Here is a 56,023-nt window from a genome sequence, read left to right as displayed (position 1 = left end):
ACCAGCCGGATGCCTCGGCCGTCGAAATCATCTTCGTCAACGTCAACCCGCAATCGACGCTGCTGCTCGGCCAGGCGCGCGGCGCCTGCGTCACTTCGCTAGTGAACAGCAATCTCACGGTGGCCGAATACACGGCCCTGCAGATGAAGAAGGCGGTGGCCGGCCACGGCCAGGCTGCCAAGGCGCAGGTACAGGAGATGGTGAAGCGGCTGCTCGACCTGCCGGGCCTTCCGGGCGCCGATGCGGCCGACGCGCTGGGCATTGCCATCACGCATGCGCAGGTGGGCCGGTCGATGGCCCGGCTGGCCGAGGCGGCGGAACTGTCGAAGACGCACGCGGGCACCTATCGGCAGGGACGTTCGAGGTAGCGAGAGCCCCCGGGCTCTCGTCTCGGCGGAGAAGCCTGACTGCTAAACCACCCGTTCCGCGATCAGCACCGCGAAGAAGCCGAACGCCGCCAGCAGCGTCCACTTGAGCACGATCCAGCCGAAGCGCCGGTACTTGACCTGGCCGGTCCCCGCATAGAACGCGAACGACACGCCCGCCACCAGCAGAAGCAGCAGGATGGCCCAGCGGAAAAGAAGCATCGTCGAGGCGGTGGCTACCGGCTACCAGGCCCGCGCCACTTCGCCGAAACCGCGCGGTGCGCGCTTCTCGTCTTCGAAGGTCACGACCTCGTAGGCGTCGCTGTTCGCCAGCAGTTCGCGGAGCAGCTTGTTGTTGAGCGCATGGCCCGAGCGAAAGGCGGTGTAGGCCGCGAGCAGCGGCTTGCCGATGATGTACAGGTCGCCCATGGCATCCAGGATTTTGTGCTTCACGAACTCGTCGTCGTAGCGCAAGCCCCCGGCATTGAGCACCTTGGTGTCGTCCATCACGATGGCGTTGTCGAGCCCGCCGCCGAGCGCCAGGCCCTTGCTGCGCATGTATTCGACCTCTTTGGTGAAGCCGAAGGTGCGCGCGCGTGCGATGTCGCGGCTGTAGGAGTCCTTGCCGAGATCGAACTCCACGCGCTGGCCGGTGGAGTTGACCACGCGATGGTCGAAGTCGATCTCGAAGCTCAGCTTGTAGCCGTGGTACGGCTCCAGGCTTGCCCATTTCTCGTTGGCGCCTTCGCCCTCGCGCACTTCGACCTTGCGGGTCACGCGGATGAAACGTCGCGGCGCCTTCTGCAGCTCGATGCCCGCGCTTTGCAGCAGGAACACGAACGACGAGGCCGATCCGTCGAGGATCGGCACTTCGTCGGCCGTGATGTCGATGTAGAGGTTGTCGATGCCGAGGCCGGCGCAAGCCGACATCAAGTGTTCCACCGTCTGCACCTTCGCCCCGCCGGTCGAGACCGTGGAAGCCAGGCGCGTGTCGGTCACCGCTTCGGCGGTCATGCGGATGTCGACAGGCTCGGACAGGTCAACGCGCCGGAAGACGATTCCGGTGTCCGCGGGAGCGGGGCGCAGCGTCAGCTCCACGCGTTGTCCGCTGTGAAGCCCCACGCCCACGGCGCGGCTGATCGACTTGAGGGTTCGTTGTTGCAGCACGCCGGAGATTTTAGGCGCGCCACGGGCATGGCGGCCTATTCCCCTCGCTATGGCACCGATAGACATAGGTTGTATTTCAAGCGCCCGATGATGGACGCAAAGGGCACGAAGCGGACGCAGCGCCTAGAGTCGGCAGAAGTCCCTTTCAGGTCTTCCCCGTACCCCTTGCGAACCTTCGTGCCCTCTGCGTTCGGTGGCCTGGCGTCAATCGGCTTGACGGCGCAGGAATGCGGGAATCTCGAAGTCGTCCATGCCGCCCGAAGACAGCGCGTCCACCTTGGCGGCCGCCATCGTGCGGTTGGTGCGCCACACGCTGGGCACCGCCATGCCGTCGTAGTTCGGCTGGCTCACGCTGTGGCCGCCGTGGCCTGCATGGCCCGTGCCGAGCGTCGGCACGTTGAACGGGATGTTGTCGGTGCCGGTACGGATCACTTCGAGCGTGGGTGCCTGGCGGCGTGCATCGGCGCGCGAGAGGCCCGTGGCAACCACAGTCACGCGCATCTGGTCGCCCAGGCTTTCGTCGTAGGCGGCGCCGTAGATCACGTGCGCATCGGGCGAGGCGTAGGCGCGGATGGTGTTCATTGCGAGCTTCGACTCGTTCAGCTTCAGCGAACCCTTCGATGCGGTCACCAGCACCAGCACGCCCTTGGCGCCCGAGAGGTCGATGCCTTCGAGCAGCGGGCAGGCCACGGCCTGTTCGGCGGCGATGCGCGCGCGGTCCGGTCCAGCGGCGGCGGCCGTGCCCATCATGGCCTTGCCGGGCTCGCCCATCACGGTGCGCACGTCTTCGAAGTCGACGTTCACGCCGCCGTATTCGTTGATGATTTCCGAGATGCCCCCCACGGCGTTCTTGAGCACGTCGTTGGCATGCGCGAAGGCTTCGTCCTGAGTGATGTCTTCGCCCAGCACGTCGAGCAGCTTCTCGTTGAGCACCACGATCAGCGAGTCGACGTTGGCCTCGAGCTCGGCCAGGCCGTTGTCGGCGTTGGTCATGCGGCGGCCGCCTTCCCAGTCGAAGGGCTTGGTCACCACACCCACGGTGAGGATGCCCATCTCCTTGGCAACGCGCGCAATCACGGGTGCGGCGCCGGTGCCGGTGCCGCCGCCCATGCCGGCCGTGATGAACAGCATGTGCGCGCCGTCGATGGCCGCGCGAATCTCGTCCACCGCGAGTTCGGCCGCTTCACGACCCTTGTCGGGCTTGCTGCCCGCGCCGAGGCCGCTGGAGCCCAGCTGGATGATCTTGTGGGCGTTGCTGCGCTGGAGCGCCTGCGCGTCGGTGTTGGCGCAAACGAACTGCACACCCTGTACGCCACGCTCCATCATGTGCGCGACGGCATTGCCGCCGCCGCCGCCGACTCCGATCACCTTGATCTGAGTGCCTTGATTGAATTCTTCGACTTCGATCATTTCGATGGTCATTACTAACTCCTTGAATTTGCAGTTGCCGTTGTGTATCTGTGAATCTTTTTAGTGTCTTGACGAGTTCAACGAGGCTGTCGTCGCGGTGGTGGACCTGTGCGCCGCCATCGCTCGTTGAAATGCAAGGGCGGACCGCCGCGTGCGAGCCAGAGTGGGGAGTGATTCATGGTTAGAAGTTCCCCACGATGAAGTCTTTGAAACGTCCGAACGCAGTCTTTACGGATCCGTTCTTCTGCGCGACCTTGAAGCCGCGCATGCGTGCGAAGCGTGCTTCCTCGAGCAAGCCCATCACGGTGGCAGCGCGCGGCTGGGCCACCATGTCGGAGAGCGCGCTCGAATACTTCGGAATACCTCGCCGCACCGGCTTCAGGAAGATGTCTTCACCCAGCTCCACCATGCCGGGCATCACCGCGCTTCCGCCCGTGAGCACCACCCCCGACGACAGCACCTCTTCGTAGCCCGACTCGCGCACCACCTGCTGCACCAGCGAAAAAATTTCTTCGATGCGCGGCTCGATCACGCCTGCCAGCGCCTGCTTGCTCAGCATGCGCGGGCCGCGGTCGCCGAGGCCGGGCACTTCCACTTGCTGGTCCGGATCGGCCAGCAATTGCTTGGCGTAGCCGCTCTCGACCTTGATGTCTTCCGCGTCCTTGGTGGGCGTGCGCAGCGCCATCGCAATGTCGCTGGTGATCAGGTCGCCCGCGATCGGAATCACGGCCGTGTGGCGGATCGCACCGTTGGTGAAGATGGCCACGTCGGTGGTGCCCGCGCCGATGTCGACCAGCACCACGCCGAGTTCGCGCTCGTCCTCGGTCAGCACCGCCTGGCTCGAGGCCAGCGGATTGAGCATCAGCTGGTCGACCTCGAGCCCGCAACGGCGCACGCACTTGATGATGTTCTCGGCCGCGCTCTGCGCACCGGTCACGATGTGCACCTTGGCTTCGAGCCGCATGCCGCTCATGCCGATCGGCTCTTTCACGTCCTGGCCGTCGATCACGAACTCCTGCGGCTCCACCAGCAACAGGCGCTGGTCGCTCGAGATGTTGATGGCGCGCGCGGTTTCCACCACGCGGGCCACGTCGGCCGGCGTCACTTCCTTGTCCTTCACCGCCACCATGCCGCTCGAGTTGATGCCGCGGATGTGGCTGCCGGTAATGCCGGTGTAGACGCGGCTGATCTTGCAGTCGGCCATCAGCTCGGCCTCCTTCAAGGCCTGCTGGATGCTCTGCACCGTGGCGTCGATGTTCACCACCACGCCGCGCTTCAGGCCGTTGCTCGGCGCAATGCCGAGTCCGGCCAGCTTGAGTTCGCCGCCGGGCAGCACCTCGGCCACCACCACCATCACCTTGGCGGTGCCGATGTCGAGTCCGACAACCAGGTCTTTGTATTCTTTGGGCATTGAATGTCCTCGGTATTCGCTATTTATTTCTTCTTGGTCTTGGGGTCGGTCACAACCGTGGTGACACCGCGAAGACGCAACGCATAGGCGTCGTTGTGGCGCAGGTCGGCCCCTTCGACGTCCGCCGCGGTGCGGTGGTATTGGCCCGCGACCTGGGTCACGGTTTTCAAGAAACGCTGCGTGCGGGCCGCCACCTCTTCGGGCTGGCCGCGGCCAAGCTCGATCTGGCCGCCCGTGTCGAGCACGACCTTCCAGCTGCCCCGGCTCGACAGCGTGAGTTCTTCCACACCGAAGTCGTAGGGCTGGAAGATCGGCGCCAGCACGCGGTACATGCCCAGCACCTGTCCGGCCTGCTCGACGGGTCCATCGAGCCGCGGCAGCCGGTCATCGACCTCGGCCACGTTGGCGTCGAACACCTCGCCAAATCCGTTGATCAGCTTGGAGCCCGCCTCGTCGCCCCAGGTGGCCACCGGCACCTGCTCGGTCAGGGTGACGCGCAGCTTGTTCGGAAACTCGCGCCGCACCACCGCCTTGCGCACCCAAGGCACCGACTCGAAGGCCGTACGCGCGCGCGCCAGGTCGACCGTGAAGAAGTTCCCGGCCAGTTGCGGCGCGACGTTGGCGCGCAGCGTCACGGCGTTGTTGTGCGTCACGTCGCCGTCGACCTTGATGCCGCCGATGGGAAAGAACGGCTGGCGCAGCACCCACCATGCGCCCGCCGCCAGCAGCATGAGCGCCACCACCACGAACGCCAGGTTCGAGACGATGTTCATCAGCTTGACGTCGAAGGGCACGGGAATGCTGTCGGCCATGGCTATTGCGCTCCTCCCGTGGCATCCAGCGAAGCCGAGGACAGCACGCGCAGGCACAGGTCTTCGTACGCAATGCCCGCTGCGCGCGCCGACATCGGCACCAGCGAATGGCCGGTCATGCCGGGCGAGGTGTTCATCTCGAGCAGGAAGGGCTTGCGATCGCTCGCGCGGATCATCACGTCGGCGCGGCCCCAGCCACGGCAGCCGAGCGTGTGGTACGCGGCCAGCGTGATGCGCTGGATCTCGTGCTCCTCGGCTTCGGGCAACCCGCTTGGGCACTGGTACTTCACGTCGTCGGTGAAGTACTTGTTCTGGTAGTCGTAAGCGCCTTGGGGCGCGGCGATGCGCACCACGGGCAGTGCGCGCGCATCGAGGCCCTGGCCGAGCACAGCGCAGGTCACTTCCTCGCCTTCGATGAATTCCTCGCACAGCACGTCGGCGTCGTACTTGGCCGACAGCGCCACGGCGTCCTGCATCTGCGAGTAGCCCTCCACCTTGGTCACGCCGATCGACGACCCCTCGCGCGGCGGCTTCACGATCAGGGGGAGGCCCAGCACGTCGGGCACCGCCCTCACCTGCTCGCGGCTCTGCTGGTCGCAAGCCAGGCGCACGTACTTGGGCGTGGGCAAGCCGTCGGCCTGCCAGATGCGCTTGGTCATGACCTTGTCCATGGCCACGCTCGACGCCATCACGCCAGAGCCGGTGTAGGGAATGCCGAGCAGTTCGAGCGCGCCCTGCACCGTGCCGTCTTCGCCATGCCGTCCATGCAGGGCGATGAAGCAGCGCGCGAAGCCGTCGCGGCGAAGCTCGACCAGATCTCGCTCGGACGGATCGAAGGCATGCGCATCGACGCCGCGCGAACGCAGCGCCTCCAGCACGCCCGTGCCGGACATGATCGAGATTTCGCGTTCGGCGGAGCTTCCACCGAACAGCACGGCCACCTTGCCGAAAAGTTTTGGATCCTGAAGGCTCATGGCGTAACCCCCGCGCCGCTCACCGCGGCCGCAATTTCAACGACCCTGCCCGGCACCGCACCAATGGAGCCGGCACCCATGCAAAGCACCACGTCGCCGTCGCGCGCGTTTTCCAGAATGGCTTGCGGCATCGCGTTGATGTCGTCGACGAACACCGGCTCCACCTTGCCAGCCACGCGCAGTGCGCGCGCCAGCGTGCGCCCGTTGGCGGCCACGATGGGCGGCTCACCCGCCGCGTACACCTCGCCCAGCAGCACCGCGTCGGCATTGCCGATGACCTTGACGAAGTCCTCGAAGCAGTCGCGCGTGCGGGTGTAGCGGTGCGGCTGGAAAGCCAACACCAGCCGGCGCCCCGGGAATGCACCGCGCGCCGCGGCGATGGTCGCGGCCATCTCGACCGGGTGATGGCCGTAGTCGTCGATCACGGTGAAGCTGCCGGCCTGCGGACCTTGCACCGCCACCTCGCCATAGCTCTGGAAGCGGCGGCCCACGCCCTTGAAGCCAGCCAGGCCACGCTGCACCGCCTCGTCGGGAATGCCGAGTTCGACCGCCACGGCGATCACCGACAGCGCATTGCGCACGTTGTGCTCGCCCGGCAGGTTCAGCACGATGGGCAGGTCGGGCAACGTCACGCCGTTGCGCCGCTGTGCCGTGAAATGCATCTGCCCGCCCACGGCGCGCACGTCGACCGCGCGCACCTGGGCGCCTTCGTCGAAGCCGTAGCTGGTGACCGGGCAGGTGACGTGGCCCATGATGTCGCGCACCGCGGGATCGTCGGTGCACAAGATGGCCACCCCATAGAACGGCATGCGGTGCAGGAAATCGACGAAGGCCTTCTTGAGCTTTTCGAAGTCGTGCCCGTAGGTTTCCATGTGGTCGGCATCGATGTTCGTGACCACCGCCATGACGGGCAGCAGGTTCAGGAACGAGGCGTCCGATTCGTCGGCCTCCACCACGATGTAGTCGCCACTGCCCAGTTGCGCATTGGCGCCAGCGCTGTTGAGCCGTCCGCCGATGACGAAGGTCGGGTCGAGCCCCGCGGCGTCGAGCACGCTGGCCACGAGGCTCGTGGTGGTGGTCTTGCCATGCGTGCCCGCAATCGCGATGCCCTGCTTCAGGCGCATCAGCTCGGCCAGCATCATGGCGCGCGGCACCACTGGAATGCGCTTCTCGCGCGCGGCCAGCACTTCGGGGTTGTCCGACTGAACGGCGGTGGACGTGACGACCGCATCCGCGCCATCGATGTGCGCCGCCGCATGGCCCACGAAGGTGCCGATGCCCAGGCCGGCAAGCCGGCGCAGCGTCGCGCTGTCGGCCAGGTCGGAGCCGGTGATCCGGTAGCCGAGGTTGAACAGCACCTCGGCGATGCCGCTCATGCCGGACCCGCCGATGCCGACGAAGTGAATATGACGAATCGCGTGCTTCATTTGGCAAGCTCCTCGCAGGCGCGGACGACCGCTTCCACTGCTTCGGTCTTCTGCATGGTTTTGGCCTTGGCGGCCTTTTCGATCAGCGCGGTGCGCTCGGTTTTCTGTAGCAAGTCAGCCAGCAATTCAGGTGTGAGGTCGGTCTGCTGCACCAGCCAGCCGCCGCCCGCGTCGACGAGGAAGCGCGCGTTGGTGGTCTGGTGGTCGTCGACCGCCGATGGGAAAGGCACGAACAGCGCTGCTGCGCCGACGGCCGCGATTTCTGTGACTGTGCTGGCCCCGGCCCGCGCGACGATGATGTCGGCGTCGGCATAGGCCTGCGCGGTGTCTTCGATGAAGGGCGTGAGCTCGCCTTCAACGCCGGCCGCCGCGTAGTTGGCGCGCAGCTCGTCGATCTGCTTGGCGCCGCTCTGGTGCAGCACCTGCGGACGCGTGCCAGGCGCGATGCGCGCGAGCGCCTGCGGCACGACGGCGTTGAGCGCCTTGGCACCGAGGCTGCCGCCAACCACAAGCAGCCGGAGCGGACCACTGCGGCCCGCAAAACGTACAGCCGGATCGGGTTGCGATGTGAACGCCGCGCGCAGTGGATTACCGACCCACTGCGCCTTCTTCAGCACGTTGGGGAAAGCAGTGAACACGCGATCGGCCACGCCCGCCAGCACCTTGTTGGCAAGGCCGGCCACCGAGTTCTGTTCGTGCAGCACCAGCGGCTTGTTGAGCAGCACACTCATCATTCCGCCCGGAAAAGTGATGTAGCCACCCAGGCCCACCACCACGTCGGGCTTGACGCGGCGGACCACGCCGATGCTCTGCCAGAAGGCCAGCAAGAGCCGCATCGGAAGCAGGAACAGCGTGAGCGGACCCTTGCCGCGCACGCCGCCAAACTGGACCGGCTCGAAGGCAAAGCCACGCGGCGGCACCAGCTTTTCTTCCATGCTGCCGGGGGCGCCCAGCCAGTGCACGCGCCAGCCGCGTTCGCGCAGCGCCTCGGCGACCGCGAGCCCCGGAAAGATGTGGCCGCCCGTGCCGCCGGCCATGACGAGTGCGGTGCGCCCGGTCATACGCGGCCTCCCCGCATAAGCACCCTGTTCTCGTAGTCAATGCGCAGCACCACGGCCAGCGCCACCAGGTTCATCAGGATGGCCGAGCCGCCGAAGCTCATCAGCGGCAGCGTCAGGCCCTTGGTCGGCAGCGCGCCAAGGTTCACGCCCATGTTGATGAAGGCCTGGAAGCCGATCCACACGCCCACGCCCTGGGCCACGAGCCCCGAGAACACGCGGTCGAGCGCAATTGCCTGGCGGCCGATGTGCATGATGCGGCGCGTCAGCCAGAGGAACATGCCGATGATCAGCAACACGCCGACCAGGCCGAACTCTTCGCCGATCACGGCCAACAGGAAGTCGGTGTGCGCCTCGGGCAGCCAGTGCAGCTTCTCGACGCTGCCGCCCAGGCCCACGCCAAAGATCTCGCCGCGGCCGATGGCGATCAGCGAGTGCGAGAGCTGGTAGCCCTTGCCCAGCGCATGCTCTTCGCTCCACGGGTCGAGATACGCAAAGATGCGCTCGCGCCGCCACGGACTGGTCGCGACGATGGTGCCGAAGGCCACCACCACCAGTGCGGCAATCACGAAGAACATGCGGGCGTTCACGCCGCCCAGGAACAGGATGCCCATGGCGATCACGGCAATCACCATGAAGGCGCCCATGTCGGGCTCTGCCATCACCAGCATGCCCACCACAACCACCGCAATGCCCATCGGCAGCACGGCGCGGAAGAAGCGCTCCTTGATCTCCATCTTGCGCACCATGTAGCTGGCGGCGTAGAGCACCATAGCGAGCTTGGCCAGCTCCGACGGCTGGAAGCGCATGAAGCCCAGCGGCAGCCAGCGCCGCGCTCCGTTCACGTTGACGCCAACGTGCGGAATGAGCACCGCCACCAAGAGCAGCAACGAGGCGACGAAGAGCCAGGGCGCGGCGCGCTCCCATGTCTTCATCGGGATCTGGAAGGCGAGCAGCGCCGCAATGAACGCGAACACCACCGAGGCCGCATGCCGCGTGAGGAAGAACGAGGCGCTGTAGCCGGCACGCGCGAAACGCGGGTTGTCGGGCAGCGCGATCGAGGCCGAATACACCATCACGAGGCCCCAGGTGAGCAGCGCGACGGTGACCCATACCAGCGCCTGGTCGAAGCCCAGCACGCGCATCGGCGCGGCCTTGGTCTGCGTGATGCCGGCGCCGCCCAGCCGCACCGGCAGGTGCACGGGCAGCGAATCGATACCGCTGCGCGCGCGCCCGAACCATCCAACGAAGCGGCTGGTTTTTGCGTTGGGCGTGGCGCCGGCGGCGGCAGTGTTCAAACCGGGCCTCCCGAAAAATAGTCGGCATCGTTGGACGAGGCGGCTTCATGCGGATCGTCCGCAAGCGCCTGCACAGCCTCGCGGAACACGGCCGCGCGGTGCTCGTAGTCCTTGAACATGTCGAAGCTCGCACAGGCCGGTGACAGCAGCACGGCATCGCCAGGGTTGGCACGCGCGGCCGCGAGCCTGACGGCTTCTTCCATCGAGCCGGCATTCATAAGCGAGATGCCGGTGGTGGCCAGCGCCTGTTCGATCAGCGGCGCATCGCGACCGATGAGCACCACGGCGCGCGCGTACTGGCGCACGGGCTCGGCGAGCGGCTCGAAGTCTTGCCCCTTGCCTTCGCCGCCCAGGATGACCACGACGCGGCGGTCTTCGCCCAGGCCGCTCAGTGCGGCGACTGTCGCGCCCACGTTGGTGCCCTTGCTGTCGTCGAAGTATTCGACATCGCCCACCAGCGCGATCGGCTCGACACGGTGCGGCTCGCCGCGGTATTCGCGCAGGCCATACAGCATGGGGCCGAGCGGGCAATTGGCGGCGCTGGCGAGCGCGAGCGCCGCCAGTGCGTTCATGGCGTTGTGCCGTCCGCGGATGCGCAGTGCGTCCGCGGGCAACAGGCGCTGCAGGAAGATTTCTTCCTCGACCACGGCGCCGCGCTTGCGCTTCTGCGTCTCGTCGGCTTCCAGCGCGCGCACCAGCCAGGCCATGCCGTTGACGCGCTCGATGCCGTAGTCGCCGGGACGCAGCGGCATCGCGCTGCCGAAGGTGACGTGGGTGCGGATCTGCGGGCGCTGCAGCTTCACCTTGACGGGCGGAGGCAACATCGCCATCACGCCCGGGTCGTCGCGGTTGAGCACCATGAGGCCCTTGGAGCCGAAGATGCGCGCCTTGGCAGACGCATACGACGCCATGTCGCCATGCCAATCAAGATGGTCCTGCGTGAGGTTGAGCACCGTCGCGGCGGTCGGCTCGAAACCCTGCACGCCGTCGAGCTGGAAGCTCGAGAGTTCGAGTACCCAGACATCGGGCAGCGTCTCGGCGTCGATGTGCGCGGCCAGGGTGTCGAGCAGCGTGGGGCCGATGTTGCCGGCCACGGCCACGCTCTTGCCCGCGCGCTCGACCAATTGGCCGGTCAGCGCGGTGACGGTGGTCTTGCCGTTGGTGCCCGTGACGGCCAGCACCGCGGGGGTGTAGCCCTTCGGCGCCGGCGGTTCCTCGATCGGCACCAGCGAGAGCTGGGGCGTGGGCTCTTCCTCGACGGCCGCGGAGGCCGGGTTGGAGGCCGCGAACTCGGCAATCTTGGCGACGAACTCGGCCGCTTCCCTGGCCGCGGTGGGAACGTAAGGCTTGCCGGTGCTCGGCAGCCGTGAAACGGTGGCGGGCGCGGGCGCTGCGGCTTCCGGGTTTTCTGGCGTCTCTGCCGACGGTGCGGCCGACGCTTCTTCCGCAGACTGCGCCACCGGAACGCTCAGCGATGGATCACGCGGCACGGCTTCCGCCATGGCGGGAGGCGCAGGTTCGGTTTCGGTCGGCTCGGCCGCTGGCGGAGCCTCGACTGGTTCAGGCGTTTCGGGTGTTTCGGTCGTCGAGCCAGGCTCGACGGGTTCGGTCGATTCGGGCACCGGCGTCGGCTCGACCGCTTCGGCCTGCTCAGGCTCGGCCTGTGCGGCTTCCGCAGCTTCGACGTCCAGGTCCAACTCGGCCTGCGCCTCGGGCTCGACGGCTTCAGCCTCGGGTTCGGCTTCCGCTACCGGCATCTCGACGGTCTGCAAATCGAGCAGCGCACGCGCGAAGAGATCGAGTTCGCCGCCGACCGCAAGGCCCACGGCCCGTGCCGCATCGACCACCGGCGCAATGGTCGCGGGCGACAGGCCCGGTGAGCGGTACACCGCACGGATCGGCGTGCCTTCGATCAGCGCGGCCGAGAACGGACCGCCGATGAAGGCGACCTCGGGGAGCTCGGCCTGCAGCGTGGCAAGCGCCGGGGGCGCCTCGCGCGTGTCGGCCACGGTCACCTGCGCGCCGTGGCGTGCGCACCAGCGCGCCATCGCCAGCCCGGACGCACCGAGGCCGAGGACGAGGACGGGGAGGTCTTTCAGATGCCGCATGTGCCTGTTACCGCAGCTTCAACGTTGAAAGGCCCACGAGGCACAGCAGCATCGTGATGATCCAGAAGCGCACCACGACCTGCGTCTCGCGCCAGCCGCTTTTCTCGAAGTGGTGATGCAGCGGCGCCATCTTCAGCACGCGGCGGCCTTCGCCGTAGCGCTTCTTGGTGTACTTGAAGTACATGACCTGCGCCATCACCGAGATCGCCTCGACCACGAAGATGCCGCCCATGATGAAGAACACGATCTCCTGGCGCACGATGACCGCGATGGTGCCCAGCGCGCCGCCGAGCGCGAGTGCGCCCACGTCGCCCATGAAGACCTGCGCCGGATGGGTGTTGAACCAGAGAAAGGCCAGGCCCGCGCCGGCCATGGCCGAGCAGAACACCAGCAGTTCGCCGGAGCCCGGGATGCTGGGGAACAGCAGGTACTTGGAATACACCGCACTGCCCGTGACGTAGGCGAACACGCCCAGCGCCGAGCCCACCATCACCACCGGCATGATCGCCAAGCCGTCCAGGCCGTCGGTCAGGTTGACCGCGTTGCTCGCGCCCACGATCACCAGGTAGGTCAGGATCACGAAGCCGATGCCGCCGAGCGGGTAGCTCACTTCCTTGAAGAAGGGCACCAGCAGGTTGATCTTGGGCGGAAAGTCGAGGTCGAAGCCCGACTGAACCCAGGCAAAGAACAGCTGCAGCACGCGCCAGTTCGAGCTTTCCGAGATGCTGAAGAGCAGGTAGAAGCCCGCGATCAGGCCGACCACCGACTGCCAGAAATACTTCTCGCGCGAGCGCATGCCTTCCGGGTCCTTGCGCACCACCTTGCGCCAGTCGTCGACCCAGCCGATGGCGCCGAAGCCCAGCGTCACCCACAGCACGATCCACACGAAGCGGTTCGACGCGTCGAACCACAGCACGGTGGCAAAGGCGATGGCAAACAGGACCAGCACGCCGCCCATGGTGGGCGTGCCGCTCTTAGTGAGGTGCGTTTCCATGCCGTAGCCGCGCACCGGCTGGCCGATCTTGAGCGCGGCCAGGCGGCGGATCACGTAGGGGCCGGCCACCAGGCCGACCACCAGCGCGGTGAGCGCGGCCATCAGCGCACGGAACGTGAGGTACTGAAAAACGCGCAGGAACCCGAATTCGGGCGAAAGTGTTTGCAGCCATTGGGCCAGGCTCATCAGCATGTCGTCTTGCACGGCTCATGCGTCATGACCGGCCTCCTTTTGTTGTTGTCGTGATTGCTCGATGGCTTGCACCACCCGCTCCATCTTCATGAAGCGCGATCCCTTGACGAGCACGCTGGCAACCTGCGGCAGCCGCGCCAGCACCGCGGCGTTGAGCGCACTCACATTGTCGAAATGGCGACCACTGTCGCCGCCTTGATTGCCGCCGTTGAAAGCTGCAACGCCGTGCGCGGTTTCACTGCCCAGGCCATACAGCGTTTCGATGCCGCGCTGGCGCGCCCAGTCGCCGACCTCGGCATGGAATTCGGGTCCGCGGTTGCCGACCTCGCCCATGTCGCCGAGCACCAGCAGGCGCGGGCCCGGCAAGGCTGCGAGCACGTCGATGGCGGCGCGCACGGAATCGGGGTTGGCGTTGTAGCTGTCGTCCACCAGCGTGAGCGCGTGCCCGCCCGCAAGCACGACCTCGCTCGCCTTGGAACGGCCTTTCACCGGCTCGAAAGCCGTGAGGCCCGTGCCGATGGTTTCGAGCGAAACGCCCGCTGCGAGCGCGCACGCGGTGGCCGCCAGTGCGTTGACCACGTTGTGCCGGCCCGCGATGTGCAGACGCGCATCGCAGTCGCCCAGCGGCGTGCGGATGCGGACTTGCCACGCGCCCTGCTGCCAATCGGCCCGGACCAGCGAGATGTCGGCGTCTTCCTGCTCGCCGAAGGTCATGCAGCGGCGCATCGCGCCGGAATGCGCCATGTCGTTCCACAGCGAAGTGAAGACGTCGCCGTGCGGGAACACGGCCGTGCCGTCCTCCGGCAACGCGGCGAACACCGCGCCGTTCTCGCGCGCCACCGCCTCCACGGTGTCCATGAATTCCAGGTGCTCGCGCTGCGCGTTGTTGACCAGCGCGATGGTCGGGCATGCAATGGCGGCCAGCCGGGCAATCTCGCCCGGGTGGTTCATGCCCAACTCGACCACCGCATGCTGGTGCTTGGCGCGCAGGCGCAGCAGGGTCAGCGGAACGCCGATCTCGTTGTTGAAGTTGCCGGCCGTCGCCAGCGCGCGGTCGGCCCGGAACGCGACCAGGATGGCCGCGATCATCTGCGTGACCGTGGTCTTGCCGTTGCTGCCCGTGACCGCGATCAGCGGCAGGTCGAACTGCGCGCGCCAGCCTGCGGCCAATGCGCCGAGCGCGGCCAGTGAGTCGGGCACCTCGAGACCCGCAAGACCCGCCTCCTGCAAGCCGTGGTGCGCAATGGCCGCCACCGCGCCGCGCGCCTTGGCGTCGGCCAGGAATTCGTTGGCGTCGAAGCGTTCGCCCTTGAGCGCCACGAACAAGTCGCCATTGGCGAGCGTGCGGGTGTCGGTATGGACGCGGGTAATGAGCGTGGTGGGCTCGCCCACCAGGCGCGCGCCGGGAATCCACTGCTGCACCTGGGCCAGCGTGAGCATGAGTGGCGTCGACTCGCTCATGCGCCACCCCGCTTCGCGAGCGCTTCGAGCGCATGGGTACGGTCGGAGAACGGAATGCGCTGGCCGGCAATTTCCTGCCAGGCTTCATGGCCCTTGCCGGCGATGAGCACGATGTCTTCGGGCGCAGCCTGCGCAATGGCGTCGCCGATGGCCGCGCCGCGGTCGGGCTGCACCTGGGCCGCCTCGGGACGCGAGAGGCCGAGCAGCACCTGGCCGATGATCGCGTCAGGGTTTTCGCTGCGCGGGTTGTCGCTGGTCACGATCACTCGATCGGCCTGGCGCTCGGCCGCGGCAGCCATCATCGGGCGCTTGATCGGGTCGCGGTCGCCGCCGCAGCCGAACAGGCACCAGAGTGCGCCGCCGCGCTGCCCCGCCAGCGGACGCAGGCCGGCCAGCGCCTTGTCGAGCGCATCGGGTGTGTGGGCGTAGTCGACCACCGCCAGCGGCATACCGATGCCGGTGCCCACGCGCTCCATGCGGCCCGGCACGCTGGTGAGGTTGGCACAGGCCGCCACGGCCCGCGCCAGCGAAAGCCCCAGAGCCCGCAGTGTGCCGAGCACGCCCAGCAGATTGGCCACGTTGTACTGTCCGATCAGGCCGGTCGAAATGCGCTCGACTCCAGGGATGCCGTGTTCGGCCACGGAGAACTGCAGGCCCTGCGCGCCATAGCCGACGTCGCGCGCCATCAGCCGCGCCGGGCTGCCAGCGGCCGAGACGGTCCACACGTCGAGTGCGCCGATGCCGCCTTCGACGAGGTTCCCGCACAGGCTGGCGCCGTGCACGTCGTCGATGTTGATGACGGCGGCGCGCAGGCCGGGCCAGCGAAACAGCTCGGCCTTGGCTTGCCAGTAGGCTTCCATGCTGCCGTGGTAGTCGAGGTGGTCCTGCGTGAAATTGGTGAACACGGCCACGGCGATGCGCGCGCCGTCGAGCCGGCGTTCGGCAATGCCGATCGACGAGGCCTCGATGGCGCAGGCCCCGAAGCCGCGCTCGACCAAGGCGCGCAGCTCGCGCTGCATCATCACCGGGTCGGGCGTGGTGAGGCCGGTGTAGGTGAGCTCCGGCGGCACCCCGATGCCCAGCGTGCCCATGACCGCGCAGGGCGACGGCACGACGTGTTCGGCGGACCCATCGGGCCGCAGCGCGCGGACGCCGCCGGGTACAGCCAGCGTGGAAAGCGATTCGGCGAGCCACCAGGCGGTGGAGGTCTTGCCGTTGGTGCCGGTCACAGCCAGCAGTTCGAGCGCGGCCGAGGGGTCGTCGTAGAAGGCCGAGGCAATCGGGCCCGTCGCCGCCTTGAGGCCGGGGTAGCTCGCAATGCGGTCGTCGCCCTGAAATCCGAAAGCCTCGACGCCGTCGTGCTCGACCAGGCAGGCCGCCGCGCCCTGCGCCAGCGCGGAGGCCACGTGCTTGCGCCCATCGGTCGCGGCGCCGGGCCACGCGATGAAGCCGTCGCCGGCGCCCACCGGCCGGCTGTCAGCATGCAGCGCACCCTGCACGTGCTCCTTGAGCCAGAGCGCGGCGAGCTTGGGGGAAGTGAGTGTCAGCATACTCAGAAGCTCTCGTCGACGCCTTGCGTCAACACCAGAGGTTTGACCGCGAGATCGGGCGGAACGTTCATCATGCGCAGGGTCTGCTGCACGACTTCGCTGAAAACGGGCGCGGCGGCCACGCCGCCGAAATATTGGCCGTCGCTCGGCTCGTCGATCATCACGGCCACGATGATCCGCGGCTTCTCGATCGGCGCCATGCCGGTGAACCAGGCCCGGTACTTGTTGCTTGCGTAGCCCTTGCCGACCTGCTTGTGTGCCGTGCCCGACTTGCCGCCCACCGAGTAGCCGATGGTCTGCGCGCGCGTGCCGGTGCCGCCCGGCCCGGCGGCCATCTGCAGCATCTTGCGCACCGCCAGCGCATTCGCGGAAGAGAACACCTGCACACCGGCAGGCGGTTCGGCGTTCTTGAGGATGGTGACGGGAATGATGGCGCCATCGTGCGCGAATGCGGTGTACGACTGCGCCATTTGAAACAGAGACGCCGACAGGCCGTAGCCGTAGGCCATGGTGGCCTGCTCCACCGGCTTCCAGGTCTTCCAGGGCCGCAGCCGGCCGCTCACGGCGCCGGGAAATTGGATCTGCGGCTTTTGGCCGTAGCCCAGCGCGGTGTAGGTGTCCCACATCTCGTGCGGCGTCATCTTCTGCGCGATCTTGAGCGCACCCACGTTGCTCGACTTCTGGATCACGCCCTCGACCGTCAGCGTGCCGTAGTTGTGGGTGTCGCTGATGGTGAAGCCGCCCATCTGGTAGCGGCCCGGGCCGGTCTCGATCAGGGTCGAGGGCTTCACGCGGCCGGCTTCCAGCGCCATGGCGACGGTGATCGGCTTCATGGTGGAGCCGGGTTCGAAGGTGTCGGTGAGCGCGCGGTTGCGCAGTTGTTCGCCGGTGAGGTTCTGGCGCTTGTCGGGCACGTAGCTCGGGTAGTTGGCCAGCGCCAGCACCTCGCCGGTGACCGCGTCGAGCACCACCACGCTGCCGGCCTTGGCCTTGCGCGCGGTCACGGCGTCGCGCAGCTTCTGGTAGGCGAAGAATTGCACCTTGCTGTCGACGCTGAGCTGAATGTCCTTGCCATCGAGCGGCGGCACCTGCTCGCCCACGCCCTCGACCACGCGGCCGAGGCGGTCCTTGATGACGCGGCGCGACCCGGCCTTGCCGGCCAGGTCCTTGTTGAAGGACAGCTCGATGCCTTCCTGCCCGTTGTCTTCGACGTTGGTGAAGCCCACCACGTGCGCCGCGGCCTCGCCCTCGGGGTACTGGCGCTTGTATTCCTTGCGCTGGTAGATGCCCTTGAGGTTGAGCGCGGCGATCTGCTTGGCAATGGGCTCGTCGACCTGGCGCTTGATCCAGACGAAGGTCTTGTCCTCGTCTTCGAGCTTCTTGTCGAAATCCTTCTGCGGCATTTCGAGCAGCTTGGCCACCTGCTTGAGCTTGGCGCGCACTTCGGGGTCGTCGCGCTCGACATCTTCCGGAATGGCCCAGATGCTCGGCGCCACCACGCTCGACGCCAGGATGAGCCCGTTGCGGTCGAGGATGCGCCCGCGGTTGGCCGGCAGCTCGAGCGTGCGCGCAAAGCGCACCTCGCCCTGCCGCTGGAAGAAGCTGTTGTTGAAGACCTGCACGTATGCGGCCCGGCCCGCCAGCACGACGAAGCCGAAGGCAATGCCCGCGACGATGAACTTGCTGCGCCAGACCGGCGTCTTGCTCGCGAGCAAGGGGCTGGTGGTGTAGCGGACGCTGCGGCGGCTCATCGCTGGACCCTCGCGGCAGGCTTGGTCGCCGAGGCGGCCGGGGGCGCGGGCGGCGGGGCCACCACGGCCGGAATCACCGTGCCATCGGGCCGCACGTACTGCGTGATGGCCGGCGTGGTGGTGCGCATTTGCAGCTGCTCCTTGGCGAGCTTCTCCACCCGCAGCGGCGTGGCCTGTGCGCGCTTTTCCACCTGCAGGCGGTCGTGGTCGAGCTCCAGTCGCCGCGCTTCCTGCTGGGAGCGGTCGAGCTCGGTATAGAGCTGGCGCGACAGGTATTGCGTGTGCACGAGGTAGAGCGCGGAGGCGACCACCGCGAGCATCAGGAGCAGGTTGAGGCGTGCCATGTCAGTGCCCGCCCGGCCGCCCGAAGGGCACTGAGCGCCCCCTCGGGGGGCAGCGATACGCGAAGCGATGAGCGTGGGGGCGTGTCATACGGCCTCGGTGCGTTCGGCCACCCGCAGGATCGCGCTGCGCGAGCGCGGGTTGCCTTTCACCTCTTCGGCCGAAGGCTTGATGCGCTCGAGCGCGCGCAGCTTCATCACCTTCGGGGCAGCGAAGGGCGCGCGGCGGTCGTACACCTCCTTCGAATGCTTGGCGATGAACTGCTTCACGATGCGGTCTTCCAGCGAGTGGAAGCTGATCACCGCGAGCCGGCCCCCAGGCTGCAGCACGGAAAGGCTGGCCTCTAGCGCCTGTTGCAGCTCTTCAAGCTCGGCGTTGATGAAAATCCGAAAAGCCTGAAATGTGCGCGTTGCAGGGTTCTGGCCCTGCTCGCGGGTTTTGACCGTGCCAGCCACGAGCTCGGCCAGTTCGGTGGTGGTTGAAATTGCGCCCCGTTCTTGTCGGCGAGCAACAATCGCCTTTGCAATCTGAACAGCAAACCGTTCTTCGCCATAGTCACGGATCACCTCTGCAATCTGCTGGAGTTCGGCTGTTGCCAGCCATTCGGCCACGCTCTCGCCGCGCGTGGTGTCCATGCGCATGTCGAGCGGGCCGTCGAAACGAAAACTGAAACCGCGCACCGGGTTGTCGATTTGCGGCGAACTCACGCCCAGATCCATCAGCACACCCGCCACGCTGGCATCGGGCAATTCGCCCAGCGAACGGAATCCCTGGTGCCGGATGGAAAAACGCGCATCCGAGATGCGCGCTGCTTCGGCCACTGCTTCCGCATCCTTGTCGAATGCGATCAGCCTGCCTTCCGGTGCCAGCCTTGCGAGAATCGCTCGCGCATGCCCGCCGCGCCCGAATGTCGCATCCACGTAGGTGCCCGTGGCCGCCGTGCTGCCTGAAAGAAGGGCTTCCACCGCTTCGTTCAGCAACACGGTGGTATGAATCCATGGAGTGTTCACGCGAGTCCTCAGAACGCGAAGTCCTGAAACACATCGGGCATCTCGCCCTGGGTGGCCTCGGCCTCCTTGGCTTCGTAGCTGGCCTTGTCCCAGAGTTCGAAATGATTGCCCATGCCCAGCAACAACGTCTCGCGCGTGATGCCGGTGGCCGCCCGCAATTCGGGCGAAACCAGGATGCGGCCGGTGCCATCCATTTCTACGTCCATTGCGTTGCCGAGGAATACGCGCTTCCACCACTGTGCCGACATTGGAAGCGCCGCGATGCGCTCGCGAAATTTCTCCCACTCGGGACGCGGGAACACCATGAGGCAACCGTGCGGATGCTTGGTGATCGTGAGTTGGCCGTTCGCCGTCGCGCTCAGGACGTCACGATGCCGGGTCGGCACGGAGAGCCGCCCCTTGGCATCCAGACTGAGCGATGAAGCGCCTTGAAACACGACCAGAACCCCTGTGTTGGGAGCGCCGCGGCACCTGAAAGAGGCACCACCCGCACTTTTTCCCACTTAACTGCACTTTTTTGCACTGTAGCAGGAAACACTTCCAGCGCAACTGGCCGTTGGTGGTATTTTTTGTAATGGAATCAACGACTTAGCGCCGATTTCCAAACCTGGAAACCGGCGAATTTCGTTGAGAATTAAGTACTTAGCTCACGCAGTGAATGTGATGCGTGAAGCGCGGCCGCCGTTACAGGGGCCGCAAAGCGGGCTTCAGAGGATGAAGCGAGAAAGGTCTTCGTCGTGACTTAGTGCAGCAAGGCGCTCGTCGACGTACGCGGCATCGATGTGGATGGTCTGTCCTTCGATGCGCGCCGCGTCGAAGCTTACCTCATCGAGCAGACGCTCCATGACGGTGGACAAACGGCGAGCGCCGATGTTCTCGGTGCGCTCGTTCACATCGAAAGCGATGGCGGCCAGGCGGTTGACACCTTCGGGCGTGAACTCGAGCGTCACGCCCTCGGTCGCAAGCAGCGCCTGGTACTGCTTCACGAGCGACGCGCGGGTCTGCGTGAGGATGCTTTCGAAGTCCGACACCGAGAGCGACTGCAGCTCCACGCGGATCGGAAAGCGCCCCTGCAGTTCGGGAATCAGGTCGCTCGGCTTACTGAGGTGGAACGCCCCGCTCGCAATGAAGAGCATGTGGTCGGTGCGCACCACGCCGTACTTCGTGGTGACGGCGGTGCCCTCGACCAGCGGCAGCAGGTCGCGCTGAACGCCTTGGCGCGACACGTCGGAGCCCTGGGCTTCGCTGCGCGTGGCAACCTTGTCGATTTCGTCGATGAAGACGATGCCGTTCTGCTCGGCATTGGTGATGGCCTGGGTGCGGATCTCGTCCTCGTTGACCAGCTTGGCCGCCTCCTCGTCGATGAGGAGGCGCAGGGCCTCGGCGATCTTGAGCTTGCGCGTCTTGCGCTTGCCGCCGCCCAGCTGGCCGAACATGCCGCGCAGCTGCTCGGTCATTTCCTCCATGCCGGCCGGGCCCATGATCTCTAGTGGGGCGCGGGTCTCGGCCAGATCGAGTTCGATTTCCTTGTCGTCGAGCTGGTGCTCGCGCAGCTTCTTGCGGAAGGCTTGCCGGGTGGGGTTGGGGCCGTCGAGCGCCGGCGTGCCGCCGTCGGCGCCGCGCGCGGGAGGCAGCAACACGTCGAGGATGCGGTCTTCGGCGGCGTCCTCGGCACGGGCGCGCACCTTGGCGCTTTCGGCTTCGCGCGTCTGCTTGACGGCAATTTCGGCCAGGTCGCGAATGATCGAATCGACGTCCTTGCCCACATAGCCCACCTCGGTGAACTTGGTCGCCTCCACCTTGATGAACGGCGCATCCGCCAGCCGCGCGAGGCGGCGTGCGATTTCGGTCTTGCCCACGCCCGTGGGGCCGATCATGAGAATGTTCTTGGGCGTGATCTCGGTGCGAAGCTTTTCTTCGACCTGCTGGCGGCGCCAGCGGTTGCGCAGTGCAATGGCCACGGCGCGCTTGGCGGCGGGCTGGCCGACGATGTGGTTGTCGAGCTCGGAGACGATTTCCTGGGGGGTCATGGACATGGTCAGAGCGCTTCCACGGTGTGGTTCATGTTCGTGTAAATGCAGATTTCGCCGGCTATCGCAAGCGATTTGCGCACAATCTGCTCCGCCGTGAGTTCGGTGTTGTCGATCAGCGCCTTGGCCGCCGACTGCGCATAGGCACCGCCTGAACCGATGGCGATCACACCGTCTTCGGGTTCCAGCACGTCGCCGTTGCCGGTGATGATGAGAGAGGTGGTGGCGTCGGCCACGGCCAGCATGGCTTCGAGCTTGCGCAGCACGCGGTCGGTGCGCCAGTCTTTCGTGAGCTCGACCGCGGCGCGGGTCAGGTGCCCCTGGTGCTTTTCGAGCTTGGCCTCGAAGCGCTCGAAGAGCGTGAAGGCGTCGGCCGTAGCGCCGGCAAAGCCAGCCAGCACCTTGCCGTGATAGAGCCGCCGCACCTTGCGCGCAGTGCCCTTGATGACGATGTTGCCGAGAGTGACCTGCCCGTCCCCGCCAATGGCGACTTGGTCGCCCTGGGGGGTCTTGCGGCGCACGCTCACGATGGTGGTGCCGTGAAACTGTTCCATCGAAGCCATCTGGGGATGCCGCAAGGCAATGCAACCCCACGCCTGTGACCGAATGTGGCTAGTTCTTTCTTGTGGTCACCATCGCGTGGTCGGCGATGCCGACAATGTCGAAAAGCGCCGCAATCAGGCGATGGGCGTCCACAAACTGGACTCGGTCGCCCTGGGCGTCCCGCGCCCGGACCCAGCCGAGCAGCGTGCTGGCGGCGGCAAGGTCCATGCGCAGCAAAGCGGCGCACGAGATGACGGGTGCGGTCGTGTTGCGCAGGTCGGTGTCGAGACGGTGCAGGCTCGAATGCGCTTCTCCGCGCAAATCGCCCGCAAGCGCCGCAAAGCCGCTGTCGGTGGACGGAAAGCTCTCCGATTCGCCGTTGACCGACAACAGCGACCAGACGGAGCCGGCGCCCGGGCGGCTTGCCGCGGAGGAAGCCAGCAAGGCGCATTCGCCCTTCGGATCTTGCCAGGCGGGCGGCGAGACTTCGTAGGTGATGCAGTAGTTGAGTGCCACCAACTCGAAGTCGTCGGGCATGTTCATCATGCGCAGCGCCGCCAGGTGCAGCTGCCACCAGACGTCTTCGGTGCCGCGCTCGTTGTTGGGCGTGGACTCCGCCAGCACGGACTTGAGCTTGGCGGCGCCGATGAAGCGCAGTTGCACCGGCGAATCGGCCCAGTGCGCGAATAGCACGCGCAAGGGCGCGGCGGCATCGCGTTCGATGGCTGTCAGCGCGCGCCAGTCGAGCGTCCAGACCGAACCGGCCTTCGAAAGCGCCCGCGTGAGATTCACCAATCCGTCGCGCGCCAGGCGTGGCGGGCTGGTCCAGTCGGCGCTGGGCGGCGCCAGTTCGGCGTAATCGCTGGCGGCCACTGTCTTCACGTTGCGCGCCAGCTCGTCCAGCGGCACCCAGTCGGGGCCCATGCGTTTCATGCGCTGCGCATAGCGCATGCGGGCAGCGGCAAAGCGGGTGGCGTCGCCGGTGGCGCGATACAGGTCGAACAAGGCGTGCCAGCGCGCGTCGTCACGCTCGGTGGTGGCGTGGTCGTCTTCACCCCCGGCAGCCGCGCTCTCCGAAGCCAGCGCCTGCAGAAGAATGGCCTCGGCACCGGCATCGTCGCCGTGCGCGAAGCGGATCACGGCCTCTTCGAGCGCGCCGTCTCGCGCCAGCCGCGCCGACAGCAGCGAGGGGACGCTCACCTCGGCGCTGGCAGGCCCGACAGGGGCGGGAGCCGAAGCAGGCGCCATGGCGGCGGCGGGCGCAGGCGTGGATACCGGCGCTGGCGCCGGCGCGGCGCGGCCCGCGGGAGGCGCGAGCAAGGTGGCCAGTTCGGCCGCGCTCACGGGCGGCGGGAGGGTTTCGGCGCCGGCGTCGGGGGGCGCATTGCCCAGCACCTCGCCATTGGGGCCGCGGCCCTTCCACCATTGCTGGGACATCTGCTCTTCGATCTCGTCGATCTTTTTGAGCGTGAGGGCGCGGCCCTCCGATTTTTCAGTGGTGCTGTTCAGGTTGAAGGAAGACGGCGTGACCGTTCCTTCGAAGGCATGGGCGGCCGCTTCACGCTGGCGCAGCTTGCGGAGCATGTCGAACTCGCGCCGGCGAACGAAATCGTTGCGCTGGCGCCGCTCGATCATCTCCTTGAGCATTTCCCGGCTGTAGGCCTGGTCCGCGGGCAGCGTGGAATCGGGGGTCGCGTTGAGTTCCGACCAATCCTTGAGCGGATTGCGGACGAATTTCGCCACCTTGGAGAACAGGCGGCCCGACTCTTCCTTTGGCATCGACAAAAACTTCGAGGCGATCAGGTTCTCTTTTCTGTTTCTGAAGGGCCGGATCAGTCCCCGAACATCTTCTGCTTGAGTTCGCGGCGCTGCTGCGCCTCGAGCGACAGCGTGGCCGTGGGACGGGCCAGCAGGCGGCCGACACCGATGGGTTCGCCGGTTTCGTCGCAGTAGCCGTAGTCGCCGGCATCGATGCGCTGGATCGACTGCTCGATCTTCTTCAGCAGCTTGCGCTCGCGGTCGCGCGTGCGCAGCTCGAGTGCATGCTCTTCCTCGATGGTGGCGCGGTCGGCCGGATCGGGCACCACCACGGTGTCTTCACGCAGGTGCTCGGTGGTTTCGCCGGCGTTCTCGAGGATGCCGCGCTTGAGTTCGACCAGCTTCAGGCGGAAGAACGCCATCTGCTTTTCGTTCATGTACTCGGTGTCGGGCATCGCGATGACTTCGGCGTCGCTCAACTCATCAACCGACTTGGTTTTCCAGTTGTTGGCGAGCTTCGGGTCTTTTTTGACCGCCACGGGGGGCGGCGGCACCAGCGCATTGGAAGGCGCCTGCGAGAACGACGACTTGGCAGCGGTGGAAGCCACCGATTGCGGCATGGAAGGCACGGTCAGCTGCGACAGCCGGGACACGCGGCCGCCGCGCGCGGGGGCGGGTGCAGCGGTCTGAACGGGCATCGAAGGTGTCGCCGTGGCGGAAGAAGTGGCGGCAGCCGTTTTTTTCATTGGGATCGGAGGGGCAGAAAGAACGGCAGCAGTGCGGCCGACGGTTTTGGATGGCGGTTGACCCGCAACTGCGGTCTTGGTTGCGCTCTTGGCCGGGGCGGATGCCACCGGCGGCGCAACGGACTTTGCAGGCTTGACGGGCTTTGCAACGGTCGCGGCCTTGGCCGTTGGCGTTGCTGGCTTCTTTGGGGCGCTTTTTTGTTTCGTGGCCGGAGCTTTTGCAGCGGAAGAAGTTTTTTTCGCCGCGGATACAGCCGGCTTTGCAGCCACCGCTTTTTTAGCGGCGGGCTTGGTTGCTGGCGTAGCCTTGGCGGCGGGTTTCTTCACGGTGACTGGCTCCTTGAACGAACTGGAACGCGCTTTCACTGGGTGTCTCCTCCCAAGGGAGCCTTTTTGCGGGTTCAACCCGCCTGGGCTCCACTCGTCGGAGTGCTCGCAGTGACGAACCCCGGGGTTATACCCCCGAAAGCCCGCCAGAAACGTGCGGCGCCCCGTACCGTAAGCCACACCCCGCCGTTTGGACGAGGGCGTGGCTGCCGGAACAGGCGCGCGATTGTATAGAGAACTCGAAATGAAGGGGGATGTGCCTGCAACCGGGCTGCCTCCGGTAGCATCGCCACCGTTGCCGGAGGGGGCAACGAAGGCCTGCCAAAGCCGCCGAGGGACGGTGCGGGTCGACCAACAATTCATACAAGAGAAGAAATCGTGAGCAAAAAAGCAGTTTTGGGCGCGCTGGCAGCCGCCATTGCGCTTGCCTATGGCGGCAGCACGTGGTGGGCCGGCACAAAAATCAAGTCCAGCTACGACACCGCCCTGGACGAGTTGCCGAAGCAGACCGCGCTGGTACGCGTGATCAACCGCAGCTATGAGCAGGGCTTTTTCGGCGCCGTGAGCACCGTGACGCTCGAGCTCGGATGCGCAGCCGATGCCGCGGCGCAGGTGCCCGCCGTCAAGCCTGCCGAAGGTGACGACGACGAAGACGACGATGCCGCCACGCCGTTCAAGCCCGTGCGGCTCACCTTCCGCGACACCATCCGCCACGGCCCGCTCGCCGGCGGCACGCTGGCCGCGGCCACCATCGAAAGCGAACTGGTGCTCGACGTGAAGGGCCAGGCCAAGGCCGAACAGCTCTTCGGCAAGGCCAAGCCCCTGACGGCGCGCACCAAGGTCGCCTTCGACGGCGGCTACACCAGCGACCTGACCGTGGCGCCGGCCAAGGTGACCGACGAAGGCAAGGCCCAGTTCACCTGGCAAGGCGCGCAAGCCCGCGTCGAGGTGAACGGTGCCCGCACCCAGGTGCACTACGACCTGACCATGCCAGGCCTGGACGTCAGCGACATGCGCACCGGTGCCACCATGAAGATGGGCAAGCTGACCGGCAAGGCCGACATGGACAGCAGCGCCGGCTGGATCCTGGCCACCGGCAAGACCGAAGGCCGCCTCGAAAGCTTCGAATTTGCCGCCCCCAAGGGCCTGGGCACCGCCGAAGGTGCGGAGGGCAAGGCCCTGCCGACCGTGCTGCTGCAGAACATCGACATGCTCGCAGATGCCAGCATCAAGGACGGGCTCTACGCATCGACCGGCACCATCAAGGGCGCCGGCAAGATTGGCGAAACCAAGATCGACAAGTTCGAGATGAGCAGCGGCGGGCGCCGCATTCACGCCGCCGGCTACAAGAAGCTGGCCGATGCCTGGCTGAAGTCGAGCGCCATCAACGGCTGCGGCAAGGGTGGCGGCAAGGCCTCGCAAGCCGCCATGCAGGCGCTGATGGACCAGCTGGCGCCCGACCTGAAGGCCATGGCCAAGTACAGCCCCGAAATCGGCCTGGACAAGATGCTGGTCGAAATCGGCGGCAAGCGCGGCGAGATCAGCTACACGGCCGGCATGGTCGGCGTGACCGACGAAGACCTGCAGGCGCCGGGCATGGCCCTGCTGATGAAGCGCGGCGTGCTCAAGGCCAATGCGCGCCTGCCGATGCAATGGCTCGAGCAGATTGCCGCCACCGGCGCCGAGAGCGGCCAGACGCCGCCGCCTGAGATGGTGGCGGGGCTGGTCGAGCAAGGCGAAGCCATGAACTTCGTCAAGCGCGACGGCAGCGACATCACGAGCCAGGTCGAGTACAGCGAAGGCAGCCTGAAGATCAACGGCCAGCCGATGGGCGGCATGGGCAAGTAAGCCCCAGGGTGGTTCCTCCCTCCCCCTCTGGGGGAGGGCCGGGGTGGGGGCACGATGGCCTCCCAAAAAGGAAAAAGGCGCGGCGCCCGATCGAGGGCCCGCCCCCATCCCAACCTTCCCCCAGCGGGGGAAGGAGCAAGTCAGGGGCTCAGACCAGGCACTGTTCCAGGCCTTGTTCGAGAATTTCTCGCGGCAGCTCGATGCCGATGAACACCATGCGGCTCTGGCGTGCTTCGTCCTTGCCCCACTCCGGGCCCAGGTCGCTGCCCATCAGCTGGTGCACGCCCTGGAAAATGACTTTGCGCTCGGTGCCCTTCATGCTCAGCACGCCCTTGTAGCGCAGCATGCGCGGACCGTAGATGTTGACGATGGCGCCCAGAAAGTCTTCGAGCTTGGCCGGGTCGAAGGGCCGGTCGGCCTTGTAGACGAAGCTCTTCACGTCGTCATCGGTGTGGTGATGGTGGCCGTGGCCCTCGTGCTGGTGCGACGGGTGGTCGCAATTTTCGCCATGCGCGTGGTCATGGTCGTGCGCCTCTTCTTCCTTCAGGAAGTCGGGGTCGATGTCCAGCTTGGCATTCAGGTTGAAGCCGCGCAGATCGAAGATGTCCTTCAGCGGCACGTCGCCAAAATGCGCCTTCTGCTGCGGCGCACGCGGGTTCATGTGCTTCAGGCGGTGAATCAGCGCCTCGGTTTCTTCGGCGGACACCAGCTCGCTCTTGCTGATGAAGATCTGGTCAGCAAAGCCGACCTGGCGGCGCGCTTCCTGGCGGTCGTTGAGCTGCTGCGGCGCATGCTTGGCATCGACCAGCGTCAGGATGGAGTCGAGCAGGTAGCTCTCGGCAATCTCGTCGTCCATGAAGAAGGTCTGCGCCACGGGGCCGGGGTCGGCGAGGCCCGTGGTCTCGATCACCACGCGGTCGAAGTCGAGCAGGCCCTGGCGCTTCTTGGCGGCCAAGAGCTGCAGCGCTTCGCGCAGGTCTTCGCGGATGGTGCAGCAGACGCAGCCGTTGCTCATCTGGATGATCTGCTCTTTCGATTCGGTCACCAGAATGTCGCTGTCGATGTTCTCTTCGCCAAACTCGTTCTCGATCACCGCGATCTTCTGGCCGTGGGCTTCCGTCAGGATGCGCTTGAGCAGCGTGGTTTTGCCCGAGCCCAGAAAGCCGGTGAGGATGGTGGCGGGAATAAGGGCCATGGTGTGCTCCGAAGGCGGAAAACAGGAAGAAGAAGAATTGGCCGGCAGTTTAGCCAATGCCACTCAGTTGCGTTGGCGCGGGGTCAAGCGGGCTTTCGCACCACCACCAGGCCCTTCAGGTATTCGCCCTCCGGAAACTCGATGGTCATCGGATGGTCGGGGGCTGCGCCCAATCGTTCGCTGATGTAACCGTCCACTTGGGCGTCGATGCCGGCCGAAGCCACGATCTTGTGGAACAGGTCGGCGCTAATGCCGCCCGAGCAGGAAAAAGTCAGCAACACACCGCCGGGCTCCAGCAGCTTGAGCGCGAGACGGTTGATGTCTTTATAGGCACGGGCAGCGCGCTCGGCATGGGCCGCCGTGGGCGCGAACTTGGGCGGATCGAGCACGATGGCGTCGAAGGTGCGGCCCTGTTCGATGAACTCGCGCAGCACGGTGTTGACGTTGGCATCCAGAAACTCGGCCTTAACGCCCAATCCCTCACCGCCGAAGCCGTTCAGCGCCAGATTGGCCCGTGCCTTTTCGAGCGCCGGTTGCGACGAATCGACCGACACCAGCTCGGCGCCCTCCACCGCGCCGGCCGCCCGCAGGCCCGCGAGCGCCGCGACCGTAAAGCCGCCGGTGTAGCAAAAGCAGTTGAGCACGCGCCGAAAGCGCCGATGCTGGGCCAGCTCGGCAAAGCGCTGGCGGCTGTCGCGCTGGTCCAGGTAGAAGCCAGTCTTGTGGCCGGTCGCAATGTCGAGCGAGAGCTTCCAGCCGTGCTCGCGGATCGTGATTTCGGTGGCACCCTCCCCGCGCAGCCAGCCCGTGACGGGCTTCAGGCCTTCGCGCTCGCGGCCGCTGGCGTCGGAACGCTCGTAGAGCTTGTGCAAGCCGGTGGCTTCGAGCAGCGCATCGGCAATGACGGCCTTCCAGCGCTCGACGCCGGCCGACAAGAACTGCGCGACCAGCGTGTCGCCGTAGCGGTCGACGATGAGGCCCGGTAGACCGTCGGCTTCGCCGTGGACCAGCCGGACACCGTCGCTCTGCAGGTCGAAAAGCGACCGGGCCACCACCGCGCGGGCGCACACCGAGGCAAGAAAGGCTGCGTCGATGCGCTGCGTTTCGACAAAGCTCCAGGCCCGCGCGCGGATCTTGGAAATCGGGCTGAACGCGGCCCAGGCCAGGAAGGCGCCGTCATGGGATTCGACGCGCACCGTCTCGCCCGAATCGGCACCGCCGCGAGCAATGGCGGATTCGAAGATCCAGGGATGGCGGCGCGCCAGCGAGCGCTCCTTGCCGGGCTTGAGGCGGAGGGTTTTCATTTGTCGGTGTCGTCTTTTCTGGGCTTGGCGCGCGCGCCCTCGGGTCGCGCCTGCGCGCGCGGATGGGCCGCGTCATAGGCCTTGGCCAGGTGCTGGAAGTCCAGCCGGGTATAGATCTGCGTGGTCGAGATGTTGGCGTGGCCCAGCAGCTCCTGCACGGCGCGCAGGTCGCTGCTCGACTGGAGCACGTGGCTCGCAAATGAATGCCGCAGCATGTGCGGATGCACCGGCGCCGCCAGGCCGGCCTTGAGGCTGCGCTCGCGCAGCAGCTTCCATACCGCCTGCGACGACATCCGCACGCCCTTGCTGCTGATGAAGAGCGCCGCCGCGCCAGCCGGATCCCGCAGGCCGGCCGTTGCCAGCGCCGCGCATTCGCCGCGCACCGCAAGCCAGTCGCGCAGCGCTTCGGCCGCCTTGCCGCCGATCGGCACCAGGCGCCGCTTGCCGCCCTTGCCGAGCACGTTGGCTTCGAGCGCATCCAGGTCGACCCAGCCGCGCGCCGTATTGCTGGCTCGGGCATCGAGGCCGGTGAGTTCGCTCACGCGCAGGCCGCAGCCGTAGAGCACTTCGACGATGGCGCCGTCGCGCGCCTCGGTCCAGGGGTCGGCCTCGGGGTCGTACATTTCGGCGAGCCGCACCGCGTCGTCGACCGCCAGCGCCTTGGGCAGCGGCCGCGCGGCCTTGGGCGCATGCACGTCCTTCACCGGATTGAAGCCCACCAGCCCCTCGTTGCCGAGCCAGCGGTAGAAGCTGCGCCAGCACGAGAGCACCAGCGCGATGCCGCGCGGCTCGCGACCGGCGCCGTGCAGCTGTGCCATCCAGCGCCGGATGTGGGCCGTTTGAACGCGGTCGAGCGAAAGCCCGGCGTCCGCGGCGTTGGCCGCAAGCGCCTGAAGGTGAATGGCGTAGAGCTCGACCGTGCGCGGCGCCAGCCGGCGCTCCACGCGCACATGCTCCAGGTATTTTTCGACCCAGGGCGGCGCGGCGGCCGTGCCAGCCGTCTCAGTAGAGGTAGCCATTGAATGCATTGTTCACGACAGCCAGCGGCTCGCGCAACGCGCCCTTGAAAAGCATGCCCCAGCGGCGCCAGCAGCTCGTGTCGGCGGCCGCATATTGAACGTCGAATTCCTTGTCGAAACCGCTCGCCCCCACGAGGCGCTCCACGCGCCAGAGGTGATAGGGCTCCGACACCACAATGACGCTGCGCACCCCCGCCGCCTTCAGCATCGGGCCCGACATCGCCAGGTTCAGCCGGGTCGAGGTGGAGGCCGGCTCCAGCAGCAGCGGACCGGCGTAGCCCTGGGCGCGCGCATGGCGCTCCATCACCTCGGCTTCGATGCGGCCGTCTTCCTTGTCGACGCCGCCAGACAGTACCAGCTGCTTCACGCGGCCCGCGTTGGCCAGCGCAATGCCGGTATCGACGCGGCCCGTGAGGCAGGGGTTGGGCTTGCCCCTGAGGTAGGCGCGATTGCCCAGGATCAGCGCGGCATCGGCCGGCTGTTGCGGTGGATGGGCCAGCGCCTCGGACGCATGCCGCCAGACGACCGCGGCAATGGCCAGGTAGACCAGCGCTCCGGCAAGCAGCACCGCCCACAGCACGGGCCGCGCGGCCCGCCAGGACCGGCGCTGCCCGCTCAAGGACGCAGCCGCGACAGCGCGCCCGAAGCCAGTTCGGCAATGCGCTCGAGAAAGTCGGTGCCCATTTCGGCGTTGAAGCGCTGCGCGTCCGGCGAAGCCAGCACCAGGAGGCCGAAGGCCGGCGACTCGGCATCGGGCCGCAGCGGGATCAGCGCAATCGACGCGGCGCCGGTCGGCTCAGGCAGCCAGTTGGCCGCCTCGAAGCCCGAATTGAGCCCGCAATAAGGCGAAGTGAGCGAGGTGGCCAGCGCCTTCACGTCGTCGCTCACCCACTGGGCATAGGCTTCGTTGAGATAGTCGGCGCCGCAGTCCCACACCTTGATGGCCGTCTGCGGCACCAGGAACAGCGACTGCAGATCGACCGCGATGCGGTACGGCAGGCTGCGCGGGTCGCGCGTGGTCAAGAGGCCCTTGGTCCAGCGCTGCAGGCGGTCGGCAATCACCACGTTCTCGGTGCCGTGGCGCACCATGTCCATCAGGCGATGCTCCAGCGCCTTGATCTTTTCGCGCAGCATTTCGGCCTGCCGTTCTTGCAGGCTCACGGCGCGGTTGCCGTGCGGGCTGGTGAGCTGCACCTGCGCCAGCAACTGCGCGTGCCGCTCGAAAAAGTCGGGCGTGTTCGCCAGGTAATTGGCGATGTCGTCTTCGGTGATCGGGTTCATGGCGTCGTCTTTGTTGTTTCTGATGTTGGTGGTCATGGCAGCTCGGGCACCTCGATGTCCCCTTCGAAAACCGTGGTGGCCGGCCCGGTCATGAGCACCGGGTTCCCCTCGCCCTCCCAGCCGATGGTGAGCACGCCGCCGTGCGTCTGCACGTCGACCCTGCTGTCCAGCAGGCCGAGCCGGATGCCCGCCACCACCGCCGCGCAGGCGCCGGTGCCGCAGGCCAGCGTTTCGCCGGCGCCGCGCTCGAACACCCGCAGTCTGACGTGCGTGCGGTCGACCACCTGCATGAAGCCGGCATTCACCCGCTGCGGAAAGCGCGGATGGTGCTCGATGAGGGGGCCCTGTCGAGCCACCGGCGCCGTATCGACGTTGTCGACCACCTGCACCGCGTGCGGGTTGCCCATCGACAGCACCGCGACGGAAACAATGGCTGAATCAGCATGCGTGCCAAGCGCCAGATGCCAGGTGTGCCACGAACCCGTGGGCTGCGGCGTGAGTCCGGCGGTGTCGAAGGGCACGCGGGCCGGCTCGAAGATCGGGGGGCCCATGTCGACCGTGACCCGGCCGTCCTCGCCCATGCGCGGCTCGATGATGCCGGCCAGCGTTTCGACGCGCACCGCGTCCTTCTCGGTCAGGTGGTGCTCACGCACGAAGCGCATGAAGCAGCGCGCGCCATTGCCGCATTGCTCCACTTCGCCGCCGTCGGCGTTGTGGATCACGTACTGAAAGTCGACGCCCTCGGCCGCGCTCTTGGACGGCGGCCGCACCGTCAGGATCTGGTCGGCGCCGACGCCGAAGTGGCGGTCGGCCAGAAAGCGGTATTGCGCGGCCGTGAGGCCCAGCGACCCGCGCGTTTCGTCGAGCACGACAAAATCGTTGCCGGCCCCCTGCATCTTGGTAAAGCGAATTCGCATTGCCAGATTATCCGCCGCGGGATTGGCGCAGCTTGTCCAAGGCCCTGTCCAGAAAAGCCAGCCGGTCCTGGCCCCAGAAGCGCTCGCCGTTCAGGATAAAGGTGGGCGCGCCGAACACGCCCGCTTCGATGGCCTCCGCGCTGTTGGCGCGATACACCGCCAGCGTCTCGGCCGCCTGCTCCAGCGCCTGCAGCGAAGCGCCGTCGTAACCGTTTTCTTCGGCCACCGCGATGCGGACCTCAGCCTCGGAGGTGTCGCGCTCCTCGGCCCACAGCGCGCGCAGCAGCGCATGCGAGAGCGGCTGCGCATCGAGCCCCTGCAGCTGGGCGGCAATCACCATCCAGCCCGGGTACTTGTTCCAATGCGGATCGATTGGTGCGCCCTTGGGGTAGTACGCAGGCTCCAGGTTAAGCGGCATGCCCAGGTAATCGCGCCAGCGCGCCAGTTCGAGCGCGTGGTACGTGCGGCGCGGCTCGGGCCGCGTCTTCAGTGGAATGCCGCCGGTTTGGGGCACCACCGCCTGAAAGTCGTATGGTTTGAGCGTGAGCCGCACATGGTGGCGGCGCACGATGTCTTGCAGCTGCGGGCCGCCCAGGTAGGCCCAGGGCGAGGAAAGGCTGTAGTAGCAGTCGAGCGCGATGGGGGTTGCGGAGGTGGTCGTCTTCTTCGTCATCCCGCAATTATTGTGAAGAACGTCAGCCGCAGCGAGCGCCGATTATTCGACCCTGGGGATCGACGTCGATCGTGAGCCGCCCCGGATCGGCCGGCGCCGGCAATGGCACGCCGGCCGCAGAGGTGCGCGCCGATTTGGAACCGGTGCGGTTTCGCATTTGTTCCAGCAGCGGCGCATCGATGGCCCGACCCAATGCGTAGCGCGCCTGGTTGACCTGGCAATCGGCATCGCCGGTCACGGTTACGAAGACGGGAGGCGGCGGAGCCTCTGAGGTGAGAGGGCGGAACTGCGGTTTTGTTTGGCAGCCGGCAACAAAGAGCGACGCTGCGCAAAGCGCCGCCGTCATGACGCCACGCATATGCGTGCAGATAAAACCGGGGCGCTGCTGGTTGATGCGCATGGTGTCTTCCCTTCCTTGTCGGCAGATGCAGTGCATCGTAGCGCCGCATTCGCGATGCTTTGGCGCGCGAGCGCCGCTTTCGTGCATCGTTGGCAACTTGCGAGATTTTCTCGGCCGCTTTGCCAGCGCGGGCTTCCGACCTATTGCCTCCGCACCCCTCCGTGACAGCCTTCCACGGTCTCAAAGCGCTCTGCAATAGCAACTGACAGGCGCACAAGCCAGCTGCGCCGCCAGCGCATCCCAGGCGCCCGACGCCACCGCACTCGCAATATGAGCCTGATGATGGTTCTGTGATTCCCACGACTCGACCAGCGTGAACACGCAGGCGTTGTCGCTGCGCCCGAACAGCTGCACGCCCCGGCAGCCATCCGCCGACGGCAGCGACTGCTTGACCTGGTGCATGAGCTCGGCGAAGGCGGAGGCGCCCTCGGGCTTGGCTTCGAAAGTGATGATGACGTTGATGGGGTCCATGGAAATTTCGCGTTTGCTTTGAAAGAAAGAGAAGGGGGCAGGTTAGCCAGCCCCCTTCCCCGCGCCAAGGCGCGAAGCTGCGAAGAAATTGACCATGGCTGCGAAAGAAGAAAGCAGCGGCGTCGGCATCAACCCGACTGCACGCGCCGCACGTATTCGGCAGGCGTCGCCTCGAACCGCCTGCGGAACGCGCGGTTGAAATGTGCCGCGCTCTCGAACCCCACCTTCGCAGCCGCATCGCCCGGGCGCAGCCCGGCGCCCAGCATCAGCATGCGCGCCTCCTCCAGGCGCAAATCTCGAATGCAGCGCATCGGCGTGACCCCGGCCACCTCGCGAAAACTGTGCGCGAAGTGCGAAGGGCTCATGTGCACATGGCCGGCGATCTCGGCCACCGACAGCGGTCGGCCCAGATGGCGGCGCATGAAGGCAATGGCTGTTTGTATGCGTGCGCCGGCCTTGGTGACCGCGCCCGCGCTGCGGATGGCGGCCGCGGCCTCGGAGCGCAGCAGCCGCAGCACGATCTCTTCGACGACCAGCGGCGCGAGCGTGCGGCGGTCGACCGGGTCGTCGGCCGCCAGCAGCAGGCGGGCGAAGGCCTCGACCACCTCCGGCGCCACCGGCGCCGTGAAGTTCTCGGTCACGCGGGCGGGCTCGGCTACCAGCGTGCCGTTTTCCGCCAGCGCGACGAAAGACTTGACCAGCACGTCGGGCGGCAGGTCGAGATGAATGGCGAGGTACGGCTGTTCGGCGCTCGCCTCGACGACCGTGCCGAGGCACGCGACCTCGGCCCCGAGCACCAGGCACTGCGTGGCGCCGTAGTCGAGCGAGCGACGGTCGCCGCTAAGGTGCGCCGTCTTGCGGCCCTGCAAGACCACCACCACGCCCGGCGTGAGGCGCTGGGTTTTCTCGTAACGGATCGGCCGCGAGAACCGGTAGCAGCGCAGCCCCGGATACAGCGCATCGGTACGACCGTCCGCAGGAGTTCGCGCCGCGACCATGTCGCGTAAACGGGCCCAGGCGGTGAGAACTGCGTGGTCGGGCATGTTGTTGGCAACGGGCGGGGCTGGCATCGGCTTTGTACGGGAGAAAAGAAAGGAGATGCGCAGGGTAGCTGGTCGACGCGCGCCCGTTGGCGGGGGCAAGCCGCCAACTGATCCGCCCGGCCTTTGGCGCGCTTGGGGGCTGATACGACTTTTGCCCTTTCCATCTACCTCGATCAGCTGCGGAATTCCGGAGTGCCGTGGCATCCTGAATGAAGGGAGGCCGCACCCGGCCGGCGCAGCTTTTCTGGCATGGCGTCGATGAGCCTCTTCTTCACACCGCAAGATTCGAGGAACTCCGATGCAGCTTGGGCGTGCGTTTGTCGTATTTGTTGGAAGCTCGGCACTTGTGCTGGTCATGTCGAGTTGCGGCGGCGGGGGTGGTGGAGGCGGCGGCGGTGCCGCGCTTCCTGTTGCGGCAGTGCCGGCTACTGCGCCGCCAGCCGATACGCCGGCCGCTCCTCCTGCAGCCGCGCCGCCCGCGCCCACTGAGCCAGCGCCTCCGGCTGAACAGCCGCCTCCCGCAACCAGCCGCGTGGTCACGGACACCATCACCTCTGCCAAGACGGGCGCCACCTATCCGCTCGACATCTACCTGCCCGCCTCCTACGACGACAGTTCGGCGAGTTATCCGGTCATCTATGCGATGGACGGAGATGCGATCTTCAATCCGCCCGGCTCGCGCTTCGCCAACTTCAAGGACATCCTCGACAAGCGCGGCACGCAAGCAATTCTGGTGGGCATCGGCGGTTCGGCGCGCCGCGAGCAGGACTACACCCTGCCCGGCGCTCGGCCGTACCACGACTTTCTGACGCTCGAACTGGTTCCCTTCATCGAAACAAGATACCGCGCCGATGTAAGAAAGCGTTTGCTCACTGGCCTCTCGCTGAGCGGGAGCATGGCGGGCATTGCGCTCTTTCTCGAAGGGGCGGCGGGCAACCTGACGTTCTCGCACTTCCTGTCGTTCGAAGGCGCGTTCTACTACCAGGAGGCCGAATACCAGAACCTCGAGCAGCAAATGCACGACGCGCTGGCTGGCGGGCCCTTGCCTGCAACCCTCATCCTCACTCGCTGCGGCAACCCGAGAGAGTGCAACTTCGCGCCTGTCGATGGGATGTACATGCGGCTGCTGGCGCGCGGCTACCAGGGCCTGACGATCACGGAATTGACGTACTCGTCAACTCACACGCAAACCGATATTCCGTCGTTCACCGACGCCGTCACCAAGCTGCTGCCGTAGCTCACGCAGCCGATCACCCTACGCCCGCGCCCGCGCCCGCGCCCGCGCCCGCGCCCGCGCCTTCGTACATCGCCTCCTGGTTCTTGCCCATCCGCTTGGCCTCGTAGAGCGCCTTGTCGGCGGCTTCGATGAGATCGAGAAAAGAGCCGTCGCGCGAAGGAACCATCGATGCGCCGCCGATGCTCACGGTCAGGTACCCGGCCACCGAGGAACGGCTATGCACCAGTCCCATGCCCTCCACCGACATGCGAAGCCTCCTGGCCACGGCAAGCGCGCCCTCCTGGGGCGTGGTCCTCATGATGAGTGCGAACTCCTCGCCGCCGAAGCGGGCAACGAGATCGGTCGATCGGCTGACATTCAGCTGCAAAGTGTTCGCCACCTTCTTCAAGACCTCGTCGCCGGCCAGGTGGCCGTAGGTGTCGTTGTATTGCTTGAAGTCGTCGATGTCGATCATGAGTACGGAGAGCGCGCTCTGGTCGCGCAGCGCCCGGGTCCATTCCTCCTGGATGTATTCATCGAAACGGCGCCGGTTGCAGACCCCGGTGAGCCCGTCCGAATGAGTCATTCGCTGCAGTTCGATGTTCTTTTCCATCAACTGCCGCTGGCTCTCGCGCAGTGCGCGATAGGCTTCGTCGCGCTCCAGCTGATTCAGGTAAGCCCTCGAGTGGTAGCGGATGCGCGCAATCAGCTCGACCTGGCTCGGCAGCTTGACGAGATAGTCGTTGGCGCCGGCAGCAAAGGCGTCGCCCTTGGCCGCCGGATCTTCCTTGGTCGACAGCACCACGATCGGTATCTCCGCGGTGGCCGGATTGGCGCGGTACCTGCGAACCAGCGTCAACCCGTCGATGGTGGGCATGACCAGGTCTTGCAAAATCACCGTCGCCCGGACCTGCTCGGCCACCGCGAGCGCTTCGGCCGGATCGGAGCAGTAGTGAAAATCCATGTTGGGCTGATTCAGCAGCGCGCGCCGCACCGCCTCGCCCACCATCGCCTGATCGTCCACCAGCAGCACCATGACCCGGTAGGCCTTGCCAGCGGGCGGTCTTGGCACGCCGCCATCCTGCGATTCGGTTTCGATCATGGTGACCCCCCGGGTTCGGTCTGGGTGGAAAGAACATTGCACAGTTGCGCCGCAATCGCTTCGATCGGCAGCACGTCGACCGCCGCGTCCATCGCGACTGCCGCCTTGGGCATGCCATAGACGGCGCTGCTGGCCTGGTCCTGCGCGATGGTGTGGTGGCCCTTGTCGCGCAAGGCTTTGAGGCCGTGCGCACCATCGCGTCCCATGCCGGTCAGCAGCACACCGACGACCTCGCCGCGCCACAGCGAGCAGGCGCTGTGAAAGAACACGTCGACCGACGGGCGGTACACATAGCTCTGCGGTGCGCGCGTGTAGGCGAGCCGCTCGCGCGCGACCAGCCGCAGATGGTCGTTGGTCGCCGCCAGCAGCACCCTGCCGGGCGATGGCCGATCGCCCTCCCGGGCCAGCTCGACCGGCAGCGCTGAATGCTGCGCCAGCCAGTGCGCCATGCCGGCGGCAAACTGCTCGTCCACATGCTGGACGATGACGATGGCCACCGGAAAGTCGGCCGGCAGACCCCGAAGCAGCGTAGCCAGCGCCGCCGGCCCGCCCGCCGACGCGCCAATGGCGACCAGGCGTTCCGGCCGGCGCCCTCCAGGATCCGCCGCGACCCGCGCGCCGCTGGTCGCAGTGGACGCGCTGCGGTCGCCAATCAGCCGAGCGATGATTTCGATCTTTGCCAGCACGGCCGCGGCGCCGGCGCGCGGGTTACCGTTGCCGATGGCCGGCGCATCGACCACATCGAGCGCCCCGTGGCCCATCGCCTCGAAGATGCGGGCGGTGTTGGCGCCCATGTCGGCGGTCACGAGCAGGATGGCGCACGGCGTCGCGGCCATGATGCGGCGCGTGGCCTCGACGCCGTCCATTTCGGGCATCAGCAGGTCCATGAGGATGAGGTCCGGCTTCAGCTCGGCGCAGCGCTGCACGGCCTCTGCGCCGTTCCCGGCCACCCAGACGACGCGGTGCTCGGGCCGCAGCGCCAGCACGCGCCGCAGGGCCTCCACCGCCATCGGCAGGTCGTTGACGATGGCGATCTTCATGCGACGGCCTCGCCGATCAGGTCGACCACCGCCTGGAGCAGCGTCTCGTCGTGAAAGCTGCCCTTGGTCAGGTAGTGGTCGGCGCCGGCCTCCAGCCCGCGGCGGTGATCTTCGGCGCGGTCCTTGTACGACATGATCATGACCGGCAGGGCTTTCAGGTTGGGGTTCTTCTTGACCAGGGCCACCAGTTCGATGCCGTCCATGCGCGGCATGTCGACGTCGGTCACCAGCAGGTCGAAGTGGCCGGTGCGCACGGCGTTCCAGCCGTCCATGCCGTCGACGGCAACTTCGACCTCGTAGCCGTGCTGCGCAAGCAGCTTGCGTTCGAGCTCGCGCACCGTCAGCGAGTCGTCGACCACCAGCACGCGCTTGCGCTTTCTTCCATCGACGGCGGCATGGCCGCCAGGCTGGGCCTGGCTCAGATGGCCGGATGCGATGAGCTTCTGCACCGAGCGGATCATGTCCTCGACGTCGATGATGAGCACCGGCGAGCCGTCTTCCATCAACGCACCGGCGCTGATGTCCTTGATCTTGCCCAGGCGGGGATCGAGCGCGTGCACCACGAGCTCGCGCTCGCCGAGGAAGCGGTCCACCACCACGCCATAGGTCTCGCCGTGGTCGCCGATGACGACCACCGCCAGGTCGCCGCCGGCGGCCTGGGGCTCCTCCGTCTGCAGGATCTGGTGCGCGGTCACGAGCCCGATGCGCCGTCCGTCGACCTCGATGTGCTGCCGGCCTTCGAGCAGTTCGACCTGCCCTGGCGCGACCTTCGAGGCGCGGACGATGCGGGCCAGCGGAAAGGCATAGGGCTCGCCGCCGACGTCCGCAAGCAAGGTGCGCACGACCGAGAGCGTGAGCGGCAATTGCAGCTGGAAACGCGTGCCCTGCCCGGCCTCTGTCGACACGCGCACGCTGCCGCGCACCTGCTTCACCATGTCCTGCACGGCATCCAGCCCGACGCCGCGGCCCGACATGTCGGTGACGCGATTGCTGAGCGTGAAACCGGGTAGGAACAGGAACTCCAGCAGTTCGGCCTCCGACAGCTCGGCCGCAAGCTCCGCCTTGGTGTGATTGCGTTCGACCACGGCGCGGCGCATGGCGTCGAGCGAAATGCCTCGTCCATCGTCGGAGACGGAGATCTCCAGCGCACCGGCGCTGTGGCGCGCTTCGAGCCGTACGACGCCTTCCGCGGGCTTGCCCGCGGCAAGGCGCTGCTCCGGGGATTCGATGCCGTGGTCGATCGCATTGCGCAACAGATGGCCGAGCGGTGCATCCAGCCGCTCGAGCACGTCGCGGTCTACCGGCGTCGCGGCACCGACGATTTCGAGCCGCACCTGCTTGCCGAGCGAGCGTCCAAGGTCGCGCAGCATGCGCGGCGTGGCATGGACGCCGTCGGCGAAGGGCCGCATGCGGCAGGCCACCGCCTCGTCGTACAGCCGGCGCGACAGGTCGGCCGAGCGCCGCTCGAATGTCTCCACGTCGGCGAGCCCCTCCGCCAGCAACTGCTCGCACTCGACGACGCGCCGCTTGATCTCGTCCAGTGCAATCCGGGTGCGCTCTTCCGGAGATGCCGTCGGCGCGGCGGCGTGGTCGTGAAGCGCGTCGAGCCTTTGCACCGCCTCGTGCTGCAGCCGCTTGAGCCGCAGCAAGGAGTCTGCGAAGGGCCGAAGCCAGCGCGCGGCCACCAGCGATTCGCCGGCCAGGCCGAGCAGCCGATTCAGGTTGTCGGCGCTGACGCGCACCACGCGGTCCTGGGCGGCGCTTTCGGCCGTGGCGGCAGGCGCCCTCATGAGAGCTTCCTCAGATGCGGGCGCCGCCGCGTCCGGCGCCGGATCGCTCTTGCCGTCGTCCTGCATCGCGCTTTCCAGGGCCAGGGCGAAGGCCTTCACTTGCGGCGAGTCGAGCGGCTCCATCTCCGGGGAATGGGCAAAGCGCGCGAGCAGGTCCACGCCGCCGAGCAGCAGGTCGATGTGGCTCTGGCGCAATCGCAGCCTGCCTTCCTGCGCGGCGACGAAGCAGTCTTCCATGGCGTGGGCCACGCCCACCGCGGCGGCGATGTCGACGATGCGTGCGGCGCCCTTGAGCGAATGGGCGGCGCGCATGCAGGCCTCCAGCTGATCGGCGGCCTCCGGGTCCCGCTCCAGTGCGAGCAGCCCCGCCGTCAGCACGGGCGCCTGGTTCTCCACCTCGACGCGGAACAGCTCCAGCATCGACAGTTCGCTGAGATCCTTGGCAGTCACGCCAGGCTCCGATGAAGTGTGTAGAACAGCAATTGCTCGTCGAGCAAACCGACCGAATGCTCGTGCCACGCGAGGATCGCCTTCGAGTAAGGAGCGGTGGCGCGGGCGATGGTGGCCGGCACCTCCTTCAGCGTGCCGGGATCGAAGCGCGCGATGCCGTGCATTTCGTCGACCGCGAAGCCGAGCCTCTGACCGTCGAGGCCAATCACCACCAGGCGCCGCAATGCCTCGCGCTGCCGTGCGTGTCCCGTCTCCGCGGTGCGCGCCAAACCCAGCATGCTGCCGAGCAGCACGCAGACCAGCAATTCGCCGCGCACGTTGGCCACGCCCTGCACGATGCCTCCGCGCCGCCCGGGCAGCGAATGGATCGGAGGCAGGGCCGCAACTTCCAGCAAGACCTGCGTCGGTAAGGCCAGCCATTCGGTCCCGATGCGAAAGACGATCGCCGAGTCCAAGTTGGCCTGTCCGGCCTTGGGCGCCTGCGCCATGTGGTGCGTGCACTCGGCAAGGTAGTCGGGCGGCGCCTCCCGGTCCAACAGGGCCAGCGCGGCGGCGCCATGGACGGGGCACCGGTTGCAGTGCACGTGCTGCCTGAGTTGCGGGCAGGTGCCGTCGCCCTGCACGCCGATGCGATTCCAGCAATCGTCGATGGCGGCATGCGCGGAGCCTTCGGCAAGCATCGGTGCGGCATTCATCGATCAGGCCCCGCCGCCCTGGTGCAGCCGGCTTGCGCGCCGCTGCAGGCGCTGCGCACCGGCCTCGTCGCCGCGCTTGCGCAGCAGCAGCGCGAGATGGATCAGCGCTTCGTGATGGTCGGGCTCCAGGTAGAGCGCCCTGCGGTACTGCTCGGCGGCATCTTCCGCGTTGCCGCTCGCGTCGCGCACCAGGCCGAGCAGGTGAAACACCTCGGCCGAAGGACCGTGCTGGCGCAGGTGCGCCTCGCAATGTGCCGCGGCGTCAGCCAGGTGTCCCTGGTCGGCCAGACGCCGCGCGCGGTCGATGCCGGTCGGCGCCTCGGCCGGCGCCGCAGCCCGCGGCGTCGCGGCAGGCGTGGGGACGAGTCGGGGCCGGGCGGCGGGTGCAAATGGGGCCGCGGCCACGGGCGTCGGCCTGCGCACGGGCGTGTTTGGCGCATGCACCGCGCGCAGCGGCTTCGCGTCGCCGGCGGCCGGCGGCCCCTTGTGGAAGGCGAACGCGAGCGGAAGCTTCGCGGAGATGAAGCCGTGGTCCGACAGCAAGGCCGTTTCCGAGGGGCCGACGAACAGCCAGCCACGCGGCTTGAGCAGCCGCTTCAACACCGCGATGGCGCGATCCTGCGTGGCGCGATCGAAGTAGATCAGCACGTTGCGGCAAAAGATGACGTCGTAGAGTTCCGCCTCGGCCATGAGGCCGTCCAGCAGGTTGCCGTGCCGGAATCGCACCGGCCGCCGCACCGCATCCACAGGGCTGTGGCCGCCGGCGGTTTCGACGAAGTAGCGATCGCGGAACGCCAGGTCGCTGCCGCGAAACGAGTTGCGGCCGTACACCGCACGCTGCGCCCGCGCCAGCGCGCGGGTGCTGATGTCGACGGCGTCGATGCGCAGCGCACTTTCCGGAAAACCGGCATCCAGCAGAGCCATGGCCATCGAGTAAGGCTCTTCGCCCGTCGCGCACGGCACGCTCAGCAGACGCAGATCCATCGACCCCTGCGCGGCGCGCTCGCCTTCGCCAACCAGGCGTGCCAGCGCCGCGAAGGACGCCGGATCGCGGAAGAACCAGGTTTCCGGAACGACCACGGCCTCGATGAGTTCCTGCAGCTCGGGCGCAGAACTGCCGAGCCGCTCCCAGTAGGCCTGTGCGTCCGGCAGCTGGCAGGCGGCCAGCCGCTCCTGCACCGCGCGCCGCACGACGGCCGAGCCGATCGAGGCGGCGTCCAGGCCCATCGCCTGCTTCAGCAGCTGCTCGAACGGAGCGACGTCCATCACGCGGGCATCGCCTCGTTTTGGAACAGCAGCGCCTGCAGCGTCGGCGGAAGCAGGTGCTGCACCTCGATGCGCTGGATCAACCCGCGCGCGTCGGCCGTGACCGGACCCAGGTAGGAAGCCGCATCGATGCTGACGCCCGCTGGAACGAAGTCGCCCTCATCGCGCCGCAGCGTTTCGGTCGCACGTTCGGCCAGGAGGCCCAGCAGGTGGGGTCCGTGGTTTGGATCGGGAAAATGCACGAGCACGATGCGCGTGCTCAGGCGGTTTGCCGAGGGGCGGCCAAGCGCCAGTTGGCCGAGGTCGATCACCGGCGCCGGGCTCCCGCGGTAGTGGCACAGGCCGGCCACCGCCGGGGGCGCGTGGGGGATCTCTTTCACGCCGAGCCGCGGCAGCACGGCGACGACCTGGCCCGCGTCGAGCGCGTAGCGTTCAGTGCCGATTTGAAAGAGGAGGAACAGCATCTGGCCGGCCCTCGCTTGCCTCACGCCTCCGCCAGTTTGAAGCGCGAGACTCCGCTGCGCAGGCCGCCGGCGGCCAAGTGCAGGCCGTCGATCGCCTGGCCGGACTGGCGCAGCGAATCGACGGTCTGCTGGGCGGCTTCGCTCAACTGCGTGAGCGCCTGGCTGATCTGCTCGGCGCCGGTGGCCTGCGCCTGCACGCCCTCGCTCACGGCCACAAAACGCGGCGCCAGCGCCTGCACCTGCGCGATGATTTGCGACAGCTGCGTGCCGACCTGCTGCACCTCCTGCATGCCGCGGCGCACCTCCTCCGAAAACTTGTCCATGCCCATGACGCCGGCCGACACGGCCGACTGGATCTCCTTGACCATCTGCTCGATGTCGTAGGTGGCCACGGCCGTCTGGTCGGCAAGCCGGCGGATCTCCGTCGCGACCACGCCAAAGCCGCGCCCGAATTCGCCTGCCTTCTCGGCCTCGATGGCCGCATTCAGCGACAGCAGGTTGGTCTGGTCCGCCACCTTGGTAATGGTGGTGACGACCTGGTTGATGTTGCCGGCCTTTTCGCTCAGCACGGCGAGCTTGGCGTTGATCGACCCGACGGCTTCCATCACCTTGTGCATGGTCTCGCCCATGCGCAGCAGGCCTTCCTGCCCACCGCCCGCCAGCGTGGCGGTTTCCTCGGCCACCTCCGACACCTCGCTCATGGTCCGCACCAGCTCGCGCGAGGTGGCGGAAATCTCCCGCGACGTGGCGCCTATCTCGGTGGTGGTGGCGGCGATCTCGCTGGCGGTGGCTTGCTGCTCCTTGGACGTGGCGGCAATCTCGGTCGCGGAGGTGTTGACCTGGATGCCGGACTTCTGCACCTGGCCGAACAGCACCGTCAGCTGCTCCGTCATGCGATTGAACCCTTGCGCCAGCGAGCCGAACTCGTCGCGCCGCTCCAGGTCCAGCCGCTGGGTAAAGTCGCCGGTGCTGATCGCATCTGCGGCCGTGAGCAACCGGCCCAGCGGCCGGGTGATCGACTGCAGCAGTGCGTAGCCGAGCACCAGCGCGAGCAGAAGGCCAGCGGCAAGACTGATCACGATGGCCACGATGGCAGTCGTCACATCCCCCATGATCTGCCGGGCGGCCTCCTCGCCATTCGAGCTGTTGAAGTCGGCAACGGCCTGAAGGGCGGTGCGGATTTTTGCGAACTGCGGATCGAGCTGGTCGTGCAGCACCGCGCGAGCCTCGGAGTTCTTGTTTTCCGTGCTCAACCGCAGGGCATCCTCCTGCACGCGCAGGTAGGCCGCGCGAAGGTTCAGGAATGCGTCGAAGTTCTCCCGGTCCTTGGCGGTATGGATGGTGGTCTCATAGTTCCGCGACAACTTCTCGAGACTGGCTCGGTTGACCTGCAACTGCGCAACGATACGGCGCATCTCGGCATCTTCGGTTTCGAGAACGTGCTTCTGCGTGAGCGCGAAATTGTCGAGCCAGGCGGCCTCCAGCTGGCCGCTGACCGCCATCCCCGGCACGGCATCCTTCTGGATGACGGTCGCGTCCTCCGCCACGCGCGCGAGGCAGGCGTAGGCGACCGCACCCATGACGATCATCAGTGCCAGCACGGCCGCAAAGCTGGCAAGAATGCGCTGTCGTATGGTCCAGGTGTTCATCAGGTTCGTGGCGTGGCGACTTGTCGCGCTTGGCAAATCCGGAAGATGGCAACTGGGCGCGACAGTGGGCGCAGGCCAATCCGTTGTCAAGATGGGGTTTTAGGCAGAAGACTTTATGCTTCCTCTTCCCGCCAGCCGGCGCCCCCGGGCAACGCGGCGCCGCGGTGTGGACCGACGCTCAACCGGCCCGGCACCACCGGCCGGAAGCCGGACACACGCTGGCCCGTTCGCCGTTCACCCACACCTGCTCTTCGTTCAACGCCGCCGACGTTGGCGCCTCGACATCGAAGGCGACCTGAAGCGCACGCGCCACGTGGGTGTCTTCGATCGGAAGCTCCCAGGTCAGGAACAGCTGGCTGCAGTCCTGCTCGGGCCCGAAGTCGTCTGCACGAAACTCGCTGCTGCCACGCCGGACCACGGCATGAGGCTGGCCCGTGTCGAAGACAAGCACCGTGCCCCGCGCAAGAGCAATCCGCTCGCCGATGCAGGGAAAGTGCACGTCCAGCCCCTTGTCCTCACTCACGAAGAGATTGCAGAATGCCGCAGCGCCATATTGCGCGCCGTCGTGGTGGTACCGCGCGCCGCGGCAGGCCATGAGGGCGACGTCGCTGGAGGCAAGCACCTCGCCGAGGCCGAGCGTGCGCGTCCAATCGGCCGCCGCCTGCACGCAGCGCTTGTAGTCCGGCCAGCGCGCACGCGCCCGGGCCAAGGGCAACGCCTCGACGTCTCCGGGTTCCAGGCCCAGGTGCGATGAGATCTCGCGCTCCCAGTCGGCCACCAACCTCGCGGACGGCACGGGCACGCCGACCACTCCCGACAGCACCATGTCGCTCACGCTCCGGCTTCGCATGGCATCGCCGCTCCGGAAACAGGAGACGAGGCGATCCCGCACGGCTTGCTGCGGTGGAGTGGAAGGGCTCATTGCGGCGAGTGTAGTAAGCCAAGCCGACGCGGGCCGCTGCCCACAACTGTAGGTGCGCACTGTCACGCCGTACCGCCCGCCCCCTTCATGCCGACAAGCGCATTGGCGCTGTCGGCCACGGGGTCGTGAGTACAACTTTGGTTTCCCTTCAACACGTTAAGGAGACATTCAATGGTTGACCTCAAAGACACCCGCAGGCCCGGCGAAAAGGAAGATTCGCATCCCGCTGCGACCGGCGCCGGGGCCGTGATCGGCGGCACGATCGGTGGTGTGGCGGGCGGCGCGGCCGCAGGCGCGGCGGTGGGCGGCATGACCGGCCCCGTGGGCGCAGCAGTGGGCGCAGCAGTTGGCGCGGCAGCGGGGGCCCTGGCCGGCCGGCGCATGGCAAAGATCGATCCCGAAGCAGAGGATGCCTACTGGCGCGACAACTACGCCGGACGCTCCTACGTGACGGGCGGATCGAGCTACGACGACTATGCACCGGCGTACCGCTACGGTGTGGATTCCTACTCGCGCTACCCGAATCGCAGGTTCGAAGACGTCGAGCCCGAATTGAGCCGCGATTGGGGCACGGCCCGTGGGCGCTCTTCGCTGGAGTGGGAGCGCGCCAAGCACGCAACCCGTGACGCCTGGCAGCGCGTGAGCGACAACGTGGAGCGCGCGGTACCCGGCGACTCGGACCGCGACGGACTCTGAGCCGCCAACGGTGCAGGAGAAGAAGAACCCAACGGCCCGGAAGGGCCGTTTTTCCAGGGCCGTCGCCGGCTCAGCGGGAATGCCATTCGTCCAGCCACGCTTCGACGCGGCTCTTGATGCGCCGCAGGGCCTCGGCGCGCTCGTTGTCGAGGCTGGCCAACGTGAGATAGCACATGTCCACCCCGCGCAACCGGAGCAGCCCGGTGCCGATGAAGTCGCCAGCCGTGTCGCGGTGCAGCCGAAGCTCGAATGCCCAGCCCGCCGGCAACCTCGGGTTGCATTCCAGACCCAGGTCTGTGTCCAATTCAGGCCCTTTCGCCATCCCAGGTGGATGGCGGCATCCCAGCATACGGCTTCAGGGCCGGTTCACCGCATAGAACCGCCCTAAAACCATTTCAGCAACGGCTTTGTTGCTTGCCAGAGGCCATGTGAAGGCATAGCCGGGCGTCGCGCTCCGCACGCCATAGCGTGCGCTCCACGCACGAGCTTGCGCAACCTCAGTCGATGCTGATGTTCGCGGCTTTGGCCACCTCGGCCCACTTCACGCGGTTCTCATGCACGGTCTTCTTGAACTGGGCGGGCGACTCGATGCGCACGGTGTTGCCCTGGCTTTCGAAGCGCTCGCGGATTTCGGGCTGCTCGAGCACCGCCTTCACCGCGGCGTTGAGCTTCTCGACGATGTGCGCATCGGTGCCCTTGGGCGCGAAGATGCCGAACCAGATCGAGCTGTCGAAACCCTTGGTGCCTGCGAGACCGCTGGACGCGATGGTAGGCACCTCTTTCACGGCCGCCACCGGCGCGGCGGTGGTCACGCCCAGGAGGCGCACCTTGCCGGCCTTGTAGTGCGGCAGCACCGTCTGCACCTGGTTCATGATGCAGCAGGTCTCGCCGCGCACCACCGACGTGATGGCTTCGGGCCCGCCCTTGTAGGGCACGTGCACCATGCTCAAGCCGAGGCGCGAATTGAATTCGGCAAAGGCCATGTGCGTGCCCGCGCCATTGCCTGTAGATGCATAGTTGTACTTGCCGGGGTTGGCCTTGACGAGATCGACGAACTCCTTCAATGTCCGCGCGTTGATCACGTCCGGGTTGATGGTGAGCACGTTCGAAACGTCGAGCACCGGCGCCACCGGAACGAAGTCGGCCTCGACGTCGAACGGCAGCTTCTTGTAGAGCGCGGCGTTGCTGCCGTGCGTGGCGGCGGTGCCAAACGAGAGCGTGTAGCCGTCGGGCTTGGCATGCGCCACGTACTCGCTGGCAATGTTGCCGGCCGCGCCCGACTTGTAGTCGATGATGACCGGCTTGCCGAGCTGCCTGGACAACGGCTCCTGGATGGCGCGGGCCACCACGTCGACGCCCGAACCGGCCGGAAAACCCATGATCAGCGTGACCGGCTGCTGCGGCCAGTCGGCCTGTGCAAAGGCGCTGGGCGACAAGGCTGCGCACAGGGCGGCGCCGGCCGCGAGCAGGGTGTGCTTGAAGGAATGCGAAAAGGGAGAATGGGTCATGACTGTCTTTCCTCGATGCGGGCGTTGCAGCCTCGGATTGTGGCGCGCGGCTCATGCCAAAGCGGGAATGAGCTTATGCACGGCAGAAGCGCACCGCACCACCTCTCCATAATCGCCGCATGGTCCGCCCTACCCAACAACTACACCCCGCACGCGAGCCCGCGCCCGTGCGCGCGGCAGCCACCGTGCTGCTGCTGCGCGATTCCGAAGCCGGCATCGAAGTGCTGATGACGCGCCGCTCCGACACTGCAAGCTTCGCGCCAGGCGCCTATGTATTTCCCGGCGGCCATATCGATGAAGCCGACGAGGCCGCCAAGCGCATCGCCGCCCGCCGCCCCACCCAAAGCGGCATCCAGCTGACGCAGGCCATTACGGCCATTCGCGAAGGCTTCGAGGAGCTTGGCGTGCTGCTCGCGCGCCATGCCGATGGCAGCCCCGTGCGGATGGAAGACATCGCATCGATGGACCGCAGCACCACGTCGCCCACCTCGTTCGCCCTGCAATGCGAAGAGCGCCAACTGGTGCTCGCGGCCGACCAGGTGTTCAGCCTGGCGCACTGGATCACCGACCGCGACCTGCCCAGGCGCTTCGACGTGCCATTTCTGGTGGCGCGCATGCCCGAGGGGCAAGTGCCGATGGCCGACGAGAGCGAGCAGTTCGAGCCCTGCTGGGTGCGGCCGGCCGATGCACTCGCGCGCCACGACGCCGGCAGTTTCTTCATGATCTTTCCGACCGTTCGCACGCTGCAGCGGCTGGCGACCTACGCCAGTGTCGATGCGGTACTGCAGGCCTGCGAGCCCAACAATGGCGTCGAGAAACCGCTGTGGACCAGCTGCCCGCGCGCCGGGCTGCTGCGCGGGCAGGAAGCGCGCTACATGGAAACCGAGTCGCCCTATGGCGAGCTCGCACTGGTGTGCCCCGATGGCCAGATGCTTCACGCGCTCGACTGGCAGAGCGAGCGCCCGGTGCCGCTGCTCGGAAACGTGCAGCGCCTCACGGCGCCCAACCCCGGCGCCATGACCGGGCCGGGCACCAACAGTTACATCGTGGGCGACGCGGTCACGGGCTACCTCGTGATCGACCCGGGCCCGAACGACGCCGAGCACATCGGCCGGCTCTGGCGCGCAACGCAGGGCGACATCCGCATGATCGTGTGCACCCATTCGCATGCCGACCATTCGCCGGGCGCGGCGCCGCTGCAAGCGCTGTGCAACGAGACGAAGCCGCCGATCCTCGGACTGTCCTCGGCGCCCACGGCGCGCTCGTCGGCACGCTTTGCCGCCGAACGCGAACTGCAGGGCGGCGAGCGTCTGGTGCTCTCGGGCACCACGGCCGAAGGCGAGTGCGTTGCCCACACGCTGCGCGCCATCCATACGCCCGGCCACGCGGCCAACCACCTGTGCCTGGTGCTGGAAGAAGATGGGTTGCTGTTTTCCGGCGACCACATCCTGAACGGCAGCACCACGGTGATCGATCCGCCCGACGGCGACATGAACGCGTATCTCGATTCGCTGGACAAGCTCGACGCGGCCTGCGAAGCGGGCGGCATCCAATTCATCCTCCCCGCGCACGGCTACGTGATCGGCAGTGCCCGCACTGCCATCGCCCAACTCAAAGCGCATCGCCTGAAGCGCGAAGCCAAGATTGCATCCGTCATGAAGAAACTCCCCCAAGGCACGCCGGAAGACTGGCTGCCCCTTGCCTACGACGACGTGCCCGAGCGCATGTGGCCGGTGGCCGCCCGCTCGCTGGCGGCGCACGTCGCGCGCATTCGGCAACTGGCTTCCGCCCCATGAACGGCCCTAACGAAGAAGGCATTCGCCTTGCCAAGCGCGTGGCTGCGCTCGCAGGCTGCTCGCGCCGCGAGGCCGAACTGCTTATCGAGAACGGTGCGGTGCGCGTCGACGGCGTGCCGGCGCTGCTGCCGCAGTCGCGCGTGCAAGACCATCAGAAGGTCGAGATCGAACCCGGCGCCAAGCCCGAGCCGGTGGTGCCCGTCACCCTGCTGCTGCACAAGCCCGCCGGCATGGCGACCGACACCGCGCACCGGCTGCTGGTGGCCGCCAACCACCACGAGCCCGAACGCGCAGGCATGCGCTTTTTGCCGGCGCACGCCAAGGGCCAGAACTGCATGACGCCTCTGGAAACCGGCGCCAGCGGCCTCGTCGTTTACACCCAAGATTGGCGCATCGAGCGCAAGCTGCATGAAGACGCGGGCGTTATCGAACACGAAGTCATGGTCGACGTGGCGGGCACGGTCAGCCCCGAGCAGATGGTGCGCTTCGAGCGCTCACCCGCGCGCGTGAGCATCGGCCGCCAGGCCGACGACCAGACCGGCCTGCGCTTTGCGCTCAAGGGGGCGCGGCCGGGACAGATTGCACACCTGTGCGACGAAGCGGGCCTGCGCATTCTTGCGATGCGGCGCATACGCATCGGCCGTGTGCCGCTGGCCGGGCTGGAGCCCGGGCAATGGCGCTATCTATCGCCGCACGAACGCTTCTGACAAGAGAACAACAAAGAGGCTATTGACGACAAGGAGGCAAGAAGCCATGAAGTTCCGAGGACCCAGGACCGCAGCAGCACTCGCGTGCACCGTTACCCTGGCGCTGGCGGGTTGCAGTTATCTGGCACCGCTGCTGCCCGCATCGATGCAGCCACCGCCCCCGGCGCCGCCGCCGGTGGTGTCTCCCAGCGGGCTCGCGCCGATCACTGACGAGCAGGTGGAGCGCATTCTCGAGGAGATCGCCACCAACCCGCCCATACCGGCCGTGGCAAAGATCGTGCGAAGCGCGGCGCCGACCATCGAGTCGTTCTTGCGCACCGAAAGCTGCATCACCGCGCGCAACGGGGCCGTGCTCAACCCCTTCGCGGCGCCGGGCCGCCTGTTCGACAGCGGAAGTTTTCAGGGCGGCCCCATGGCCGAAATGCAGTATCACGACAAGACCGCCTGCGTGACCGTCAAGCGCATCCAGAACTGGAAGATGGTGTCGCCGAAGCTGCTGCGCTTTGACGTGGTGTATGTGGGCGACGACGGCGAAGAACGCTCCGTCAGGCGGCACGAGCTGATGCGCCAGCCCAAGGGGGGGTGGCTGTTCACGCGCTGAACCCGCTGGCGGCGGCGCGCGCCGCCAGTGGAATGAAAAAAGTGTGAAGCCCGCCGATAAGCCGGATTCTGTGCGTTGAAGTTTCCCCCAACGTGACCGCCATTACTCTGGGCCGTTTGTCGCCAAACGGCTCGATGCCACCTACCCGCCAGCTCAGCGGAACCACCTCGATACTGGCCTACTTGGTGTTGCTGCGCGCAGAGATTGCCCGTTTCACCCGAACTGAATCGGCTCGTCTCTGTTGCTCTGATCCTCACCTCACGGTGGAGAGTCGTTAACTCCTGCGCTGTCCTGTGCAGTCCGGACGTTCCTCCAGTGCGGTCTTTCGACGCGGCGCCTTGCGGCGTCGCCCCTTTCGGGCTTGCACCAGCGGCGGTCTGGCGTGCTTCACGGAGGGAATTATCGCCTGATCCCCTCGCATCCGCTGGCGGCCCGTTTCACAATGGCGCTTCGACAGCCCGCCCTGCCCCCCAAACAAAGCCCAAGGAGATCCAATGAAGGCCCAGAACATCCTCCAGACCATCGGCAACACGCCGCACATCCGCATCAACCGCCTGTTCGGCAATGCGAAGCAGCAGGTGTGGATCAAGTCCGAGCGCGCCAACCCCGGCGGCTCCATCAAGGACCGCATTGCGCTTTCGATGGTGGAAGACGCCGAGAAATCCGGCGCGCTGAAGCCCGGCGGCACCATCGTGGAGCCCACCTCGGGCAACACCGGCATCGGCCTGGCGATGGTCGCGGCCGTCAAGGGCTACAAGCTCATTCTGGTGATGCCCGACAGCATGTCGGTGGAGCGCCGCCGGCTGATGCTGGCCTACGGCGCCACCTTCGACCTGACGCCGCGCGCCGGCGGCATGAAGGCCTCCATTGCCCGCGCCGAAGAAATCGTGGCCGGCACGCCGGGCGCGTGGATGCCGCAGCAGTTCAACAACCCCGCCAATGTCGACGTGCACATGCGCACCACGGCCGAGGAGATCGCAGCCGATTTTCCGGACGGCATCGACGTGCTGATCACGGGCGTGGGCACCGGCGGCCACATCACCGGCGTGGCCAAGGTACTCAAGAAGAAGTGGCCGAAGCTGCAGGTGTTTGCGGTGGAGCCGGTGGCCTCGCCGGTGATCTCCGGCGGCCAGCCTTCGCCGCACCCGATCCAGGGCATTGGCGCGGGCTTCATCCCGAAGAACCTCGACACCTCGCTGCTGGACGGCGTGCTGCAGGTCGACGCCGAACCGGCGCGCGAAATGGCCCGCCGCTGCGCCGTGGAGGAAGGCATCCTCGTGGGCATTTCTTCCGGCGCCACGCTCACCGCCATTGCGCAGAAGCTGCCCACGCTGCCGGCCGATGCGGTGGTGCTGGGCTTCAACTACGACACGGGCGAGCGCTACCTTTCAGTAGAAGGCTTCCTGCCAGCCTGAACCCGCCATCACCAGCTATCTCTTTCATAGCGCCTTGGGCGCGTAAAATCTGCGGCCTGCTTGATAAATACAAGCCCCACCGACATGCTGCGAATTTCTGAAATCAAACTGCCGCTCGACCACGACGACGCGGCCCTCCCCCAAGCCATTGCCACTGCCCTCGACACGCCGGTTTCCAGCGTGCGCGAGTTCAAGGTGTTCAAGCGCAGCTTCGATGCGCGCAAGCCGCAGCTGCTGCAGGTCTACATCGTCGACGTGCAACTCGCCGATGCGGAGCTCGAAGCCGCGCTGCTCGCAAAGCATGCCGGCCATCCGCACATCCAGCCAGCGCCCGACATGCGCTACACGCCGCCGGCGCAGGCGCCCGAAGGCGCGCCACGGCCCGTGGTGATCGGCTTCGGCCCCTGCGGCATCTTCGCGGCGCTGATGCTCGCGAAGATGGGCTTCAAGCCCATCGTGCTCGAACGCGGCAAGACGGTGCGCCAGCGCACCCGCGACACCTGGGGCCTGTGGCGCAAGAGCGTGCTCAACCCCGAGTCGAACGTGCAGTTCGGCGAAGGCGGCGCCGGCACGTTCTCCGACGGCAAGCTCTACAGCCAGATCAAGGACCCGCGCTTCCTCGGCCGCAAGGTGATGGAAGAGTTCGTGAAGGCCGGCGCACCGCCCGAAATTCTCTACGTCGCGCATCCGCACATCGGCACCTTCAAACTGGTGAAGGTGGTGGAGAACATCCGCGAACAGATCGTGTCGCTGGGCGGCGAGATCCGCTTCGAACAACGCGTGACCGACGTGCAGATCGAGAACGGCCAGCTTCGCGGCCTCACCGTGCTCGACCAGGCCACTGGCCAGACGAGCGAGCTGCGCGCCGACCACGTCGTGATGGCGCTCGGGCACAGTTCGCGCGACACCTTCGAGATGCTGCACGCGCGCGGCGTGCACATCGACGCCAAGCCCTTCTCCATCGGCTTTCGCGTCGAGCATCCACAGGGCCTGATCGACCGGGCGCGCTGGGGCCGCCATGCGGGCCATCCGCTGCTCGGCGCGGCCGACTACAAGCTGGTGCACCACGCCAGCAACGGCCGCTCCGTCTACAGTTTTTGCATGTGCCCGGGCGGCACCGTGGTGGCTGCCACCAGCGAGCCCGGCCGGGTGGTCACCAACGGCATGAGCCAGTATTCGCGCAACGAGCGCAACGCCAACGCGGGCATCGTGGTGGGCATCGACCCGCGCGACTTTCCCGGCTGGACGGCCGAGACCGCGGGTGATGCGCTGGCCGGCATCGCGCTGCAGCGCGATCTCGAATCGAACGCCTTCGTGCTCGGCGGCGGCGACTACCGCGCGCCGGGCCAGCTGGTGGGCGATTTCATCGCGGGCAAGCCCTCGACCGCGCTTGGCAGCGTGACGCCTTCGTACAAGCCCGGCGTCACGCCCACCGACCTGCACCAGGCGCTGCCCGCCTACGCCATCGAGGCGATGCGCGAGGCCTTCCCCGCCTTCGGCCGCAAGATCAAGGGCTTCGACCTGCACGACGCGGTGCTCACCGGCGTCGAGACGCGCACCTCGTCGCCGATCCGCATCACGCGCGGCGACGACTTCCAGAGCCTCAACGTGCGCGGCCTGTATCCGGCGGGCGAAGGTGCAAGCTACGCGGGCGGCATCCTGTCGGCCGGCGTGGACGGCATCAAGGTGGCCGAAGCCGTGGCGCGCAGCGTCGCGGGAACATAAGGAGCTAGTGCGGTGTCCAGCAATAACAACGACGACTTCCACTTCTACGAGCCCGCCAAAGGCCATGGCCTGCCGCACGATCCGTTCAACGCGATGGTCGGTCCGCGCCCGATCGGATGGATCTCGTCGCAAGACGAGAACGGCGCGCTCAATCTTGCGCCCTACAGCTTCTTCAACGCCTTCAACTACACGCCGCCGATCGTCGGCTTTGCGAGCATCGGCGCCAAGGACAGCCTGCACAACATCCGCCAGACGCGCGAGTTCGGCTGGAACCTGGCCACCCGGCCGCTGGCCGAGCAAATGAACCAGTCGTGCGCGGCCGTGCCGCCCGAGGTGAACGAGTTCGAGCTCGTCGGCCTCACGCCTGCAGCGTCGCGCCACATCGCAGTGCCGCGCGTGGCCGAGAGCCCGGTGTCCTTCGAGTGCCGGCTCACGCAGGTGCTGCAGCTCGAAGGCGTGGACGGCGTGCCGGTGCCCACCTGGCTCATCCTCGGCGAAGTGGTGGGCGTGCACATTGCACGGCACCTGCTGAAGGACGGCATCTACGACACCGCCGCGGCGCAGCCCATCCTGCGCGGAGGCGGCCCCGCCGACTACTTCGAGATCAGCCCCGACAATCTCTTCAAGATGTTCCGCCCGCGCTGAGCGAGCGAGTTCCATTTTTTCCGCCGCTGCCAACCTGACAAGACCCGACCGATGACCGACACCGCCACGCCTCAAGAAGAAATCCAGGAAGTCCAGCCGACGGAAGCCGAGGGCGCCGCCCCGCTGCAGCCGGCCGCCGACGGACGCCCGCCCCGGTCGCCGCGCCCGCCGCGCCAGCCACGGCAGCAGCAGCAAAAACAGAAGCCGAAACAGGCAGCCCAGCAGCCGCAACAGCCGGCGCGCTCGCGCAAGGTGCATCCCGCGCTGGAAAAACTGTTCGAGCTCTACCCGAACATGTTCGGCGCGCGCTTCCTGCCGCTCAAGCTGGGCGTGTTCCAGGACCTGCTCGAAAAGCACCCCGACGATTTCAAGAAGGATGATCTCAAGGTTGCGCTCGGCCTGCACGCACGCTCCACGCGCTATCTCGAGGCGGTGGCCGCGGGCCATCCGCGCCACGATCTCGACGGCAACATGGTCGAAGCCGTGGCACCGGAGCACGTGCACCACGCCATCCTCGAACTGCACCGCCGCCGCGCCCAGCGCTCCGGCGAAGACCTGCGCCCGCAGCTGGTGGCGCGCATCGCCCGCGCGGTGGAAGCCTCGGGCCTCGACCGCGAAGCCTACGCCGTGCTGGTGCGCTCGCGCGACGAGGAAACCAATGCCGTGCTCGATGAAGCGCTGGCTGAACTGGCCCGCGAAGCCGCCAAGCGCGAAGCGCTGTTGCGCGCCTTCGAAGCCAGCGGCCGCAGCAGCGAGCATGAATTTGCGGAGATGTACGGCATGAACACCGACGAGGTGGCGCGCACGCTTGCCCGTGCACGCGCCGAGCGGCAGCAGGTTCCGCCAGCGGCCTGACAGGCCCGCCAGCGCGTTCGAGCTGAAGCGCGGCAACGCGCACAAATAAAAAAGCCGCCACGGTCAAACCGTGGCGGCTTTCTTTTTGCTGTCGGAGAGGACGATCAGCCGCGCGCGTTCTGCAGCGCCGCAATGCGCTCTTCAATGGGCGGGTGCGTGGCAAACAGCTTGCCGATGCTGCCCGTGATGCCCATGGCTTCCACCGCCTTGGGCAGCTCGCCAGCGGGCAGGCCGCCGAGGCGCGCCAGCGCGTTCATCATCGGCTGCTTCTGGCCCATGAGCGCGGCCGCGCCGGCGTCGGCACGGAACTCGCGCTGGCGCGAGAACCACGCCACCACGATGGCGGCGGCAAATCCCAGCACGATGTCCAGCACGATGGTGCTCACGTAGTAGCCGATGCCAGGGCCCGACGAACGGTCGTCGCCGCGGCGCAGGAAGCTGTCGACCGCATAGCCGATCACGCGCGACAGGAAGACCACAAAGGTGTTCATCACGCCCTGGATCAGCGTCATGGTGACCATGTCGCCGTTCGCAATGTGCGCCACCTCATGGCCGATGACGGCCTCGACTTCTTCGCGCGTCATGCCCTGCAGCAG

Annotated in this window: 53 protein-coding genes and 1 other RNA gene (2 of these 54 running past the window's edge); 11 read left to right on the top strand and 43 right to left on the bottom strand. The window is 66.9% G+C overall.

Features of this window, described 5'->3' with window-relative positions; all coding sequences use genetic code 11:
• A protein-coding gene (gene ruvC, locus ASC78_RS13040; protein WP_013539450.1) for a crossover junction endodeoxyribonuclease RuvC crosses the window boundary here: on the top strand, positions 1–368 show its 3' portion. The gene continues 181 nt to the left of window position 1, outside the view; 368 of the gene's 549 nt are visible here — the last part of the coding sequence; its start codon lies beyond the left edge, outside the window; its stop codon occupies positions 366–368.
• Between the two features lie 42 nt (positions 369–410).
• On the opposite strand, the gene ASC78_RS27715 is transcribed toward ruvC, so the two are convergent.
• The 21 genes from ASC78_RS27715 to dksA form a co-directional block, all read right to left on the bottom strand.
• Positions 411–587 carry a hypothetical protein gene (locus tag ASC78_RS27715; protein WP_164547854.1) on the bottom strand — a complete coding sequence of 59 codons (177 nt, stop codon included), beginning with the start codon at positions 585–587 and terminating at the stop codon, positions 411–413.
• Between the two features lie 21 nt (positions 588–608).
• Positions 609–1,532 (bottom strand): UDP-3-O-acyl-N-acetylglucosamine deacetylase, encoded by a 924-nt coding sequence (lpxC, locus tag ASC78_RS13035; RefSeq protein ID WP_175543340.1) that lies wholly within the window; start codon positions 1,530–1,532, stop codon positions 609–611.
• Between the two features lie 204 nt (positions 1,533–1,736).
• Positions 1,737–2,954: a cell division protein FtsZ gene (gene ftsZ, locus ASC78_RS13030; RefSeq protein ID WP_055801688.1), complete on the bottom strand. Its 1,218-nt coding sequence runs from the start codon at positions 2,952–2,954 to the stop codon at positions 1,737–1,739.
• Positions 2,955–3,123: 169 nt separating this feature from the next.
• Positions 3,124–4,353 carry a cell division protein FtsA gene (ftsA, locus tag ASC78_RS13025; RefSeq protein ID WP_013539446.1) on the bottom strand — a complete coding sequence of 410 codons (1,230 nt, stop codon included), beginning with the start codon at positions 4,351–4,353 and terminating at the stop codon, positions 3,124–3,126.
• A 23-nt stretch (positions 4,354–4,376) separates the two neighbouring features.
• Entirely contained in the window at positions 4,377–5,165 is a 789-nt protein-coding gene (locus ASC78_RS13020) for a cell division protein FtsQ/DivIB (RefSeq protein WP_055801686.1), read from the bottom strand.
• Between the two features lie 2 nt (positions 5,166–5,167).
• The gene (locus ASC78_RS13015) at positions 5,168–6,139 is read right to left on the bottom strand and encodes a D-alanine--D-alanine ligase (protein WP_055801684.1); all 972 of its coding nucleotides are present in this window, start codon (positions 6,137–6,139) and stop codon (positions 5,168–5,170) included.
• Complete coding sequence (murC, locus tag ASC78_RS13010) at positions 6,136–7,566, bottom strand: UDP-N-acetylmuramate--L-alanine ligase (RefSeq protein ID WP_055801680.1); 1,431 nt, start codon at positions 7,564–7,566, stop codon at positions 6,136–6,138. Before murC ends, ASC78_RS13015 begins: the two co-directional genes overlap by 4 nt.
• On the bottom strand, positions 7,563–8,627 hold the full coding sequence (gene murG, locus ASC78_RS13005; RefSeq protein ID WP_055801677.1) for an undecaprenyldiphospho-muramoylpentapeptide beta-N-acetylglucosaminyltransferase: 1,065 nt from the start codon (positions 8,625–8,627) through the stop codon (positions 7,563–7,565). The genes murC and murG overlap by 4 nt, the downstream gene beginning before the upstream one ends.
• Positions 8,624–9,922, bottom strand: a complete 1,299-nt coding sequence (ftsW, locus tag ASC78_RS13000) for a putative lipid II flippase FtsW (protein WP_055801674.1) — start codon at positions 9,920–9,922, stop codon at positions 8,624–8,626. The genes murG and ftsW overlap by 4 nt, the downstream gene beginning before the upstream one ends.
• Positions 9,919–12,030: a UDP-N-acetylmuramoyl-L-alanine--D-glutamate ligase gene (murD, locus tag ASC78_RS12995; RefSeq protein ID WP_055801672.1), complete on the bottom strand. Its 2,112-nt coding sequence runs from the start codon at positions 12,028–12,030 to the stop codon at positions 9,919–9,921. Before murD ends, ftsW begins: the two co-directional genes overlap by 4 nt.
• Positions 12,031–12,037: 7 nt before the next feature.
• Entirely contained in the window at positions 12,038–13,216 is a 1,179-nt protein-coding gene (gene mraY / locus ASC78_RS12990) for a phospho-N-acetylmuramoyl-pentapeptide-transferase (RefSeq protein ID WP_055801670.1), read from the bottom strand.
• Positions 13,217–13,231: 15 nt separating this feature from the next.
• Positions 13,232–14,677 (bottom strand): UDP-N-acetylmuramoyl-tripeptide--D-alanyl-D-alanine ligase, encoded by a 1,446-nt coding sequence (locus ASC78_RS12985; protein ID WP_055801665.1) that lies wholly within the window; start codon positions 14,675–14,677, stop codon positions 13,232–13,234.
• Complete coding sequence (locus ASC78_RS12980; protein WP_055801662.1) at positions 14,674–16,227, bottom strand: Mur ligase family protein; 1,554 nt, start codon at positions 16,225–16,227, stop codon at positions 14,674–14,676. The genes ASC78_RS12985 and ASC78_RS12980 overlap by 4 nt, the downstream gene beginning before the upstream one ends.
• 2 nt (positions 16,228–16,229) lie before the next feature.
• Positions 16,230–17,978 carry a peptidoglycan D,D-transpeptidase FtsI family protein gene (locus tag ASC78_RS12975; protein WP_055801659.1) on the bottom strand — a complete coding sequence of 583 codons (1,749 nt, stop codon included), beginning with the start codon at positions 17,976–17,978 and terminating at the stop codon, positions 16,230–16,232.
• Positions 17,975–18,322, bottom strand: a complete 348-nt coding sequence (gene ftsL, locus ASC78_RS12970) for a cell division protein FtsL (protein ID WP_055801656.1) — start codon at positions 18,320–18,322, stop codon at positions 17,975–17,977. The genes ASC78_RS12975 and ftsL overlap by 4 nt, the downstream gene beginning before the upstream one ends.
• An 84-nt stretch (positions 18,323–18,406) precedes the next feature.
• Positions 18,407–19,330, bottom strand: coding sequence for a 16S rRNA (cytosine(1402)-N(4))-methyltransferase RsmH (rsmH, locus tag ASC78_RS12965; RefSeq protein WP_055801652.1), 924 nt, complete (start codon positions 19,328–19,330; stop codon positions 18,407–18,409).
• Between the two features lie 8 nt (positions 19,331–19,338).
• Entirely contained in the window at positions 19,339–19,767 is a 429-nt protein-coding gene (mraZ, locus tag ASC78_RS12960; RefSeq protein ID WP_055801648.1) for a division/cell wall cluster transcriptional repressor MraZ, read from the bottom strand.
• A gap of 270 nt (positions 19,768–20,037) precedes the next feature.
• The gene (gene hslU, locus ASC78_RS12955; RefSeq protein ID WP_055801645.1) at positions 20,038–21,366 is read right to left on the bottom strand and encodes an ATP-dependent protease ATPase subunit HslU; all 1,329 of its coding nucleotides are present in this window, start codon (positions 21,364–21,366) and stop codon (positions 20,038–20,040) included.
• A gap of 2 nt (positions 21,367–21,368) precedes the next feature.
• Positions 21,369–21,914, bottom strand: a complete 546-nt coding sequence (hslV, locus tag ASC78_RS12950) for an ATP-dependent protease subunit HslV (protein ID WP_012746058.1) — start codon at positions 21,912–21,914, stop codon at positions 21,369–21,371.
• A gap of 58 nt (positions 21,915–21,972) precedes the next feature.
• Positions 21,973–23,682 (bottom strand): STAS domain-containing protein, encoded by a 1,710-nt coding sequence (locus ASC78_RS12945; protein ID WP_055801641.1) that lies wholly within the window; start codon positions 23,680–23,682, stop codon positions 21,973–21,975.
• 53 nt (positions 23,683–23,735) lie between these two features.
• Positions 23,736–24,407: an RNA polymerase-binding protein DksA gene (gene dksA, locus ASC78_RS28290; protein ID WP_443082716.1), complete on the bottom strand. Its 672-nt coding sequence runs from the start codon at positions 24,405–24,407 to the stop codon at positions 23,736–23,738.
• A gap of 705 nt (positions 24,408–25,112) precedes the next feature.
• On the opposite strand from dksA, the gene ASC78_RS12930 reads away from it, so the two are divergent.
• A complete protein-coding gene (locus ASC78_RS12930) occupies positions 25,113–26,582 on the top strand; it encodes a YdgA family protein (RefSeq protein ID WP_235505075.1) in 1,470 nt (489 codons plus the stop codon).
• A gap of 148 nt (positions 26,583–26,730) precedes the next feature.
• On the opposite strand, the gene ASC78_RS12925 is transcribed toward ASC78_RS12930, so the two are convergent.
• The 10 genes from ASC78_RS12925 to ASC78_RS12880 all read right to left on the bottom strand — a co-directional run bounded on the left by ASC78_RS12925 (position 26,731) and on the right by ASC78_RS12880 (position 34,912).
• On the bottom strand, positions 26,731–27,777 hold the full coding sequence (locus tag ASC78_RS12925; protein ID WP_055801633.1) for a CobW family GTP-binding protein: 1,047 nt from the start codon (positions 27,775–27,777) through the stop codon (positions 26,731–26,733).
• Positions 27,778–27,860: 83 nt separating this feature from the next.
• Entirely contained in the window at positions 27,861–29,081 is a 1,221-nt protein-coding gene (locus ASC78_RS12920) for a class I SAM-dependent rRNA methyltransferase (RefSeq protein WP_055801630.1), read from the bottom strand.
• On the bottom strand, positions 29,078–30,100 hold the full coding sequence (locus ASC78_RS12915; RefSeq protein WP_055801627.1) for a tyrosine recombinase XerC: 1,023 nt from the start codon (positions 30,098–30,100) through the stop codon (positions 29,078–29,080). The genes ASC78_RS12920 and ASC78_RS12915 overlap by 4 nt, the downstream gene beginning before the upstream one ends.
• Positions 30,084–30,719: a YdcF family protein gene (locus tag ASC78_RS12910; protein ID WP_055801623.1), complete on the bottom strand. Its 636-nt coding sequence runs from the start codon at positions 30,717–30,719 to the stop codon at positions 30,084–30,086. Before ASC78_RS12910 ends, ASC78_RS12915 begins: the two co-directional genes overlap by 17 nt.
• Positions 30,716–31,417 (bottom strand): DUF484 family protein, encoded by a 702-nt coding sequence (locus ASC78_RS12905; RefSeq protein ID WP_055801619.1) that lies wholly within the window; start codon positions 31,415–31,417, stop codon positions 30,716–30,718. Before ASC78_RS12905 ends, ASC78_RS12910 begins: the two co-directional genes overlap by 4 nt.
• On the bottom strand, positions 31,414–32,298 hold the full coding sequence (gene dapF, locus ASC78_RS12900) for a diaminopimelate epimerase (RefSeq protein ID WP_055801615.1): 885 nt from the start codon (positions 32,296–32,298) through the stop codon (positions 31,414–31,416). Before dapF ends, ASC78_RS12905 begins: the two co-directional genes overlap by 4 nt.
• Before the next feature lie 7 nt (positions 32,299–32,305).
• The gene (locus tag ASC78_RS12895) at positions 32,306–32,971 is read right to left on the bottom strand and encodes a 2-hydroxychromene-2-carboxylate isomerase (protein ID WP_055801614.1); all 666 of its coding nucleotides are present in this window, start codon (positions 32,969–32,971) and stop codon (positions 32,306–32,308) included.
• Positions 32,972–32,993: 22 nt separating this feature from the next.
• A complete protein-coding gene (locus ASC78_RS12890) occupies positions 32,994–33,371 on the bottom strand; it encodes a hypothetical protein (RefSeq protein ID WP_235505074.1) in 378 nt (125 codons plus the stop codon).
• A gap of 180 nt (positions 33,372–33,551) precedes the next feature.
• Positions 33,552–33,842, bottom strand: a complete 291-nt coding sequence (locus ASC78_RS12885; RefSeq protein WP_055801611.1) for a putative quinol monooxygenase — start codon at positions 33,840–33,842, stop codon at positions 33,552–33,554.
• Between the two features lie 128 nt (positions 33,843–33,970).
• Entirely contained in the window at positions 33,971–34,912 is a 942-nt protein-coding gene (locus ASC78_RS12880; RefSeq protein ID WP_055801609.1) for an AraC family transcriptional regulator, read from the bottom strand.
• 505 nt (positions 34,913–35,417) lie between these two features.
• Between ASC78_RS12880 and ASC78_RS12875 the strand changes: the two genes are divergently transcribed.
• Complete coding sequence (locus ASC78_RS12875) at positions 35,418–36,122, top strand: alpha/beta hydrolase (RefSeq protein WP_235505073.1); 705 nt, start codon at positions 35,418–35,420, stop codon at positions 36,120–36,122.
• Positions 36,123–36,135: 13 nt separating this feature from the next.
• On the opposite strand, the gene ASC78_RS12870 is transcribed toward ASC78_RS12875, so the two are convergent.
• From ASC78_RS12870 to ASC78_RS12835, 8 genes are all read right to left on the bottom strand, one after another.
• Complete coding sequence (locus ASC78_RS12870) at positions 36,136–37,203, bottom strand: diguanylate cyclase (protein WP_443082715.1); 1,068 nt, start codon at positions 37,201–37,203, stop codon at positions 36,136–36,138.
• Complete coding sequence (locus ASC78_RS12865; RefSeq protein WP_055801603.1) at positions 37,200–38,243, bottom strand: chemotaxis response regulator protein-glutamate methylesterase; 1,044 nt, start codon at positions 38,241–38,243, stop codon at positions 37,200–37,202. Before ASC78_RS12865 ends, ASC78_RS12870 begins: the two co-directional genes overlap by 4 nt.
• The gene (locus tag ASC78_RS12860) at positions 38,240–40,483 is read right to left on the bottom strand and encodes a hybrid sensor histidine kinase/response regulator (protein WP_055801601.1); all 2,244 of its coding nucleotides are present in this window, start codon (positions 40,481–40,483) and stop codon (positions 38,240–38,242) included. Before ASC78_RS12860 ends, ASC78_RS12865 begins: the two co-directional genes overlap by 4 nt.
• Positions 40,480–41,178 carry a chemotaxis protein CheW gene (locus ASC78_RS12855; protein WP_055801599.1) on the bottom strand — a complete coding sequence of 233 codons (699 nt, stop codon included), beginning with the start codon at positions 41,176–41,178 and terminating at the stop codon, positions 40,480–40,482. The genes ASC78_RS12860 and ASC78_RS12855 overlap by 4 nt, the downstream gene beginning before the upstream one ends.
• 3 nt (positions 41,179–41,181) lie before the next feature.
• The gene (locus ASC78_RS12850; RefSeq protein ID WP_055801596.1) at positions 41,182–42,444 is read right to left on the bottom strand and encodes a CheR family methyltransferase; all 1,263 of its coding nucleotides are present in this window, start codon (positions 42,442–42,444) and stop codon (positions 41,182–41,184) included.
• The gene (locus ASC78_RS12845; RefSeq protein ID WP_055802164.1) at positions 42,444–42,908 is read right to left on the bottom strand and encodes a chemotaxis protein CheW; all 465 of its coding nucleotides are present in this window, start codon (positions 42,906–42,908) and stop codon (positions 42,444–42,446) included. Before ASC78_RS12845 ends, ASC78_RS12850 begins: the two co-directional genes overlap by 1 nt.
• A gap of 20 nt (positions 42,909–42,928) precedes the next feature.
• A complete protein-coding gene (locus tag ASC78_RS12840; RefSeq protein ID WP_055801592.1) occupies positions 42,929–44,557 on the bottom strand; it encodes a methyl-accepting chemotaxis protein in 1,629 nt (542 codons plus the stop codon).
• A 178-nt stretch (positions 44,558–44,735) separates the two neighbouring features.
• The gene (locus ASC78_RS12835; RefSeq protein ID WP_055801589.1) at positions 44,736–45,479 is read right to left on the bottom strand and encodes a hypothetical protein; all 744 of its coding nucleotides are present in this window, start codon (positions 45,477–45,479) and stop codon (positions 44,736–44,738) included.
• Positions 45,480–45,650: 171 nt separating this feature from the next.
• On the opposite strand from ASC78_RS12835, the gene ASC78_RS12830 reads away from it, so the two are divergent.
• Positions 45,651–46,175 carry a glycine zipper domain-containing protein gene (locus ASC78_RS12830; RefSeq protein WP_055801587.1) on the top strand — a complete coding sequence of 175 codons (525 nt, stop codon included), beginning with the start codon at positions 45,651–45,653 and terminating at the stop codon, positions 46,173–46,175.
• Between the two features lie 70 nt (positions 46,176–46,245).
• On the opposite strand, the gene ASC78_RS12825 is transcribed toward ASC78_RS12830, so the two are convergent.
• Both ASC78_RS12825 and ASC78_RS12820 read right to left on the bottom strand, forming a co-directional pair.
• A complete protein-coding gene (locus ASC78_RS12825; protein WP_157634439.1) occupies positions 46,246–46,479 on the bottom strand; it encodes a hypothetical protein in 234 nt (77 codons plus the stop codon).
• A gap of 193 nt (positions 46,480–46,672) precedes the next feature.
• A complete protein-coding gene (locus tag ASC78_RS12820) occupies positions 46,673–47,683 on the bottom strand; it encodes a Bug family tripartite tricarboxylate transporter substrate binding protein (protein WP_055801581.1) in 1,011 nt (336 codons plus the stop codon).
• Between the two features lie 119 nt (positions 47,684–47,802).
• Between ASC78_RS12820 and ASC78_RS12815 the strand changes: the two genes are divergently transcribed.
• The 3 genes from ASC78_RS12815 to ASC78_RS12805 are packed head-to-tail and all read left to right on the top strand — an operon-like array spanning position 47,803 to position 50,787.
• Complete coding sequence (locus ASC78_RS12815; RefSeq protein ID WP_055801578.1) at positions 47,803–49,479, top strand: MBL fold metallo-hydrolase; 1,677 nt, start codon at positions 47,803–47,805, stop codon at positions 49,477–49,479.
• Positions 49,476–50,186: an RNA pseudouridine synthase gene (locus ASC78_RS12810; protein ID WP_055801575.1), complete on the top strand. Its 711-nt coding sequence runs from the start codon at positions 49,476–49,478 to the stop codon at positions 50,184–50,186. Before ASC78_RS12815 ends, ASC78_RS12810 begins: the two co-directional genes overlap by 4 nt.
• A 46-nt stretch (positions 50,187–50,232) precedes the next feature.
• On the top strand, positions 50,233–50,787 hold the full coding sequence (locus ASC78_RS12805; protein WP_055801572.1) for a hypothetical protein: 555 nt from the start codon (positions 50,233–50,235) through the stop codon (positions 50,785–50,787).
• 41 nt (positions 50,788–50,828) lie between these two features.
• Here the strand turns inward: ASC78_RS12805 and rnpB are convergent.
• An RNA gene (gene rnpB / locus ASC78_RS13685) (RNase P RNA component class A) lies at positions 50,829–51,176 on the bottom strand.
• Between the two features lie 105 nt (positions 51,177–51,281).
• Between rnpB and cysK the strand changes: the two genes are divergently transcribed.
• From cysK to ASC78_RS12785, 4 genes are all read left to right on the top strand, one after another.
• A complete protein-coding gene (gene cysK, locus ASC78_RS12800) occupies positions 51,282–52,202 on the top strand; it encodes a cysteine synthase A (RefSeq protein ID WP_055801570.1) in 921 nt (306 codons plus the stop codon).
• Between the two features lie 84 nt (positions 52,203–52,286).
• Positions 52,287–53,927 (top strand): NAD(P)/FAD-dependent oxidoreductase, encoded by a 1,641-nt coding sequence (locus ASC78_RS12795; protein ID WP_055801567.1) that lies wholly within the window; start codon positions 52,287–52,289, stop codon positions 53,925–53,927.
• A 93-nt stretch (positions 53,928–54,020) separates the two neighbouring features.
• Positions 54,021–54,572, top strand: coding sequence for a flavin reductase family protein (locus ASC78_RS12790; protein ID WP_370878303.1), 552 nt, complete (start codon positions 54,021–54,023; stop codon positions 54,570–54,572).
• A gap of 51 nt (positions 54,573–54,623) precedes the next feature.
• Complete coding sequence (locus ASC78_RS12785; protein WP_082517514.1) at positions 54,624–55,427, top strand: ProQ/FINO family protein; 804 nt, start codon at positions 54,624–54,626, stop codon at positions 55,425–55,427.
• A 104-nt stretch (positions 55,428–55,531) separates the two neighbouring features.
• Here ASC78_RS12785 and htpX read toward each other — a convergent pair whose 3' ends face one another.
• Positions 55,532–56,023 carry the 3' portion of a protease HtpX gene (gene htpX / locus ASC78_RS12780; RefSeq protein WP_055801562.1) on the bottom strand. Its footprint extends 384 nt past the window's final position, so the window shows 492 of its 876 coding nt (coding positions 385–876); the start codon falls outside the window, past its right edge; its stop codon occupies positions 55,532–55,534.

This window comes from Variovorax sp. Root318D1 (assembly GCF_001424835.1).
In the GTDB taxonomy this organism is placed as follows: Bacteria; Pseudomonadota; Gammaproteobacteria; order Burkholderiales; family Burkholderiaceae_C; genus Variovorax.
Note: the sequence above shows the minus strand (reverse complement) of the source record. Positions and strands in the feature narration are given on the sequence as shown.

Bases quoted from the DNA above. Each gene is read 5' to 3' on its own strand.
- ASC78_RS27715 (WP_164547854.1), bottom strand. From the start codon at position 587: ATGCTTCTTTTCCGCTGGGCCATCCTGCTGCTTCTGCTGGTGGCGGGC.
- ftsZ (WP_055801688.1), bottom strand. From the start codon at position 2,954: ATGACCATCGAAATGATCGAAGTCGAAGAATTCAATCAAGGCACTCAG.
- ftsA (WP_013539446.1), bottom strand. From the start codon at position 4,353: ATGCCCAAAGAATACAAAGACCTGGTTGTCGGACTCGACATCGGCACC.
- ASC78_RS13020 (WP_055801686.1), bottom strand. From the start codon at position 5,165: ATGGCCGACAGCATTCCCGTGCCCTTCGACGTCAAGCTGATGAACATC.
- ASC78_RS13015 (WP_055801684.1), bottom strand. From the start codon at position 6,139: ATGAGCCTTCAGGATCCAAAACTTTTCGGCAAGGTGGCCGTGCTGTTC.
- murC (WP_055801680.1), bottom strand. From the start codon at position 7,566: ATGAAGCACGCGATTCGTCATATTCACTTCGTCGGCATCGGCGGGTCC.
- murG (WP_055801677.1), bottom strand. From the start codon at position 8,627: ATGACCGGGCGCACCGCACTCGTCATGGCCGGCGGCACGGGCGGCCAC.
- murD (WP_055801672.1), bottom strand. From the start codon at position 12,030: ATGCGGCATCTGAAAGACCTCCCCGTCCTCGTCCTCGGCCTCGGTGCG.
- mraY (WP_055801670.1), bottom strand. From the start codon at position 13,216: ATGCTGATGAGCCTGGCCCAATGGCTGCAAACACTTTCGCCCGAATTC.
- ASC78_RS12985 (WP_055801665.1), bottom strand. From the start codon at position 14,677: ATGAGCGAGTCGACGCCACTCATGCTCACGCTGGCCCAGGTGCAGCAG.
- ASC78_RS12980 (WP_055801662.1), bottom strand. From the start codon at position 16,227: ATGCTGACACTCACTTCCCCCAAGCTCGCCGCGCTCTGGCTCAAGGAG.
- ASC78_RS12975 (WP_055801659.1), bottom strand. From the start codon at position 17,978: ATGAGCCGCCGCAGCGTCCGCTACACCACCAGCCCCTTGCTCGCGAGC.
- ftsL (WP_055801656.1), bottom strand. From the start codon at position 18,322: ATGGCACGCCTCAACCTGCTCCTGATGCTCGCGGTGGTCGCCTCCGCG.
- hslU (WP_055801645.1), bottom strand. From the start codon at position 21,366: ATGTCCATGACCCCCCAGGAAATCGTCTCCGAGCTCGACAACCACATC.
- hslV (WP_012746058.1), bottom strand. From the start codon at position 21,914: ATGGAACAGTTTCACGGCACCACCATCGTGAGCGTGCGCCGCAAGACC.
- ASC78_RS12945 (WP_055801641.1), bottom strand. From the start codon at position 23,682: ATGCCAAAGGAAGAGTCGGGCCGCCTGTTCTCCAAGGTGGCGAAATTC.
- dksA (WP_443082716.1), bottom strand. From the start codon at position 24,407: ATGAAAAAAACGGCTGCCGCCACTTCTTCCGCCACGGCGACACCTTCG.
- ASC78_RS12925 (WP_055801633.1), bottom strand. From the start codon at position 27,777: ATGGCCCTTATTCCCGCCACCATCCTCACCGGCTTTCTGGGCTCGGGC.
- ASC78_RS12920 (WP_055801630.1), bottom strand. From the start codon at position 29,081: ATGAAAACCCTCCGCCTCAAGCCCGGCAAGGAGCGCTCGCTGGCGCGC.
- ASC78_RS12915 (WP_055801627.1), bottom strand. From the start codon at position 30,100: ATGGCTACCTCTACTGAGACGGCTGGCACGGCCGCCGCGCCGCCCTGG.
- ASC78_RS12905 (WP_055801619.1), bottom strand. From the start codon at position 31,417: ATGACCACCAACATCAGAAACAACAAAGACGACGCCATGAACCCGATC.
- dapF (WP_055801615.1), bottom strand. From the start codon at position 32,298: ATGCGAATTCGCTTTACCAAGATGCAGGGGGCCGGCAACGATTTTGTC.
- ASC78_RS12895 (WP_055801614.1), bottom strand. From the start codon at position 32,971: ATGACGAAGAAGACGACCACCTCCGCAACCCCCATCGCGCTCGACTGC.
- ASC78_RS12890 (WP_235505074.1), bottom strand. From the start codon at position 33,371: ATGCGCATCAACCAGCAGCGCCCCGGTTTTATCTGCACGCATATGCGT.
- ASC78_RS12885 (WP_055801611.1), bottom strand. From the start codon at position 33,842: ATGGACCCCATCAACGTCATCATCACTTTCGAAGCCAAGCCCGAGGGC.
- ASC78_RS12880 (WP_055801609.1), bottom strand. From the start codon at position 34,912: ATGCCAGCCCCGCCCGTTGCCAACAACATGCCCGACCACGCAGTTCTC.
- ASC78_RS12870 (WP_443082715.1), bottom strand. From the start codon at position 37,203: ATGATCGAAACCGAATCGCAGGATGGCGGCGTGCCAAGACCGCCCGCT.
- ASC78_RS12865 (WP_055801603.1), bottom strand. From the start codon at position 38,243: ATGAAGATCGCCATCGTCAACGACCTGCCGATGGCGGTGGAGGCCCTG.
- ASC78_RS12855 (WP_055801599.1), bottom strand. From the start codon at position 41,178: ATGAATGCCGCACCGATGCTTGCCGAAGGCTCCGCGCATGCCGCCATC.
- ASC78_RS12850 (WP_055801596.1), bottom strand. From the start codon at position 42,444: ATGGACGTCGCTCCGTTCGAGCAGCTGCTGAAGCAGGCGATGGGCCTG.
- ASC78_RS12845 (WP_055802164.1), bottom strand. From the start codon at position 42,908: ATGCTGTTCCTCCTCTTTCAAATCGGCACTGAACGCTACGCGCTCGAC.
- ASC78_RS12840 (WP_055801592.1), bottom strand. From the start codon at position 44,557: ATGAACACCTGGACCATACGACAGCGCATTCTTGCCAGCTTTGCGGCC.
- ASC78_RS12835 (WP_055801589.1), bottom strand. From the start codon at position 45,479: ATGAGCCCTTCCACTCCACCGCAGCAAGCCGTGCGGGATCGCCTCGTC.
- ASC78_RS12830 (WP_055801587.1), top strand. From the start codon at position 45,651: ATGGTTGACCTCAAAGACACCCGCAGGCCCGGCGAAAAGGAAGATTCG.
- ASC78_RS12820 (WP_055801581.1), bottom strand. From the start codon at position 47,683: ATGACCCATTCTCCCTTTTCGCATTCCTTCAAGCACACCCTGCTCGCG.
- ASC78_RS12815 (WP_055801578.1), top strand. From the start codon at position 47,803: ATGGTCCGCCCTACCCAACAACTACACCCCGCACGCGAGCCCGCGCCC.
- ASC78_RS12810 (WP_055801575.1), top strand. From the start codon at position 49,476: ATGAACGGCCCTAACGAAGAAGGCATTCGCCTTGCCAAGCGCGTGGCT.
- ASC78_RS12805 (WP_055801572.1), top strand. From the start codon at position 50,233: ATGAAGTTCCGAGGACCCAGGACCGCAGCAGCACTCGCGTGCACCGTT.
- cysK (WP_055801570.1), top strand. From the start codon at position 51,282: ATGAAGGCCCAGAACATCCTCCAGACCATCGGCAACACGCCGCACATC.
- ASC78_RS12795 (WP_055801567.1), top strand. From the start codon at position 52,287: ATGCTGCGAATTTCTGAAATCAAACTGCCGCTCGACCACGACGACGCG.
- ASC78_RS12790 (WP_370878303.1), top strand. From the start codon at position 54,021: ATGGTCGGTCCGCGCCCGATCGGATGGATCTCGTCGCAAGACGAGAAC.
- ASC78_RS12785 (WP_082517514.1), top strand. From the start codon at position 54,624: ATGACCGACACCGCCACGCCTCAAGAAGAAATCCAGGAAGTCCAGCCG.